The 45,002-nt window shown below is 57.8% G+C and carries 48 protein-coding genes and 1 other RNA gene; 29 read left to right on the top strand and 20 right to left on the bottom strand.

The window, feature by feature from the left end:
* On the bottom strand, nucleotides 1–255 hold a 255-nt coding region (locus AC2FND_RS08855), incomplete at its 3' end, for an MBL fold metallo-hydrolase (RefSeq protein WP_496769209.1).
* A 59-nt stretch (nucleotides 256–314) separates the two neighbouring features.
* Here AC2FND_RS08855 and AC2FND_RS08850 point away from each other — a divergent pair.
* A complete protein-coding gene (locus AC2FND_RS08850; protein ID WP_496769207.1) occupies nucleotides 315–986 on the top strand; it encodes a ceramidase domain-containing protein in 672 nt (223 codons plus the stop codon).
* Between the two features lie 75 nt (nucleotides 987–1,061).
* Here the strand turns inward: AC2FND_RS08850 and AC2FND_RS08845 are convergent, their stop codons facing one another.
* Both AC2FND_RS08845 and AC2FND_RS08840 read right to left on the bottom strand, forming a co-directional pair.
* Nucleotides 1,062–1,625, bottom strand: coding sequence for a DUF4202 domain-containing protein (locus tag AC2FND_RS08845; RefSeq protein WP_209504629.1), 564 nt, complete (start codon nucleotides 1,623–1,625; stop codon nucleotides 1,062–1,064).
* Nucleotides 1,626–1,782: 157 nt separating this feature from the next.
* Nucleotides 1,783–1,941 carry a hypothetical protein gene (locus tag AC2FND_RS08840; protein WP_496769205.1) on the bottom strand — a complete coding sequence of 53 codons (159 nt, stop codon included), beginning with the start codon at nucleotides 1,939–1,941 and terminating at the stop codon, nucleotides 1,783–1,785.
* 228 nt (nucleotides 1,942–2,169) lie between these two features.
* On the opposite strand from AC2FND_RS08840, the gene gatC reads away from it, so the two are divergent.
* The 5 genes from gatC (at nucleotide 2,170) to rnpB (ending at nucleotide 5,884) form a co-directional block, all read left to right on the top strand.
* Complete coding sequence (gatC, locus tag AC2FND_RS08835) at nucleotides 2,170–2,457, top strand: Asp-tRNA(Asn)/Glu-tRNA(Gln) amidotransferase subunit GatC (protein ID WP_209504627.1); 288 nt, start codon at nucleotides 2,170–2,172, stop codon at nucleotides 2,455–2,457.
* A 3-nt stretch (nucleotides 2,458–2,460) separates the two neighbouring features.
* Nucleotides 2,461–3,948 carry an Asp-tRNA(Asn)/Glu-tRNA(Gln) amidotransferase subunit GatA gene (gatA, locus tag AC2FND_RS08830; RefSeq protein ID WP_496769202.1) on the top strand — a complete coding sequence of 496 codons (1,488 nt, stop codon included), beginning with the start codon at nucleotides 2,461–2,463 and terminating at the stop codon, nucleotides 3,946–3,948.
* Between the two features lie 39 nt (nucleotides 3,949–3,987).
* A complete protein-coding gene (locus AC2FND_RS08825; RefSeq protein WP_496769199.1) occupies nucleotides 3,988–4,692 on the top strand; it encodes a hypothetical protein in 705 nt (234 codons plus the stop codon).
* Nucleotides 4,649–5,362, top strand: a complete 714-nt coding sequence (locus AC2FND_RS08820) for an N-acetylmuramoyl-L-alanine amidase (RefSeq protein ID WP_496769198.1) — start codon at nucleotides 4,649–4,651, stop codon at nucleotides 5,360–5,362. The genes AC2FND_RS08825 and AC2FND_RS08820 overlap by 44 nt, the downstream gene beginning before the upstream one ends.
* 124 nt (nucleotides 5,363–5,486) lie before the next feature.
* Nucleotides 5,487–5,884, top strand: an RNA gene (rnpB, locus tag AC2FND_RS08815) — RNase P RNA component class A.
* Nucleotides 5,885–5,890: 6 nt separating this feature from the next.
* Here the strand turns inward: rnpB and AC2FND_RS08810 are convergent.
* The 3 genes from AC2FND_RS08810 to AC2FND_RS08800 form a co-directional block, all read right to left on the bottom strand.
* Nucleotides 5,891–6,223 (bottom strand): GYD domain-containing protein, encoded by a 333-nt coding sequence (locus AC2FND_RS08810; RefSeq protein ID WP_209597899.1) that lies wholly within the window; start codon nucleotides 6,221–6,223, stop codon nucleotides 5,891–5,893.
* Between the two features lie 67 nt (nucleotides 6,224–6,290).
* On the bottom strand, nucleotides 6,291–7,133 hold the full coding sequence (locus tag AC2FND_RS08805) for a DUF2182 domain-containing protein (protein WP_496769196.1): 843 nt from the start codon (nucleotides 7,131–7,133) through the stop codon (nucleotides 6,291–6,293).
* Nucleotides 7,134–7,147: 14 nt separating this feature from the next.
* Complete coding sequence (locus AC2FND_RS08800; protein ID WP_496769194.1) at nucleotides 7,148–7,783, bottom strand: DUF1326 domain-containing protein; 636 nt, start codon at nucleotides 7,781–7,783, stop codon at nucleotides 7,148–7,150.
* Nucleotides 7,784–8,061: 278 nt separating this feature from the next.
* Here AC2FND_RS08800 and AC2FND_RS08795 point away from each other — a divergent pair, with 278 nt between their 5' ends.
* The 3 genes from AC2FND_RS08795 to AC2FND_RS08785 all read left to right on the top strand — a co-directional run bounded on the left by AC2FND_RS08795 (nucleotide 8,062) and on the right by AC2FND_RS08785 (nucleotide 9,788).
* Complete coding sequence (locus AC2FND_RS08795) at nucleotides 8,062–8,769, top strand: DUF533 domain-containing protein (protein ID WP_496769192.1); 708 nt, start codon at nucleotides 8,062–8,064, stop codon at nucleotides 8,767–8,769.
* 127 nt (nucleotides 8,770–8,896) lie between these two features.
* A complete protein-coding gene (gene rpmG, locus AC2FND_RS08790; protein ID WP_037309480.1) occupies nucleotides 8,897–9,064 on the top strand; it encodes a 50S ribosomal protein L33 in 168 nt (55 codons plus the stop codon).
* 217 nt (nucleotides 9,065–9,281) lie between these two features.
* Entirely contained in the window at nucleotides 9,282–9,788 is a 507-nt protein-coding gene (locus tag AC2FND_RS08785) for a hypothetical protein (protein WP_209504619.1), read from the top strand.
* Between the two features lie 187 nt (nucleotides 9,789–9,975).
* Here the strand turns inward: AC2FND_RS08785 and AC2FND_RS08780 are convergent, their stop codons facing one another.
* A complete protein-coding gene (locus AC2FND_RS08780; protein WP_209504618.1) occupies nucleotides 9,976–10,752 on the bottom strand; it encodes a Bax inhibitor-1/YccA family protein in 777 nt (258 codons plus the stop codon).
* A gap of 182 nt (nucleotides 10,753–10,934) precedes the next feature.
* Nucleotides 10,935–11,144, bottom strand: a complete 210-nt coding sequence (locus AC2FND_RS08775) for a DUF1127 domain-containing protein (RefSeq protein ID WP_209597893.1) — start codon at nucleotides 11,142–11,144, stop codon at nucleotides 10,935–10,937.
* A gap of 127 nt (nucleotides 11,145–11,271) precedes the next feature.
* Between AC2FND_RS08775 and AC2FND_RS08770 the strand changes: the two genes are divergently transcribed.
* Nucleotides 11,272–12,153 (top strand): LysR family transcriptional regulator, encoded by an 882-nt coding sequence (locus AC2FND_RS08770; protein WP_209597892.1) that lies wholly within the window; start codon nucleotides 11,272–11,274, stop codon nucleotides 12,151–12,153.
* A 6-nt stretch (nucleotides 12,154–12,159) separates the two neighbouring features.
* Here AC2FND_RS08770 and AC2FND_RS08765 read toward each other — a convergent pair whose 3' ends face one another.
* Nucleotides 12,160–13,116 (bottom strand): NADPH:quinone oxidoreductase family protein, encoded by a 957-nt coding sequence (locus AC2FND_RS08765; protein WP_496769188.1) that lies wholly within the window; start codon nucleotides 13,114–13,116, stop codon nucleotides 12,160–12,162.
* Nucleotides 13,117–13,454: 338 nt separating this feature from the next.
* Between AC2FND_RS08765 and AC2FND_RS08760 the strand changes: the two genes are divergently transcribed.
* The 3 genes from AC2FND_RS08760 (at nucleotide 13,455) to AC2FND_RS08750 (ending at nucleotide 16,112) form a co-directional block, all read left to right on the top strand.
* The gene (locus tag AC2FND_RS08760) at nucleotides 13,455–13,826 is read left to right on the top strand and encodes a helix-turn-helix domain-containing protein (RefSeq protein WP_496769186.1); all 372 of its coding nucleotides are present in this window, start codon (nucleotides 13,455–13,457) and stop codon (nucleotides 13,824–13,826) included.
* Between the two features lie 45 nt (nucleotides 13,827–13,871).
* Nucleotides 13,872–14,663, top strand: coding sequence for a histidinol-phosphatase (hisN, locus tag AC2FND_RS08755; RefSeq protein ID WP_267365356.1), 792 nt, complete (start codon nucleotides 13,872–13,874; stop codon nucleotides 14,661–14,663).
* Between the two features lie 114 nt (nucleotides 14,664–14,777).
* A complete protein-coding gene (locus AC2FND_RS08750; RefSeq protein WP_496769183.1) occupies nucleotides 14,778–16,112 on the top strand; it encodes an 8-oxoguanine deaminase in 1,335 nt (444 codons plus the stop codon).
* Here the strand turns inward: AC2FND_RS08750 and guaD are convergent.
* The gene (guaD, locus tag AC2FND_RS08745; protein ID WP_496769182.1) at nucleotides 16,109–17,395 is read right to left on the bottom strand and encodes a guanine deaminase; all 1,287 of its coding nucleotides are present in this window, start codon (nucleotides 17,393–17,395) and stop codon (nucleotides 16,109–16,111) included. The genes AC2FND_RS08750 and guaD overlap by 4 nt on opposite strands.
* 139 nt (nucleotides 17,396–17,534) lie before the next feature.
* On the opposite strand from guaD, the gene mgtE reads away from it, so the two are divergent.
* Together mgtE and AC2FND_RS08735 are read left to right on the top strand one after the other, a co-directional pair.
* Complete coding sequence (gene mgtE, locus AC2FND_RS08740; protein ID WP_496769180.1) at nucleotides 17,535–18,929, top strand: magnesium transporter; 1,395 nt, start codon at nucleotides 17,535–17,537, stop codon at nucleotides 18,927–18,929.
* Entirely contained in the window at nucleotides 18,926–19,483 is a 558-nt protein-coding gene (locus AC2FND_RS08735) for a 5-formyltetrahydrofolate cyclo-ligase (RefSeq protein WP_496769179.1), read from the top strand. The genes mgtE and AC2FND_RS08735 overlap by 4 nt, the downstream gene beginning before the upstream one ends.
* Before the next feature lie 3 nt (nucleotides 19,484–19,486).
* On the opposite strand, the gene AC2FND_RS08730 is transcribed toward AC2FND_RS08735, so the two are convergent.
* Nucleotides 19,487–19,714 carry a putative hemolysin gene (locus tag AC2FND_RS08730; RefSeq protein WP_496769178.1) on the bottom strand — a complete coding sequence of 76 codons (228 nt, stop codon included), beginning with the start codon at nucleotides 19,712–19,714 and terminating at the stop codon, nucleotides 19,487–19,489.
* Nucleotides 19,715–19,844: 130 nt separating this feature from the next.
* On the opposite strand from AC2FND_RS08730, the gene AC2FND_RS08725 reads away from it, so the two are divergent.
* From AC2FND_RS08725 to AC2FND_RS08715, 3 genes are all read left to right on the top strand, one after another.
* A complete protein-coding gene (locus AC2FND_RS08725; RefSeq protein WP_496769176.1) occupies nucleotides 19,845–20,660 on the top strand; it encodes a TIGR00282 family metallophosphoesterase in 816 nt (271 codons plus the stop codon).
* Between the two features lie 87 nt (nucleotides 20,661–20,747).
* A complete protein-coding gene (locus tag AC2FND_RS08720) occupies nucleotides 20,748–22,526 on the top strand; it encodes an SLC13 family permease (RefSeq protein WP_209597878.1) in 1,779 nt (592 codons plus the stop codon).
* Between the two features lie 96 nt (nucleotides 22,527–22,622).
* Nucleotides 22,623–23,360, top strand: coding sequence for a YbaY family lipoprotein (locus tag AC2FND_RS08715; protein WP_496769174.1), 738 nt, complete (start codon nucleotides 22,623–22,625; stop codon nucleotides 23,358–23,360).
* 13 nt (nucleotides 23,361–23,373) lie between these two features.
* On the opposite strand, the gene AC2FND_RS08710 is transcribed toward AC2FND_RS08715, so the two are convergent.
* The 4 genes from AC2FND_RS08710 to AC2FND_RS08695 all read right to left on the bottom strand — a co-directional run bounded on the left by AC2FND_RS08710 (nucleotide 23,374) and on the right by AC2FND_RS08695 (nucleotide 28,500).
* Nucleotides 23,374–25,035: an FAD-binding dehydrogenase gene (locus AC2FND_RS08710; RefSeq protein WP_496769172.1), complete on the bottom strand. Its 1,662-nt coding sequence runs from the start codon at nucleotides 25,033–25,035 to the stop codon at nucleotides 23,374–23,376.
* A gap of 10 nt (nucleotides 25,036–25,045) precedes the next feature.
* On the bottom strand, nucleotides 25,046–25,903 hold the full coding sequence (locus AC2FND_RS08705) for a bile acid:sodium symporter family protein (protein WP_480481982.1): 858 nt from the start codon (nucleotides 25,901–25,903) through the stop codon (nucleotides 25,046–25,048).
* 73 nt (nucleotides 25,904–25,976) lie between these two features.
* The gene (locus tag AC2FND_RS08700) at nucleotides 25,977–26,711 is read right to left on the bottom strand and encodes a glutamine amidotransferase (RefSeq protein ID WP_496769170.1); all 735 of its coding nucleotides are present in this window, start codon (nucleotides 26,709–26,711) and stop codon (nucleotides 25,977–25,979) included.
* Nucleotides 26,712–26,727: 16 nt separating this feature from the next.
* Entirely contained in the window at nucleotides 26,728–28,500 is a 1,773-nt protein-coding gene (locus AC2FND_RS08695) for an SLC13 family permease (protein ID WP_496769168.1), read from the bottom strand.
* 110 nt (nucleotides 28,501–28,610) lie between these two features.
* On the opposite strand from AC2FND_RS08695, the gene AC2FND_RS08690 reads away from it, so the two are divergent.
* Nucleotides 28,611–29,351, top strand: a complete 741-nt coding sequence (locus AC2FND_RS08690; protein ID WP_209504600.1) for a YebC/PmpR family DNA-binding transcriptional regulator — start codon at nucleotides 28,611–28,613, stop codon at nucleotides 29,349–29,351.
* Nucleotides 29,352–29,496: 145 nt separating this feature from the next.
* Nucleotides 29,497–30,756 carry a permease gene (locus AC2FND_RS08685; RefSeq protein WP_496769166.1) on the top strand — a complete coding sequence of 420 codons (1,260 nt, stop codon included), beginning with the start codon at nucleotides 29,497–29,499 and terminating at the stop codon, nucleotides 30,754–30,756.
* Nucleotides 30,757–30,802: 46 nt separating this feature from the next.
* Here the strand turns inward: AC2FND_RS08685 and AC2FND_RS08680 are convergent, their stop codons facing one another.
* A complete protein-coding gene (locus AC2FND_RS08680) occupies nucleotides 30,803–31,492 on the bottom strand; it encodes a nitroreductase family protein (RefSeq protein WP_496769164.1) in 690 nt (229 codons plus the stop codon).
* Between the two features lie 27 nt (nucleotides 31,493–31,519).
* Nucleotides 31,520–32,413 (bottom strand): LysR family transcriptional regulator ArgP, encoded by an 894-nt coding sequence (locus AC2FND_RS08675; RefSeq protein ID WP_496769163.1) that lies wholly within the window; start codon nucleotides 32,411–32,413, stop codon nucleotides 31,520–31,522.
* A gap of 87 nt (nucleotides 32,414–32,500) precedes the next feature.
* On the opposite strand from AC2FND_RS08675, the gene AC2FND_RS08670 reads away from it, so the two are divergent.
* From AC2FND_RS08670 to AC2FND_RS08645, 6 genes are all read left to right on the top strand, one after another.
* Nucleotides 32,501–33,100, top strand: coding sequence for a LysE/ArgO family amino acid transporter (locus AC2FND_RS08670; protein WP_209597865.1), 600 nt, complete (start codon nucleotides 32,501–32,503; stop codon nucleotides 33,098–33,100).
* Between the two features lie 40 nt (nucleotides 33,101–33,140).
* Nucleotides 33,141–34,049, top strand: coding sequence for a DMT family transporter (locus AC2FND_RS08665; protein WP_209504595.1), 909 nt, complete (start codon nucleotides 33,141–33,143; stop codon nucleotides 34,047–34,049).
* Between the two features lie 83 nt (nucleotides 34,050–34,132).
* Nucleotides 34,133–34,705 (top strand): choline-binding transcriptional repressor BetI, encoded by a 573-nt coding sequence (gene betI, locus AC2FND_RS08660; protein ID WP_209504594.1) that lies wholly within the window; start codon nucleotides 34,133–34,135, stop codon nucleotides 34,703–34,705.
* Nucleotides 34,702–36,210 carry a choline-sulfatase gene (gene betC, locus AC2FND_RS08655; protein ID WP_496769160.1) on the top strand — a complete coding sequence of 503 codons (1,509 nt, stop codon included), beginning with the start codon at nucleotides 34,702–34,704 and terminating at the stop codon, nucleotides 36,208–36,210. The genes betI and betC overlap by 4 nt, the downstream gene beginning before the upstream one ends.
* 66 nt (nucleotides 36,211–36,276) lie before the next feature.
* A complete protein-coding gene (gene betA / locus AC2FND_RS08650; RefSeq protein WP_209504592.1) occupies nucleotides 36,277–37,935 on the top strand; it encodes a choline dehydrogenase in 1,659 nt (552 codons plus the stop codon).
* 256 nt (nucleotides 37,936–38,191) lie between these two features.
* Complete coding sequence (locus AC2FND_RS08645) at nucleotides 38,192–38,431, top strand: HP1242/YdcH family protein (RefSeq protein ID WP_496769158.1); 240 nt, start codon at nucleotides 38,192–38,194, stop codon at nucleotides 38,429–38,431.
* A 72-nt stretch (nucleotides 38,432–38,503) separates the two neighbouring features.
* Here AC2FND_RS08645 and AC2FND_RS08640 read toward each other — a convergent pair whose 3' ends face one another.
* The gene (locus AC2FND_RS08640) at nucleotides 38,504–39,904 is read right to left on the bottom strand and encodes a helix-turn-helix domain-containing protein (RefSeq protein ID WP_209504590.1); all 1,401 of its coding nucleotides are present in this window, start codon (nucleotides 39,902–39,904) and stop codon (nucleotides 38,504–38,506) included.
* A gap of 63 nt (nucleotides 39,905–39,967) precedes the next feature.
* Complete coding sequence (locus tag AC2FND_RS08635; RefSeq protein WP_480506219.1) at nucleotides 39,968–41,173, bottom strand: multidrug effflux MFS transporter; 1,206 nt, start codon at nucleotides 41,171–41,173, stop codon at nucleotides 39,968–39,970.
* Nucleotides 41,174–41,356: 183 nt separating this feature from the next.
* On the opposite strand from AC2FND_RS08635, the gene AC2FND_RS08630 reads away from it, so the two are divergent.
* The 3 genes from AC2FND_RS08630 (at nucleotide 41,357) to AC2FND_RS08620 (ending at nucleotide 43,975) form a co-directional block, all read left to right on the top strand.
* A complete protein-coding gene (locus AC2FND_RS08630; protein ID WP_480582916.1) occupies nucleotides 41,357–42,889 on the top strand; it encodes an acyl-CoA carboxylase subunit beta in 1,533 nt (510 codons plus the stop codon).
* Between the two features lie 113 nt (nucleotides 42,890–43,002).
* Nucleotides 43,003–43,488: a DUF6497 family protein gene (locus tag AC2FND_RS08625; RefSeq protein ID WP_209504587.1), complete on the top strand. Its 486-nt coding sequence runs from the start codon at nucleotides 43,003–43,005 to the stop codon at nucleotides 43,486–43,488.
* 133 nt (nucleotides 43,489–43,621) lie between these two features.
* Complete coding sequence (locus AC2FND_RS08620) at nucleotides 43,622–43,975, top strand: hypothetical protein (protein ID WP_209504586.1); 354 nt, start codon at nucleotides 43,622–43,624, stop codon at nucleotides 43,973–43,975.
* 86 nt (nucleotides 43,976–44,061) lie between these two features.
* Here the strand turns inward: AC2FND_RS08620 and AC2FND_RS08615 are convergent.
* Nucleotides 44,062–45,002: DcaP family trimeric outer membrane transporter (locus AC2FND_RS08615; RefSeq protein WP_496769157.1), on the bottom strand; the 941-nt coding region annotated here is incomplete at its 5' end.

Genomic DNA, 45,002 nt, shown 5'->3' with positions numbered 1-45,002 from the left:
TTCGGCTTCGGCCCAGTACCCCATCAGGTCATATTGTCCCACAACCGGAATCTTCAGGTGTTTGGCCAACGGCAGAACGTCGACGACATGGTCAAAATGCGTATGGGTCAGAAGGATGTGGGTGGCGCCATCAACGGCGGCGTCATGCTGTTCCTCGGGCAAGGCCGGGTTGCCGGTCAACCAGGGGTCAATTAGCAGCACCTGTTCCTGGGTTTCGATACGGAAACTTCCATGGCCCAACCAGATAATGTTCATAATTATTTCCTCCCGATCATTCTGTTGGCGGCAGCCTAACATCGGTTAAGTAAATTTCCATGGATTGGTTTCGTGAAATAGACGGGTACTGCGAGCGGTTGTCTCCAGCCTACTGGGCAGAGCCCGTTAACGCGGTTACAAACGCTGCATTTCTGATTTGCGCATGGGTCATGTGGCGGCGCTTGCGCAATCAGAACATGCCTCTGGCCAAGGTACTTGTGGCGCTTTTGGCGATCATCGGGGTTGGCAGTTACCTGTTTCACACGCATGCGCAGGTATGGGCGGCTTTGGCAGATGTTGTGCCCATACTGTTGTTCATATTGGTCTATATTTTTGCGGTGAATAAAAACATCTGGAGGATGCCTTCGGGGCTGGCGTTCGGGGGTATGCTTCTTTTTCTTCCCTATGCGGCTGCTGCTGTCCCACTGTTCCAAATGGTTCCGGGGCTTGGAGGGTCGGCGGTTTATGCGCCGGTCCCTTTGCTGATCCTGATCTATTCTGTTCTTTTGCGGGGCCGTGATCCGATTCTGGCCAAAGGGCTGAAAATCGGGGCGTTGATCCTGATCCTGTCGATAACCTTCCGTGCCCTCGATATGCGTTTTTGTGGTCAATGGCCCATGGGGACACACTTCATGTGGCATATCCTGAATGCCATCATGTTGGGCTGGATGATCGAAGTATATTGTGCGGCTCTCATCAGGGGTCATGTCACCCAAACTCATGGGTCATGAGCATACGGCACGGAGGCCTGTCGAGACCATCCTTCAGACTTGGGCTGGCTGTCAGTGAAGCTGCGCAGAGCTTTCTCAGTCCTTGAAGGCTGCGGCCAGATGATCGGGCAGGTTGAATTCGCTCAAGACCCGTGCGCGGCCCTCAGGCGACATCTTGCGAGCGGTCTTTTCAACGATGCTCTGGATTTTCTCGACCGAGTGTTTCGCCGCAAAGGGCTGGAAATACCATTTCAGAAACACAAAGCAGATCACATCTTCAAGCGCCTGCACCTCTGCATCGCGTTTGATGCCTTGCTTACGCAGCATTCGGCCTGCAGCTTCGGCCTGCTCGGCGTCATAGCCTTCTTGAGTCATCAAACTCATCACCACGTCCGCGTGATGTACACCCTGCGCCTTTCGCCAGGCCAGATAACCCGCCCGGCCTTCCGGGAATTCACTGCGGGCAAGTTTCCACCGCTCCACATGTTGACCACGCGCCGCAATCTGCAAGGCGTCGGACGCACCCGGAAAAAGGCGGTCAAGCTCTGCGCTCATACGTTCGCCGTAAAGCTGCGCTTCGGGGCGGCCATCATCGCGATTGGGGTCATTTGCGTTGGCTGCATCTATGGCATCCAGGACCGCTTGTTTTTGCGTGTTCATCAGCTGCTCCACTTGCTTGTCAGAACCGCAAGCGACCTATGCAGTTCCCTTTTGGTATTTGCAGCAATGCTAACGACTCGCTTAGGGCTGTGCACCCTCGAATATGCGCTATGGCCGGGTCAGAGAGGGGAAATCCAACCCGGCCGGGACCTGCGCGTCACTTTGCAGGTTTATCCTTGTCCTGTGTGACCGGTTCCATCACAGGCGACGGGAAGGTCAACGTGCGTGTCAGGTTGCTTGTGTCGATACCCAAGGCCATGGCCGGTGCGGTCAAAAAGGTGGCGGACAAGACTGCGGCTATCATCAGGGGTTTCATGTTTTTCTCCGGTTTGCGTTGTGTCGCATAACTAGAAATGAACAATATAGTTCAGTTTTCAAGATCAATATTGAACTATTCAGTTTACTTTTTTGCATACCACTCATTCAGTTTTGAATGGCGGGTGTCACGCGGCGAAACTTAAACTCGGTACGGCCCATGGCGCAGCGGTCTTGCGACTGCCGCGACAGACAGGTAAACGCCCCATAACGTAGATGAGGGAAGCCGATGTCGATTGACCAAAGCACCGCCGCCAAAGTGGCCAAACTGGCCCGGATCAAGGTCGAGGATGACGCGCTGCCGGCGCTGGCATCCGAGTTCAACACCATCCTCGGGTTCATCGAACAGCTGAACGAAGTGGACGTCGACGGTGTCGAGCCGATGGTCTCGGTCACGCCGATGCGGCTGAAACGCCGTAAGGACGAGGTGACCGACGGCAACCAGCAGGACAAGGTTCTGGCCAACGCGCCTGACGCCCGCGAAGGGTTCTTCGCTGTTCCCAAAGTGGTGGAGTAAGACATGAGCGATTTGAACAAACTGGGTCTGGCCGAGGCGCGCGATGCCCTGCGTTCCGGTGACGTCACATCTGTCGAGTTGACCGACGCCTGCCTGAAAGCCATTGACGAGGCAGATGCGCTGAACGCCTTTGTCCACAAGACACCCGAACTTGCGATGGAGCGGGCCAAGGCCGCGGATGAGCGGATCCAGCGTGGCGACGCACCGTCGATGTGTGGCCTGCCGATCGGTATCAAGGATCTGTTTTGCACCAAGGGTGTGCCGTCGCAAGCGGCGTCGAAAATCCTGGAAGGGTTCAAGCCGGAATACGAATCCACCGTTTCTCAGCAACTGGCCGATGCAGGTGCGGTGATGCTGGGTAAACTGAACATGGACGAATTCGCCATGGGATCGTCCAACGAAACCTCGACCTATGGCAATGCGGTCAGCCCGTGGCGCCGTGGCAACGATGATGCGCAACTGACACCAGGCGGCTCGTCTGGCGGGTCTGCATCTGCCGTGGCTGCTGATTTGTGCCTGGCTGCGACAGGTACCGACACCGGAGGCTCGATCCGCCAGCCTGCGGCTTTCGTTGGCATCACGGGCATCAAACCCACCTATGGTCGTTGCTCTCGGTGGGGCATCGTCGCCTTTGCGTCCTCGCTGGATCAGGCAGGACCAATGACCAAGAACGTACGTGATGCAGCGATCATGCTGGAAACCATGTGCGGGCATGACCCCAAGGATTCGACCAGTGCCGAACTGTCCGTCCCGAATTTCGAGGCCATGCTGACCGGTGACATCAAGGGCAAGAAGATCGGTATCCCGAAAGAGTACCGTATGGACGGCATGCCCGCCGAGATCGAAAAACTCTGGGCCGATGGCGCAGCGATGCTGAAAGCCGCGGGTGCCGAGATTGTCGACATCTCGCTTCCGCACACCAAATACGCGCTGCCCGCCTATTACGTGATTGCCCCGGCCGAGGCGTCTTCGAACCTCGCCCGTTATGATGGTGTTCGCTATGGCCGCCGCGCACAGCTGGCGCAGGGCGATGGCATCACCGAGATGTACGAAAAGACCCGCGCCGAAGGCTTTGGCCCCGAGGTGCAGCGCCGCGTGATGGTCGGCACATATGTGCTGTCCGCAGGTTTCTATGACGCCTATTACAATCGCGCGCGCCGGGTCCGGACCCTGATCAAGAAAGACTTCGAAGACGTGTTTGCCGCAGGCATCGACGCCATTCTGACACCGGCAACCCCTTCGGCGGCTTTCAGTCTGGGTGAAATGACCGAGGCGGACCCTGTTCAAATGTATTTGAACGACGTCTTTACAGTTACCGTGAACCTCGCTGGCTTGCCCGGTATCTCTGTCCCCGCAGGGCTGGATGCACAAGGTCTTCCGTTGGGGTTGCAGCTGATCGGGCGCCCATGGGAAGAAGGTGACTTGCTCAACACCGCTTATGCGCTGGAAAACGCAGCCGGATTTGTGGCCAAGCCCGGCAAATGGTGGTAAGCCTTCGGGCAACTGGATTTCTGAAAACGGAGCCAAACAATGCGTGTTTTGCTTTTGGTCCCGGCCCTGACACTGGCTGCGGCTTGCACCAATGTCGCGCCGTTGACCAGCACAGGTTTCAACACGCCTGAATATCAGGCGCAGCGCGAGGCTCAATTGGCGGGCCAGGGTGGGGCGATCAATCCTCTGCTGGCTCCGGTCGATGTTTCCCAGCAACCGTTGGGCACGTCGGGAGCATCGACCTTTGCAACGGGTGAGAATGCGGACATCGCCAACCAGACTGCCGCTGCGTTGGCCAGCACGTCCGGGCAATCCGCGGTCTCCGTGTCGCCGACTTCCGGCTCCAGCAGCAGTGCGATCTCTGACGAGCAGGACTTCGCAGCCGTGTCCGAGAGGCGCAGCATCCAATCCGATGCCGCCCGGATTGAGCAAAACCGCCAGACCTACGAAGTCGTCGCGCCAACCGCCGTGCCCGAGCGCACGGCGAGTGGCCAGCCGAATATCGTACAATATGCGCTGAGCACCTCCAATCCGGTGGGCACGCAACTCTACAGCCGCTCTGGTTTCAACCTGCAAGCCAAGGCACAGCGGAACTGCGCGCAATTCCCGTCACCGGATCAGGCTCAGATCGAATTCCTGTCCAACGGCGGTCCGCAACGTGACCGCAAGGGGCTGGACCCGGACGGCGACGGCTATGCCTGTGGCTGGGACCCCAGCCCGTTCCGCAGTGCCGTTAACAACTGACGCCCTGGCGCCGATCTGGCACCCGTCTCCGAATTTCGGCAAGCGCCGGGGCGGGCTGGTGCCATCCTTAATCGTGATCCACTATACGGCCATGGACGGTGCGCAGGCGGCTCTGGATCGCCTGTGCGACCCGGCTTCCGAGGTTTCGGCTCATTACCTGATCGGGTGCGATGGCACCCTTTGGCAAATGGTGCGGGAAGAAGATCGCGCCTGGCATGCCGGGGCAGGGGAATGGGACGGCAAGGACGACATAAACTCGCGTTCGGTTGGGATCGAACTGGATAACACCGGGACACATCCGTTTTCGCAGCCGCAATTGGTGGTGCTGGAACAGTTGTTGCCCCTGATCATGACCCGCTGGTCCATTACTCCGTCCGGAGTTATCGGACATTCCGACATGGCGCCCGGGCGCAAATCCGACCCTGGGCCGCGCTTTGACTGGAGCAGGCTCGAAAAGCAGGCGCTGGCCAAACCGCGCGGCACAGGAGTTGATCCGATGTCACCCAACGCAGAAGCTTTTCGCACCTCTGCTCGGATGGCAGGTTTCACCGCCCCCGTGGACGATGCAAAACTGCTGGCCGCTGTCCGATTGCGATTTCGACCCTGGGCGAAAGGTCCGCTGGACATGGCGGATATGAATGCGCTCACCCCGTCGGACACAACAACCTGATCCGCTCTTCATCTGGCCAAAAATATCCCGGGGTTGAATTGGCCGCAGGCCAAGAAGGGGCTGGCCCCTTCTCGAACCCGTCAGCTCTTGACGCCGCAGACCACAAAGCCTACCCAGCCCAGGCGCGGAGGGCCGGATGGCCGCTGGGGCGTATGCCCGAGAGGAAAGTCCGGACTCCACAAGACAACGGTGCCGGGTAACGCCCGGGCGGGGCAACCCGACGGAAAGCGCCACAGAAATCAGACCGCCCGGAACCTTGGTTCAGGGTAAGGGTGAAACGGTGGGGTAAGAGCCCACCGCGCCGCTGGCAACAGGGGCGGCACGGCAAGCCCCACCGGGAGCAATGCCAAATAGGGTCCCCGCGCGGGCCGGTCGGCGCAAGCCGATACCGCCGCTAAGCGCGTCTTGGCCGAGAGGGACCGGGTTGGCAGCTTGAGCCGCGCAGCAATGCACGGCCTAGAGGAATGGTCATCGAAGGGGGCAACCCCGGAACAAGATCCGGCTTACAGGCCCTCCGCGCGTATCCTGTTATCCTCCGGGCGGCGTGTATGTCCCCGTCAATCTTGCGGCCTTCTCAGCAACCGAAACGAACTCGTCCGCGGTCCAGGCCCGAACCGTTTCTATGTTCGTGACCGCACCTGATGCCGCGACTGCCATGCCAACCGCCACAGCATCTGTTCCGTCTGGCGCTTCGCTGATCACGACCACGTCATTGCTGCCGGTTGTCATGTAAAAGGACAGCAGTCGGCCGCCGACTTTCTCCAGCAGTGCTTTCACCGGGCCGGTGCGGTTCTCGGGCTTTTGCAACATGCCTTTGACGCCAGCTTGCGAGTAAGTTGCGTAGGTAATGAAAACAGGCATTGGTACCTCCGTTTTAACGAGAAATCATAGGGCCTTTCAGTCAGCCGACCCCGAGAGCCGTCTTACGTCAGATGCCGGAGATCAACGGTGCCACGATGTGCCAAAGACCTGCGCCGATAAGCGCCACACCAGTCACCGGCACCAGCCACCGGGCTGTCGGCAGCAGTTTTTCCAGTGCCACGTAAGCGGCAATGCCAACAATCCAGTAGAGGTTCATGATTCCACCGACGAAAAGAAGCAGCATCAACGCCCAGCAACAGCCCAGGCAATACTTGCCGTGCAGAGCTCCGGTTCTGAGCGCGCCGAAGGGGCCGGGCCGGTTGTGACCGGCAAGAAACCTTGCAGGGCTTTGGCAATGACGAAGGCACGCAGTCTTCAAACTTGAAAACTGATAGAATCCGGCAGCCAGCAGAACACATCCCGCGAACAGGCCAGAGCGAATTGTCATCATCGGCCCGCTCGACAGCCCGATATGTTCCAACCCCCACTGCAATGCCGTTGCAGTCAGGCTGAACGTACCCCAGGTCACCAGATAGCCCAGCAGGAAGCACAGGCTGAACCTTGCGGCGCGCTCTTTCTCAGGACCCACGCGCTTTGTCGCCGCAAACAAAAGCACGGCTGGCGCGGCACTTGGGGTCATCATGGCAATCATCATGATCCACCACATCAGGAAAATGAGCAGAGCATAGCCGAAGCTCCAGGCGGTTGCAGAACCCATCTGCATGGGCTCTCCAACCGGGCCTGCCATGCGGGTCATTTCGACCGCAGACATTTTCATCCCGACGCCGGCAACTGTGTACCAGGCGGCTGCAAGAATGATCAGAAGGACGCTGCCCAACACGATTGCATTGTCCTGCCTCAACAGCCGCTCAATCGCCCCGGCAGGGGCTGCCGCACTCTGTCTGGTCATGAGAAAGTCTCCGGCTACGCGCCCAGAACACCGTGACCAGAGAGGTTCAGATGTGCGAGATGGGCGTGCGTGGCATCAAAGGTAAGGCTGATCTCGCCGCCCTTTGTTTTGGCCGACCCCGAGGCGGCCTCGGCGTGGCGGTACTCAAAGCCGTTCGGCAGCTGGATCGATGCCCTGTGCGCAGCGCCCGATACGATATGTGGAATCGGACTGACCTCGACGTCGAAGACCCCCGGAACCTTGGCATAGCCGCTGCGATCATCGCGGTTCCAGTTCAATTCGATCGGGACAAAAAGCGTATCATGTTTCGTCGGGGCCATCGCGCTGTAGACGTACCACATGGTTGCCATTTCATCGGTGTCTTCACCGGTCATGATGGCCTGCAATGCTGCGCGCTGTTCGGCTGTAGCACTTTCGTCAATAATCAGTTGCATCTGACCATTGCCTTCGTGGATCGGCCCCGGCCAGTGATAAACACCTGCTGCCCGCAAACCGGCCAGACCAGTATCGCCATAATGTCCGCTTTCGATGTCGAAAACGACCACAGCCTCGCAATTGCCATGAGAAGGAAGAACGCTGAACTGGCAGGGGCAACCGAAATTGCAATTACAATTGGCCAGTTCTTCGCCCTGAATAACCCATTCTGTCATGATAGCCCCCCAAGAAAAGCTGCGTAAAACAACACTGCTCCGCGCGGGCATTACCTGTTCACACTGCCTTGGTCGTCGAGCCTGAAGTCGGCCTCTTGGACGTATCAGTTGCGGCAAACCTATCACGATATCGTGATATGTACAAACTTACTCACTGTCTTTTGCTCCTCATCGGCTTGGAAACTCAGTCCGGAATCCCGTGGGGGTTGAACGTGGTATTCGCCTTTGCATTCCTTTGATAGAACTGGGGCGTATTTTGAAAAACCGGGAGGATTGTCATGAGCTTTATGAAGACACTTGCGTCCGTTGCAGTTGGTTTCGCGGCTGCGAAGGGGCTGGAAAAATACCAGAAAATGGGCGGAATGACTGGCTTGCAGGACATGATGCAAGGCGCAGGCGGCGGCCTTGGTATGGATCAGCTCGGCAAGATGGCCGAGCAGTTCGGCCTTCCCGGAGGTGCGACAGGCCTTCAGGACATGATGGGTAAGATGGGGTTGGGGGGCAGTTCCGCCGGTGCCGCCGGTCTTGGCGGGCTTTTGAATGCGATGCAGGGGGCGGCCAGAACGGGCAGTCAGCAGACCACCGACATGATGGAGACCGTGTTTGGCGAAACACCAGCCGGGGCTGCGATGGAAGCTCAGGCCAAGCTCATGTTGCGGGCAATGATCCAGGCGGCCAAGGCAGACGGCGAGCTGGACGAGCACGAGAAAGAAACGATCCTCGGAGAGTTGGGCGATGACATCAGTGACGAGGAACGCGCATTCGTGCAGGAACAACTGAACGCACCTGTCGACGTCATGGGTCTGGCAGCTGATTCTGGAGCACCTCTCAGAACGCAGATTTATGCGACGTCTCTGGCGGCAATACGGTTGGACAACGATCGCGAGGCCGTATATTTGCGGCAATTGTCCACTGCGCTGGGTCTTTCGGACAGTGAGAGAGACCAGATTCACAGCTATATGGGTGCGCCAACGCTACCGGGTTAAATCTGTGCCCGATTCCTGGGCTGGGATCGTCCGATTGGCCTTGACATGCACAGCGTAGCGCGTAAAAGCGCACGCTCATAGGAATTCAACCGAAAGGCCCCTGCCTTTCCGGACGCAGGAGATAACCATGGCGAAGCCGACGACAATCAAGATCCGTCTGAACTCGACCGCGGGCACGGGCCACTTCTACGTGACCAAAAAGAACGCGCGCACCATGACCGAGAAAATGACCATTCGTAAATACGATCCGGTCGTTCGGAAGCATGTCGAGTACAAGGAAGGCAAGATCAAGTAATCTTTCCGTTCCATTTGGACTTTCCAAAAAGGCTCTGCTTGGCAGAGCCTTTTTTTTGTGCTGAATTCCGGTGGTTGGTTGCCAAGAACGTCAAAATAACCATCTCGGGCCGTTGCAGGAGCGCATCAGCCACCGATGCAATCGCATTGGCTGTGGCTTGCTTTTTGTGCCGACCTGCAAGTACGCTTGAGCAAACCGCCACAAAATGTTGACCGCCATGAAAAAAATCTTGTTATCCACAATAGCCGTTCTGACTTTGGCGGCTTGTGAAGACCCGTTCAACCGTGAAGGTGTCGGGTTTACCGGAATCGATGGCGAACCCCGCACGATTTCCGACGTCCCCGGAGCCGTTGCTTTTTTGCCGCCTGAAACGAATGTCCCGGCTGAGCTGGCAGAACTTCAGACCGTTACTCTATTGGCTGATGAAGTGGACCCCTCCAAGGTGGCAGCCGTTGCTATCGATAATGGCGGGCGGACGCCGGACAATGCGGTCCAGCTACAGGGCAGCGATACGAACCTGTTCCTGAGCACCGTCAGCGTCAACGGAACCTTGTTTGGTGTCCTTCGCACGCCGACGAACAGTGTAAAGGTCGACAACTCGATCGGTGTTGGTTTTGCGCAAGAGGCCGAGCGTTTTACCGGGTGCCTGCCTGCTGGTGATGTGTTCCGCAAAGGCACGTCCGAGCGTAGTTCGGGCTTTGCGGTGCCGTTGAACTGCAGCTAAATCTCATACCTTCTGATGTATCAAGCCCCCGCCGATCTGGTGGGGGCTTTTTCTTGTCTGGGTACGCGCGGACGCCAAAGCTTTGTCTGGAAGGACTTGTGCATCGGGCAAGCGCGATCATCAGTTGGTTCTAAACGAAAAAAGGCCGGTCTGACGACCGGCCTTTATCCCTTACATTGGTTTGCAATTACTCGCGGTTACCCAAGAATTGCAGCAGGAACATGAACAGGTTGATGAAATCCAGGTACAGGTTCAACGCGCCCATGATAGCGGCCTTGCCCAGCCATTCCTGATCGCCACTATGGGCCATTTGCAAGTATGTGTTCTTGATATTCTGGGTGTCATAGGCGGTCAGGCCCGCGAAGATCAGAACGCCGATGGCCGAGATTGCAAAGGCAACCGCCGAAGACGCCAGAAAGATGTTCACAACCATCGCGACGATCAGGCCGATCAGGCCCATCATCAGGAAAGTGCCCATGGCGGACAAGTCTTTCTTGGTTGTGTAACCATACAGGGAAAGGCCCGCGAACGCGATTGCGGTGATCAGGAAGACCTGAATGACCGACTCACCGGTGAAAACAAGGAAAATCCAGCTGATCGAAACGCCCATCACCGCTGCAAAAACGTAGAACACCAGCTGTGCGGCGGCCGCCGACATACGGTTGATCCCGGCGCTGAAGCCGAAGACAAACAGCAGGGGTGCAAACATGATGACCCAGCGCAGGGGCGATGCGTAAATGCTATAGCCCAGCGATGTCAGATAGGTATCGGCATTCAACTGTGCCGCCGCGGCTGACGGATCGCTAGTGGTTGCCAGGCCCGCGATGGCCCAGGCTGCTGCGAATGTGATCAGCATGCCTACGGACATAGTGCCATAGACTTTGTTCATATGGGCGCGCAGGCCCTCATCAATCTCGGCAGCGCGCGCGCCGGCCGCCGTCCGGATCGTGTCGAATTGTGCCATCAAAGGGTCTCCCTTTACATAATTATGCAGCCCCCGGCTGTGCGGGAAGCGTTCTAGGCAAATATCGGCAACTCAGGGCTGTGTTTCAAGTATTTACCGCGGAAAACCAACTAATTTACGCAACAAAAGTGGCGATCCGTAACAAGTGACCGCCACTCATGAACTAAAGATTTGTATTTGCATCATTTCTGCCAGAAATCCGGCGCGTCCCAGACGAAGCGTCTGGCTTCGGCATCGGCCTCTGATCTGGAGATTCCGATGTCCTGAAGGGCGCGATTATCAAGTTGCGCCAGCTGGCGGCGTTGACGCTTCAGGGAAACAGCGCGCCTGATAATAGTGCTGAGTGATTGCTTTTTCTGCTTGCAAGGGTGATGAATGGCAATTTGGGTCATATTTATTGTCCTTTCGTTTTTTGTCGATGGTTTCGCTTGTCGTCATCAATTTCCTTGATTGATATGGGGGAGTATGACATATTTTGAAAACGAATATTTTTGATGAAACCCATAAGGAATTGTGAATATGCGAAATCTGGACATCACAACCCTGCGCTCATTTGTTGCTGTGGCAGATCAGGGGGGAGTGACACGCGCTGCCGGGTTCCTGCATCTGACGCAATCTGCGGTCTCGATGCAGTTGAAACGGCTGGAGGAGTTGCTTGGCCTGCAGTTGCTGGACCGCAGTGGCAGAACGATTGCCCTGACCGCGTCCGGTGAACAATTGCTGGCTTATGCGCGCCGCATGATCGCATTGAATGATGAGGTCATCTCGAAACTGACCGATCAGGCCTTTGAAGGTGAGGTGGTGTTGGGGGTTCCTCACGACATAGTTTACCCGGCCATCCCCAGGGTCCTGCAACGATTCAACGCGGATTTCCCGCGGGTCAGAGTTCAGCTGGTGTCGTCTTATTCCTTGCAGTTGAAAGAGATGTACCAACGCGGTGAATGTGACGTGATCCTGACCACGGAGCCGTCGTCGGTGGATGGTGCGGAAACCATTGCAGAGCTGCCCTTGCGCTGGATAGGTGCACCGGGCGGGTCAGCCTGGCGCAAGCGTCCGCTACCTTTGGCACTTGGACGTCGCTGCTTGTTTCGACCACAGGTGATATCCGCGCTGGATGCAGCCGGTATTCCCTGGGAGTTGTCGGTGGAAACTGAAAACGACCGCACAATCGAGGCCACGGTCAGTGCTGATCTGGCAGTGTATGCGGCATTGGAAGGTACTGAAGCCGCACATCTTGAGCAGATCGAAGGCGGCGGTGCGCTACCGGACCTGCCTGCGCATATGATCAACCTGTATGGTGGCGAGCCGGGTCGAGACGCGGTTGTCGAAGCACTGGCGCAGTTGGTGCGTCAGAACTTCCGCCTGCTTGCGGGAACGCAACTGCGTGCCGTGGTGGGTTGATTGCGGTCAGGGGGTGATCACGATTTTGCCCGTCGATTTCCGCTCTTTCAGCAACCGCATGCCCTGCGCGACCTCATCAAGAGGCAAGACGTGGCTAATGTGCGGATTGATACGGCCCTCGGCGTGCCAGCGGAAAAGGGTGCCAAAGCTTTCGCGCACGGCTTCCGGTCGGAACTTCAAATACCCGCCAATGTAAAAGCCGATCACGGTCAGGTTCTTGACCAGCAGATGATTGGCGGGGATTTGCGGAACATCTCCCCCGGCAAATCCGATGGGCAGCAGGCGGCCTTCAGGATTGGTGGCGCGAAAGGCCGCCTTGAACACATCGCCGCCGATTGCGTCATAAACGACATCCGCGCCGCCAAGCGATCTGACCCGATCCCTCAGATCCTCTGAGGCATCAATCAGGTGGTCGGCCCCTGCGGCGCGTGCAACGGCCAGCTTTTCGAGGCCGCGGGCCTGTGCGATGACGGTGGCGCCCATGAGCTTGCCGATTTCAACTGCGGTCAGCCCGACACCGCCCGCTGCGCCGGTAACCAGAAGCGTCTCGCCGGGTTGCAGTCGGGCGCGGTGGTCAAGCGCCATGTGGCTGGTGCCATAGGCAATCTGGATCGCAGCGGCGTCTTCGAAACGGGTCGTGCCCGGCAACGGGATCGCGCGATCGGCATCGAATACGCCAAATTCTGCGAGCCCTCCCTGACCGGAATAGACGGCAATCCGGTCGCCTAGTTTCAGGGTGGACACACCTGGACCTATGGCATCCACGACACCGGCGATTTCCATACCCAAAGTAAACGGTGCAGGCGGTGTATCCTGATACGTGCCTTTCTGCATCAACAGATCAGCGAAATTCAAACCGCAGGCTTTGATCGCAACCCGCACCTGACCTTCACCCGGTTCGGGTTTCGGTACATCGCACAGCTGGGCAACTGCCCCGTCAGATCGAATACAATAGGCCTTCATTTGGCTCCTCACGTGTTTGGGGCATAGGCACGTGGGCTGTGCAAGATGTCAATTCCTTATGCGCGGCGCCCCGAAACGACTGAAAATCTGTCGCATGTCCGACCGGGCCACGCGAAAAGCAGGCAGGGCATTTGACGCATACAACCACAGCCCTTGTGAGGGGGGATCGATTCAACCAGCTTGAAAAAAAATTCAAAACGGGCAATATAGACTATCAGTGCTGGTAACGGGGGACGGCACAGTCCGGATCAGGGGGCGTTTAAGGGGAGCCCTCTTGGTATTGCGATATCGGACGTCGCACGATCCCGTACAAATGTGTGTAGTAGAGGAGAATACCAATGACTCATCACGTCGACGTTCATGTGGGCAAGCGCGTTCGGCATCGCCGCTGGCTGATTGGGATGACCCAGCAACAGTTGGCGCAGCAAGTTGGTATCAAGTTCCAGCAGATCCAGAAATATGAGACCGGAGCCAACCGAGTCAGCGCGTCGCGCCTGTGGGACATTGCCGAGGCATTGGACGTTCCGGTCAGCTTCTTCTTCGAAGGTCTGGAAGAAGCCCAGAAAAGCAGCTCGGAAAAGAAATCTGTTCCAGCTGATCTGATGGGCGATAAAGAAGCCTTGGATCTTGTTCGCTCTTACTACGCAATTCCGGAAAACCAGCGCCGCCGCCTGTTTGAACTTGCACGTGTCCTCAGCGACGTCGCCTGATCAGACCGGCTTGACTTTGCCAGGTAATGCTCGCACCAGAGTGCCATGCATCCGGCGAGTTTAAGCGACATTGAAATTGCAGAAGAAATGGCCGAAGCGGCACGCGCGGCCATTCTTCCTTTTTTTCGTCAGACCAATCTTGAAACTGCGAACAAGCTGACCGAAGGGTTTGACCCCGTCACCGTGGCGGACCGGGCCGCCGAAAAAGCCATGCGAGAGGTTCTGTCCCGGTTGCGCCCCGAAGATGGCGTGTTGGGTGAAGAATACGGTGCGCACAAAGGCAGCAGCGGCCGAACCTGGGTCTTGGACCCCATCGACGGCACGCGCGGGTTTATCAGTGGTACACCAACCTGGGGCGTTCTGATCGCGCTCAGCACAGCAGATGGGCCGATCATGGGGGTGATTGATCAGCCCTACATTGGCGAACGCTTTGTCGGATCGACAGCTGGTGCGCAGCTTACAGGGCCGCTGGGGACCAGTAAGCTGCAAACACGGGGGACGAAATCTCTAGCGCAGGCGACGCTGTTCACCACTTTTCCTGAAGTCGGCACCCCGGATGACCGGGCCGGGTTTCAGGCCGTATCGGAACAGGTGCAACTGACCCGGTATGGAATGGACTGCTACGCTTATGCCTTGTTAGCCGCTGGGCAGGCGGATCTGGTGATCGAAGCAGGGCTGAACTCGTATGACATTCAGGCCCCTATTGCGGTTATTCAGGCGGCAGGTGGAATTGTGACCGACTGGCAAGGCGGCCCGGCGCATGAGGGCGGTCGTGCATTGGCCGCAGCCAACGCAGAGATACATGCAGAGGCGCTTCAGATCCTGCGTCGGTTCTGAAACCTGTTGTCGCAGATCCCGATGGTGGGTACATAATACACAGTCGGTTCTTGAGCCCGTTTTCCGCCGACCTTCGTACTCCTTGCAAGAGACGGGCAGATGCAGGAGCGCGACATGACAGAAATCCTACTCAAAAACGCTGATCTGATCCTGACGATGGACGAGTCCCGGCAGGAACTCCCCGGGGCTGACATTTTGATCCGCGACGGCCAGATTGCGGGAATCGGGCACGGATTGCAGGCACAAGGCGAGGTTCACGATGTTTCGGGCTGTCTGGTGACACCCGGGCTGGTGAACACTCATCACCATCTTTACCAAACGTTGACCCGCGCGGTGCCGGGCGGGCAGGACGCATTGCTGTTCGGGTGGCTTCAGACACTCTATCCGATTTGGGCGAAGTTCGGACCAGACGAGATGTTCACCTCGGCCCAGATCGGTTTGGCAGAGCTGGCACTGTCAGGCTGTACGCTCAGTTCTGATCACCTGTACCTCTACCCCAATGGTTCGCGGCTGGAGGATACGATTGCTGCCGCATCCGAGTTGGGGATTCGATTTCACCCAACACGCGGCGCGATGAGCATTGGTGAAAGCGGTGGCGGCCTGCCACCGGACAGTCTGGTTGAAGAAGAAACAGCCATACTGGACGACATGATCCGTGTCGTGGATGCGTTTCACGATCCGTCAGAAGGATCGATGTGCCGTGTGGGTCTGGCCCCGTGTTCACCGTTCTCGGTCAGCCGGGACCTGATGCGCGATGCAGCCCTTCTGGCACGGGACAAAGGTGTGATGTTGCATACGCATCTGGCTGAAAACGATGAAGATATCGCCTATTCACAGGCTCAGTTCGGTTGTCGGCCCGGTCAATACGCCGAAGATCTGGGTTGGACTGGCCCGGATGTGTGGCACGCCCATTGTGTCAAGTTGGACGGGGCCGAGATTGATCTGTTTTCACGTACGAAAACTGGTGTCGCTCATTGCCCATGTTCGAACTGCCGTCTGGGATCAGGCATCGCGCCGGTGCGGACGATGCGCGATGCGGGGGTAAAGGTGGGTCTCGGCGCTGATGGTTCGGCCAGTAATGACAACGGCAATCTGATGCTTGAGGCTAGGCAGGCGCTGCTGTTGCAGCGGGTGGTCAATGGGGCAGATGCGATGTCGGCCCGTGAAGCGTTGGAGATTGCGACACGTGGCGGGGCCGATGTGCTGGGGCGTCCCGATTGCGGGCGGCTTATGCCGGGAAAACGTGCGGATGTCGCTGTTTGGGATATGCGCAGTATCGAAAGCGCAGGCAGTTGGGACCCGGCAGCTCTGCTTCTTGCAGGTCCGATGCAGGTAAAGCACCTGTTTGTCGAAGGCCGCCAGATCGTGCGGGATGGGCATATCACGACGATTGACCTGCCCCGCGTGATTGAGCGTCAAAACAGTCTTGCCAAGGAGTTGCAGGCCTAGGCGGCCTGCCGCCCACCGATCCAGACCTCGGCCACAGCCCGATCATCACCCATCATGATGGTAGGGAAGATGGCCTCCCAAACATCGTTTGCACAAGCCTCGCGCTGGGCGATGGCCGGGGTCGAGGCGAGATCAATCACGACCAGATCCGCCTCCATTCCCGGCGCAATGTTGCCGATGCAATCATCCATCCGCAGGCTGCGCGCCGACCCGACCGTACCCAGCCACAGCAATTGCGCCGGATGCAGGGGTCGCCCACGCAACTGACCTATTTCATAGGCGGCAGCCATGGTGCGCAGCATTGAAAAACTTGATCCGCCACCGGTATCTGTTGCCAAACCGATCCGGTGGCCATCATGGATCAAGCCGTTCATGTCGAACAGACCCGACCCTATGAAGGTGTTCGAGGTGGGGCAGTGGATCAGTGACGCATCAACCTCGCGCAGACGATCGCGTTCCCGATCTTCCAGATGGATGACATGCCCATAAAGTCCGTTCTGCCCCAGCAGCCCGAACTTTTCGTAAGTGTCCAGATAGTCCCGGGCATCGGGGAACAGGGAGCGGACCCACTCGATTTCGTCTGTCTGCTCGCTCAGGTGTGTTTGCATCAGGCAATGGGGATGTTCCGCCCAAAGCGCGCCCATGGCCTCAAGCTGTTCAGGAGTGGACGTAGGCGAAAACCGGGGCGTGATGGCATAAGACAGGCGGTCGACACGGTGCCATTTCTCAAGCAGCGCGGCAGATTGGTCATAGGCTGTCTGGGCCGTGTCACGCAGACCTTCAGGCGCATTGCGGTCCATGCAGGTCTTGCCCGCGACCACACGTTGTCCCCGTTGCTGCGCGGCAGTGAAAAAGGCATCCACGCTTTCGGGGTGGATTGTGCAAAAACTGCACATCGTCGTTGTGCCATGGGCGGCAGTCAGATCCAGATAACGGTTGGCGATTTCAGAGGCGTATTCAGGATCACCAAACTTCATCTCTTCGGGGAAGGTGTAGGTGTTCAGCCAGTCGATCAACCGCTTCCCCCAACTGGCGATCATGGCCGTCTGCGGGTAGTGCACATGCGGGTCAACGAAACCCGCGATGATCAGGTGATTGCTATGGTCCCTGATGACGGCATCAGGGTGACGCCGCATCAGCGCATCAGACGATCCGACATCAGCAACGCGCCCTTTGTCAATCACGACGGCTTCGTCCAGCCGGGTCGCTTCGGTTGGCTCTCCGTCAAAGGGTGAGCCTGTGAAACTCAGAACGTGCCCTTTCAAAAGCGTCTTTTGCGCCATTTGCCCTGTTCTCCACCTGTTTGGGACCGCGCTGTAGCATAGGCAGACGAAAGAAGTGGGTAAATCGGCGCATTGTCATTGTTTTCTGGTAGCTGCTTCTTCTATTTAGGGGCCAATCGCCGAACGAAGGGGGCAGCGCATGACGACAGGCAGTGATCAAGCCGAACACGATCTGCCCCAGGACGATGACGCGTATGCGCTGGATCGCCGGACCGTGGCGGCGATCCTATACGCCGTCGATGTGGATGATCGCGACAAGCTGATTGAGCTGATGGAGCCGCTGCACGCGGCCGATATCGCTGACCTTTTGGAGCAGATCAATCCTTATGATCGGGCGCGGCTGATCCGGCTTTATGACAAGGAATTTGACGGCGACATCCTGTCTGAACTGGATGAATCGGTTCGCGAGGAAATCATCGCCGTTCTGACTCCCGAGGTTCTGGCGGAAGCCGTGCGCGAGATGGAAAGCGACGACGTCGTTGACCTTCTGGAAGACCTTGAGGAACCGCAGCAGGAGACCATTCTGGGCGCGCTCGAAGATTCCGAGCGGCTAGCAGCGCAACAAGCGCTTGCCTATCCCGAGAATTCGGCTGGTCGTTTGATGCAGCGCGAGGTCGTCATGGCGCCCGAGCATTGGACCGTCGGTCAGGCCATCGACTTTATGCGTGCCAATGACGATCTGCCCGAGCAGTTCTATCATGTTGTTCTGGTCGATCCGCGTCTGAAACCAACGGCGCAGGTGACATTGGGCAAGCTGATGGCGTCCCGACGCGAAGTGCCGTTGTGCGATCTGGCGGAAGAGGAGTTTCACATCATCCCCGTTGATCAGGACGAGGAGGACGTGGCTTATGCCTTCAACCAGTATCACCTGATCTCGGCCCCCGTGGTGGATGCCGATGGGCGTCTGGTTGGTGTGATCACCATCGATGACGCGATGGTCGTTCTGGATGAAGAGCACGAAGAAGACATCCTGCGCCTTGCCGGTGTGAGCGACGAAAGCTCTCTTTCCGATAGTGTCGCGGCGACCAGTCGGCGACGGTTGCCCTGGCTGGCGGTAAACCTGTGTACGGCAATCTGTGCCTCGTTGGTTATCTCGCAATTTGCGGCGGCGATTGACCAGCTTGTCGCGCTGGCCATCTTGATGCCGATTGTTGCATCCATGGGGGGCAATGCGGGTACTCAGTCGCTGACCGTTGCAGTGCGCGCATTGGCGACACGCGACCTGACCAATTCAAACGTGATGCGCGTTATCAGGCGGGAACTGCTGGTGGGCATGTTGAACGGGCTCTGTTTTGCCATTGTACTGGGGACTGTGGGGATGCTGTGGTTCAGTTCACCTTGGCTGGGTGTCGTGATTGGGTCAGCCTTGGTCGTGAACATGATCATCGCGGGCTTTGCAGGTACGGTAGTACCGGTGGTGCTGGATCGTCTGGGAATTGACCCGGCTCTGGCGTCAGGAACCTTTGTGACAACCACAACCGATGTCATGGGGTTCTTCATTTTTCTTGGGCTTGCCAGTGTGGTGCTATTGTGACCGATCTGACTGAAATCAAAGCAGCTGCACGCAAAGCGGCATTTGCGCGGCGCAAGGTCGCGTTCGACACGCGTTTTCCCGGTGCAGCCGGACGTTTGTCCGAGGTTCTGGCGGGTTATCGCGGTGTGCCCTTGTCAGGCTACATGCCGATCCGGACCGAGATCGACCCGGTATCCGCCATGGCTGAAGCTGCGGCTTATGGGCCTGTTGGTGTTCCAGTGATCCAAGCCGCTGGAAAACCGCTGAAATTTTCGCGCTGGACGCCAGAAGGATCGCTGAAAGACGGCCCATTCGGTGCCAGAGTGCCCGAGGTCGATGACTATTTCGACCCCGAGATCCTGATCGTGCCGCTGGTGGCTTTTGATGCCAACGGCGGGCGTCTGGGATATGGCGGTGGATTTTATGATCGCACGCTGGAAGGATTGCGAGGCAAGCGCGCGACACTGGCGATCGGTTTCGCTTTTGACGCGCAAGAGGCGCAGGATCTGCCGCTGGAGCCAACCGATCAGCCGCTGGACATGGTTGTCACGGAAAGCCGGGTGTTGACGTTCTAGCTGCTACTGTTCGAAATGGCTGCGCAAGTAATCCCAGGCATCCACTTCCGTGCCGTCCTTCAGGATGCAGACACCAAAGACGCTTCCGTCTTCGTTCTTCCGAAGTTGGTAAACTCCATCATTCTCGACGCAAAAGGTTGCCGCGGGATTGGGCATGGATGTCTTTGTGCCTTGCGCCATAACGCCCGAAGCGACCACAAGGCCGAATGTCAATATTGCCAATAACTTCACAACATGTCCTTTTGATATAAGCGCATGGCTAAGACTTTGCCACGCCTGCAAGCAATTTCAAGTTCGGGCTCAACTTAAATTTCACGGTTCCGCCTTGTTATTGCCCAGCACAGCCCCTACGACCCGGATCATGAGGATTTTGTTTCTTGGTGATGTCATGGGGCGCGCGGGGCGCGCGGCCGTTCAGCAGCATTTGCCGCGCCTGCGCGATGAATGGCGGCTGGATTTCGTTGTAGTCAATGGCGAAAACGCGTCGAACGGCATGGGGTTAAGCGGCGATCACGCCAAGCTGCTGCTGGATGCCGGGGCAGATTGCCTGACATTGGGCGACCATGCGTTCGACCAGAAAGACATGCTACAATATATCGAGAAAGAACAGCGCATCGTGCGCCCGGTGAACTATGCCAAGGGCGCGCCGGGGCGGGGGCACCGGCTGTTCAACGCACCCGGAGGGCGCAAGGTTCTGGTGGTGCAGGTGTTGGGGCAGGTCTTTATGAAACGGCCATTCGACGACCCGTTCTCGGCCGTAGAGCCCATCCTGAAATCGCACCCCAGGGGCGGGCAGGCACAAGCCATCATTGTCGATATGCATTGTGAGGCGACGTCCGAGAAGATGGCCATGGGTCACTATTGCGACAAGCGCGCCAGCCTTGTGGTGGGCACACATACCCATGTACCGACAGCGGATTCGCAGATTCTGCCGGGCGGCACAGGCTATCTGACGGATGCGGGCATGTGCGGCGACTACGACTCGGTCATTGGTATGGACAAGCAGGAACCGATGCGCCGGTTCATAACCGGGATGCCCAAGACCCGGTTTACCCCTGCCAATGGCGAGGCCACGCTGAGCGGAGTGTTCGTCGAAACGGATGATCGCGACGGTCAGGCCAAATCTGTTCGCATGGTGCGCGTTGGTGGGCGTTTGGAACAAGCCGGGCCTGATTAACGAACGTCGGGCTTGCTCTGCCACGCGCAATGCGTGAAACTGCATGTCATCAGGCGCTTGGGCCAGGGTTCGGACAGAATACCACGAATGAATTTCCTTCCACTGACAGAGACGGGCAGCGCAATTCTGGCGCTGCTGATTGTTGCGAGCATGTTCGTCATGTTCCTGCGCGAGGTTTACCCGACCGAGGTTGTGGCCATCGGAGGTGTCTCACTGATGCTGGTCACAGGGATATTGCCCTATCAAAGCGCGCTGGCGGTCTTGTCCAATCCCGCGCCCTGGACGATTGCGGCGATGTTCATCATCATGGGGGCCTTGGTGCGGACCGGGGCCTTAGACGCCTTCACGTCGACCGCGCAAAGGCAGGCGCAGGTCAACCCGCGCATTGCCATCGGTTTGCTGATGGGGTTCGTCGTTCTGGCCTCGGCTTTTGTGTCGAACACGCCCGTTGTTGTGGTCATGATCCCGGTTTTTGTTCAGATCGCCCGCACGCTGAATGTACCCGCGTCAAAGCTGCTAATTCCACTCAGTTATGCCGCCATTCTTGGCGGGACACTGACACTGATCGGAACATCCACCAACCTGCTGGTGGATGGTGTGGCCCGTGCGCAAGGGATGAAAGCATTCACGATATTCGAGGTCACGCCGCTGGGGATTGCACTGGTGATCTACGGCATGATTTATCTGCGTTTCATCGCCCCCAGATTGCTGCCCGAGCGGGACAGCATGGCCTCGCTGCTTAGCGATCGCTCCAGGATGAAGTTTTTCACAGAAGCGGTCATTCCACCCGACAGCAACCTGATCGGGCGTGAAGTGACCGGCGTTCAGTTGTTCAAACGTCCCGGCGTGCGTCTGATCGACGTGGTACGGGGCGATGAATCGCTGCGGCGCAATCTGAAGGGCGTTGAATTGCAGGTCGGTGACCGCGTGGTCCTGCGGACCGAGATGACCGAACTTCTGAGCCTTCAGACCAACAAAGAGCTTAAGCGCGTGGATCAGGTTTCCGCTGTCGAGACCAAGACGGTCGAGGTGCTGATCACACCCGGATGCCGGATGGTGGGGCGGACATTGGGAATGCTGCGGTTGCGGCGTCGGTACGGTGTCTATGTGCTGGCCGTTCACCGCCGTAATCAGAATATCGGTCGCCAGTTGGATGACCTGGTGGTGCGGGTCGGGGATACATTACTGCTGGAGGGCGCCCCGGCAGATATCCAGCGCCTAGCTGCGGACATGGACATGGTGGATGTCAGCCAACCCTCTGCACGCGCCTTCCGTCGCAGCCATGCGCCGATCGCAATTGGCGCGCTGGTCGGGATCGTCGTCCTTGCAGCGCTGGGTGTCGCGCCGATCCTGCTATTGTCGATTGTGGCCGTAGCCGTGGTTCTTCTGACCCGCTGCATCGATGCGGACGAGGCGTTTTCCTTTGTAGAAGGTCGCCTGTTGGCGCTGATCTTCGCGATGCTCGCCATCGGGGCGTCACTGGACAGCTCTGGCGCGGTTTCACTGATTGTCGAGGCCGTGGCACCGGGATTAAGCGCTTTGCCGCCCTTCCTGATCATCTGGGCGATCTATCTGCTGACCTCGGTGCTGACCGAACTGGTTTCCAACAATGCGGTTGCGGTTGTGGTCACGCCTATAGCCATCGGGCTGGCCCAGGCCGTCGGAATGGACCCACGCCCGTTGGTGGTTGCCGTTATGGTGGCGGCTTCGGCGTCCTTTGCAACACCGATCGGATACCAGACCAACATGATGGTGTACGGCCCTGGCGGTTATAGGTTCACCGATTTCATGAAGGTTGGTGTTCCGCTAAATCTGACTGTCGGATTGCTGGCATCGTTGCTTATTCCGTTGATCTGGCCTTTGTGATTTCGGCGCAGAATTGCCACTTTGTCGAAGCGCATCTTGCAAAGATCCAAGGGCACACGATCTTTTGCGAAGAGGTTTTGCAAAAGGATTTGACCTATGCAGCATTTGGGTCGCGCAATATGGGCGGGTGCAGCAACTTGGGTTGCGTTAAGCAGTGTCGCCATTGCCGGTGCAGTTGAAGGGACCGCCACGTACCGAGAGCGCATTGCACTGCCACCGGACGCAACCCTTTATGTCGAGCTTCAGGATATCTCGCTGGCCGACGCCCCCGCTGTCACACTTGCCGCGCAACGGTATGCGCTGAGCGGGGTGCCCGCGCAGTTCAAATTGACTTATGACGATGCGCTGATCATGGATGCCCATCGCTATGCTGTGCGGGCGTCAGTGATGCAGGGGCAAAACCTGCTGTTCACCACAGATACCGTTTACCCCGTTCTGACGAATGGGGCAGAAAATGCCGCTGATCTTCTGTTGGTTCAGGTCCAGGGACAAGGGTCGGCAGCACTGGACAACACCCAATGGGCCGCCTCGGGCCTGAATGGTGCGCCTGTCGAATCCGAAAAACGCCCCGAGCTTGTCTTTGGTCAGGATGGGGTCTTTTCAGGAAGCAGCGGCTGTAACCGGTTCAGTGGTCAGGCCGAAATTTCCGGTAATCGCATTGCGTTTCCAGACAACATGGCGGCAACACTCATGGCGTGCCCGCCCCCGCTGGACGCGGTTGAGCGGCAATTCCTGCAAGCCTTGCAAAACGTTACGACATTCGCGATGCAGGGCAACGCTCTGGCTCTGCTAGATGCGCAGGGCCAGCCGGTGATCAAACTGGTGCGCAAGTAACAGGGAAAGTGCGTCAGGCAACGGCCCTTGATCGCCCGGCATTGCGACCGGAAAAGATGCAGCCGCCCAGGAATGTACCCTCCAGCGCGTTGTAGCCGTGATAGCCACCGCCGCCGAATCCGGCGACTTCGCCAGCAGCGAACAGTCCCGGTACGACATTGCCGTCTGATCCAATCATCTGACTGTCCAGATTGGTCTGCAAACCGCCCAGAGATTTGCGTGTCAGAATATGCAGCTTGACGGCAATCAGCGGGCCGTTGGCCGGATCCAGAAACTTGTGCGGTTTGGCTGTGCGGATCAGTTTATCTCCGCGGTAATTGCGCGCGGCAAGGATCGCCATCATCTGCGCGTCTTTCGAAAATGGGTTGTCGACCTGCGAATCCCGGGCTTCGATCTGGGCACGCAGATGAGCCTCGTCTATAGGAGTGTCGCCCAGATGGTTCATGCCATTGACCAGTTCGGTCAGCGTGTTGGCAACAACAAAATCCTCACCTTTTTCCTTGAACGCCTCGACCGGGGCAGTTGCGCTGGAACCTGACAGAATGCGCTGACGGATAACCTCTTTCCAGCTGCCCGAAGTGAAGTCGGGGTTTTGTTCCGACCCGGACAGCGCAAATTCCTTTTTGATCACCTTCTGGGTCAGAACGAACCAGCTGTATTCATATCCGGTTTTCAGGATCTCACGCAGTGTCCCCAATGTGTCGAACCCCGGCAGACAGGGCGGTGCCAGGCGGTTGCCCCTGGCGTCAAACCACATTGAACTTGGGCCGGGCAGGATGCGAATGCCGTGGGCGGGCCAGATCGGGTCCCAGTTGCGGACGCCTTCGGTGTAATGCCACATCCGATCACCATTGATGACATGGCCCCCCGCTTTTTCGCTGATTGCGATCATGCGGCCATCAACGTGAAAGGGTACCCCTGCAACCATGTCTTTGGGAGGCTCACCCAAACGGTCCCGGGGCCAATTTTGACGCACCATGTCAAAATTGCCGCCAATACCGCCGGAGGTGACGATGATCGACGGGGCATAAACTTCGAACTCGCCAACCTCATCGCGGTTGGTTTTGCCACCGCGCTGGGAGGTGTCATCGGCCAGAATTTCTCCGGAAACACCTTTGGCGGTTCCGTTCTGCATGATGATATGGCTGACCTGGTGGCGGAACTTCATCTGGATCAATCCGGCGCTGACATGGTCGCGGACACGTCGGATAAAGTGTTCAAGAACGCCGGGGCCGGTGCCCCATGTGATGTGAAAGCGCGGGACCGAGTTGCCGTGCCCCGTCGCATAAGCCCCGCCGCGTTCGGCCCAGCCAACGACCGGAAACCAGCGCAGGCCCATTTCGTGCAGCCACTGACACATCTCGCCAGCCGCAAACTCGATATAGGCTTCGGCCCATTTGCGGGGCCATGCGTCTTCGTCACGGTCAAACTGTGCGCTGCCCATCCAGTCGCGCAACGCCAGATCGTGGCTGTCGCGTATACCCATGCGGCGCTGTTCGGGGGTGTCGACCATGAACAGGCCACCAAGGCTCCAGAACGCCTGACCGCCCAGAAAGGTTTCAGGTTCCTGATCGAGTATGATTACCTTTTTGCCTCGGTCGCCCAGTTCGGCTGCGGCGGCCAATCCGGCCAGACCAGCACCGATTACGATCGCATCAGCAGTGTCGTTTGTCATAACGGTCCTTTCAGCGCCTGCGGAACCAGACAAGAAACGGTAGAACCACGGCGTACATCGTAATGCCATAAACCGCCGAGGGCAGGGCCAGCGGGCTGAACCCGCTTTCGGTATTCGTGATCAGCGCCGCCAGTGTAATGCCCAGCGTGGAGTTTTGAATACCGGTTTCGATCGAGATCGTCTTGCACTCATTCCAGGACAGGTTTGATATCCGCGCAAGCCCCAGCCCGATGAACAGCAGGGTGATATTCAAAGAAATCAAGCCTGCGCCCATGATGCCAAGATTGTCGACGAACAATTGCCAGTTCCCGGCCAGTGCCGCGGCAACGATCAGCACGAACAAAACGGTCGCGAGCGTAGACAATCCCGGCTCTACGCGGTTTGCAAACTCCGTTGCAAAGTAGCGAATTCCGACCCCGATTGCCACAGGCAGCGTTGTTATCAGAAACAATGCAACAGCCAGCCCGGTGATCGAAACCTCGGGTGCTTCGTCGCCCATGAAGTGCCTGATCGACCACGCGGCCAGTATTGGTACGGTCACCATCGACAAAAGGCTGATCACGGCGGTCAGGCTGACCGAAAGCGCGACATCGGCTTTGGCGAGCTTGGAGAGGATGTTGCTGGTTACGCCGCCCGGGCAAAAACTGAGCAGCATGAAACCAACCGCGATCTCGGGGGGCAATGCAAAGATTGTGACCGTCACAAAGGCTGCGACTGGCAAGAGAACAATCTGGCTTACCGCCCCGATGGCAAAGGCGCGTCGCCGGCTCAGGATACGACGGAAGTCTGCCACCTCCAGCCCGATGCCCAGAGACAACATGATAATGGCAAGCGACACCGGCAAGCCGACATTCAAAAGCAAATCCAAGGACAACCCCTCCCAAAGTTGCGTCAGATCAGCCTATGCGAGGGGGCAAGGCGCAGGCAACCGCGCCGTTGGGTCACTCGTATCGCTGGACGAAACGGCGCAGGATTTCGCCGGGTTGCGTAACCTCTGCCGAATGGCAATGGTCGATCAGTTTCTGCGCGTCTTCGGGCGGGAAGTAGCCATGGTTCTTGTAGATGTTGATGCGTTGTTCAAAGTCTTTGGCATCGGCTTCCGGGTGGAACTGAGTGGCATAGACGTTCTGGCCCCAGCGGATCATCTGGAACGGGCAGGGGTCGGACGCAACAAGGTGAACGCAGCCCTCGGGCAGGGTTTGAACCGCTTCTTTGTGACCAACAAAAGCATCAAAGGTGGCGTCCAATTCTGCAGTAAGCGGGTCTTGTTGTCCTTCGGGGGTCAGGCGGCAGCTGGACGGTCCCACAGGTTCGCCATACCGGGCTTTGCTGACGTTGCCATCCAAATGTACCGCCAGAATACCAAGGCCATAGCAGCAGCCCATGAACGGGTGATCCTGTTCGATGATCTGCGGCATCAACCCCATAATCGCAGCCTCGATCCGCGCATCCGTCGCGGATTTGGTTGCGGGGTCATCACTGACGCATCCCGGCCCACCGCCTACAATAACCCCCGCATAGTCGGCGACTTTCAGCACTTCTGGCAGGTCGTCGCAATCCAGACGGATGCGGTGTGTGCGTTCGGGCGATAACCCGCTGCGGTTCAGGATCGAAGCATATTCTGCGTCTGAGGCATCCGTTTCCGGGCGCAGTTGCAGGATCAAAAAGCGTTTCATGAACAGCCTTTACCCGTCACAGCGGCCAAAAGACAAGGATGGCGGGGACGGAAACCGCGATGATCAGAGCCTCCAGCGGCAGGCCCATGCGCCAGTAGTCGCCAAAATGATAGCCGCCGGGGCCCAGAACCAGCGTGTTGTTCTTGTGACCGATAGGCGTCAGGAACGCAGCCGAGGCCGCAACGGCCACGGTCATCAGGAACGGGTCGGGCGACACCCCGAGCGTTTGGGCCATCTGGATGCCCACCGGGGCCGCGACGATGGCGGTGGCGGTGTTGTTCAGGACATCCGACAAGGTCATCGTCACGACCATCAGTACGGTCAGGATCGCCCATGCAGGCAGGCCGTTGGTCAGCTGGATCAGCGCATTGGCAATTAGCTCGGTGCCGCCGGATGTTTCCAAAGCGCTGCCCAGAGGGATCATCGAACCCAGCAGCACAACAACGGGCCATTCGATATGGTTATAGATCTCCGTGATTGGCATGACCTTGGTTAGCACATAGGCAATGACGACAAGACCCAATGCGACTGGAAGGTAAATCAATCCGACACTGGCCGCGAAAACGGCAGCGGCAAACAGACCGATGGCCAGCCAGGCCTTGTCGTTTGCCGTCACGTTCAAACCGCGCTCGGCCAGAGGCAGACAACCCAGCCATTCTGTCACGTCGGCGCTGCGATCACGGGGGCAAAGCAGCAGCAGGATATCTCCCGGTTGAACCTCGGTCTTGCGAACCTGTTCGGTGATCTGACGACCCTGACGCGAGATGCCCATCAGGACGGTACTTTGGCGCCAGGCCAGTCCAATACCCTGCGCAGTACGGCCGGTTATGCGCGCGCTTTCGGGAACGACCACTTCGATTACTTCCAGACCTTCGCCTTCAGCCGTCAGCAGCTCCTGCCGTCGCGTGTCCGAGAAATCCAGTTTCAGCGCAGAACGGAATTCGTCCAGTGCTTCGGGGCGTGCTTCCAGCACCAACGCGTCGCCATCGTTCAATGTGGCATGGGTTGACCGGCCATATCGCCGTTTCCCATCCCGGATCAGGCCGATGATAGCCACGTCGGATTTTTCGGCCGTTTCATAAAGTTCGCTGACCCGTTTGCCGATATGGGCAGACCCCGGCGGAATCGTCAGTTCGGCAATGTATTCGGCCAGCACCTCGGATGTTTCTTGTTGCACGCCGCGATTGGGGATCAACCGCCATCCGATCAGCGCGACAAATGCCAGACCGGCAATCGCTGCTATTCCACCAACAGGGGCGAAATCGAACATGTGAAACGGCTCATCGAGCGTTTCCTGCCGGATCGAGGCGATGATGATATTCGGAGGGGTACCGATCAGGGTGACCATGCCCCCCAGAATGGTAGCAAAGCTCAGCGGCATCAGGGACAGGCTCGGAGGGCGACCTGCTTTGCGCGCGGTCTGAATATCCACGGGCATCAGCAGGGCAAGCGCAGCGACATTGTTCATGAAAGCCGACAGAATGGCACTGATCCCGCCCATCAGGGCGATATGCGCGCCCAGTCCCCGTGACGCATCAACCAGAGTGCGGGTGATCAGAAAGACCGCTCCCGACCTGACCAAACCGGCCGAGACCACAAGCACCAGCGCGACGATAATGGTCGCCGGGTGGCCAAAGCCCGCGAAGGCGTCACCGACAGGCACAACACCCAGCACGACGCCAATCATAAGCGCGGCAAAGGCCACAAGGTCGTATCGAAACCGACCCCATAGCAGCATTCCGAAGACGGTGATGAAAAGGGCAAAAAGTATGATCTGATCTGTCGTCATGCCGTCACCATACAAGGCGGTGAGGTCGTCGCAAGCCGCTCTCTTGATCCTGCCCCCCGCAAACGTCTATATGAGCGCCGAACACGCAAACATGATGACGAGGACGCACTATGGCAGGCCACTCCAAATGGGCCAACATCCAGCACCGCAAGGGGCGTCAGGACGCCGCGCGGTCCAAACTATTTTCCAAACTGTCCAAAGAGATCACCGTGGCCGCCAAGATGGGCGATCCCGATCCAGACAAGAACCCGCGCCTGCGTCTGGCGGTGAAAGAAGCCAAGTCGAACTCGGTCCCCAAGGACGTGATCGACCGCGCGATCAAGAAATCGCAAGCGGGTGAAGGCGAGGACTACGAAGAAATCCGCTATGAGGGCTATGGGCCCAATGGTGTTGCGGTAATTGTCGAAACCATGACCGACAACCGCAATCGGACCGCATCGACCGTTCGTTCCACGTTCTCGAAGAACGGTGGCAATCTGGGCGAGACCGGCTCGGTTGGGTTCATGTTTGACCGCAAGGGTGAGGTCATTTACCCGGCAGATGCTGGCGATGCCGACACGATTTTTGAGGCCGCCATTGAGGCCGGAGCCGAAGACGTCGAAAGCTCGGAAGACGGTCACATCATCTGGTGCGCGGATACTGATCTGAACGATGTCTCAAACGCTCTGGAAGGGGCGCTGGGCGAGTCTGAATCCACCAAGCTGGTCTGGAAACCGACCACAACGACGGAACTGGGCCTTGAGGACATGCAAAAGCTGATGAAACTGGTCGATGCACTGGAAGACGATGACGACGTTCAGCGTGTCACGACCAACTTCGAAGCCACCGACGAGGTCATGGCTCAGCTTTGAGCTGACCCATACCAACTCATTGAAACCCGGTCGCAACGGCCGGGTTTTTTGTTTTTTGACGGTTTTATTGAATTATTGGCTGAAACATTCGATGCGCTTAGGCTGAAAGTGCGGGAAATCCAGAAAACATGAAGACACAGTACGAATGACATTCAAACCTTCCGATCAGGCCAAGCGCAACGTGCCCGTTCTGGCTGGGCAGAGTATCCTGTCTCAGGTCGCGTGGACGCTCGGCAGCCCGTCGGTTGTTTTGCCGTTTCTAGCCGTTTCCTTCGAGTTGCCGATGTTTGTGGCGGGTGCACTGGTGTCGGTGCGGATGGTCGGTTGCTTGATTGCGGATTTCTTTCTGGCACAACCCGTTGCAGCAAGAAGCAAGAAGAAACGTGCGATTGCGTTGACCGAAGCGGTCATTGGCGCCTGTCTGCTTCTGGCAATAGCTGCGGCCGCAACCGGGGCTGTCCCATTGATCGCTGTGGTTTTCCTGTCTGTATTTCTTGTGATCGGGCTTGTCAGCGAAGTGCAGACCCTGATGCTTACGGATCTGCTCGGGGACCACGTTCAGGCGCGTTCGCGCATGGTCATGCAATACCTGCAGCTTGGTGCCGGGGGGCTATGTGCCATTGGCCTTGCGTTGCTGGTGCATCAGATCACCAAGGATAATCCACCCTTTTCACGCCATTCAGTCATGATTGGCGTTTCGGTTTTATTCTTCCTTCTGTCGGGTCTGTTCATGCTGGCGATGACGGAAACCGTGCGTGAGGGTGCACCGACGACGCCGCAGAAGTCCGAAAGGGGCATTTCGATTAAGGCGAATATCAAGGGTATTCTGGGTATGTTCGAATACCAGTGGTTCCGGAGCTATATGATCATGCGTCTGCCCTTGGTTGCTGTGTCGCTGTCCGTTCCGTTCTTCGCGCTCATCGCAGCCGAAGCGCATCACAGCTCGACACAGGGATTGACCGCGATGATCGTCTCTTCCGCTTCGGGATATCTTGTATCGGGCCCTCTGTGGCAAATCATCAACATGAAATCCCATCGTGCGGTCATGGTGGTCGGGACATTGATGGTCGCCGCAACAGGCAGTGTTCTTTTGGTGTTCCACTATTTGGGCATCGACCATCAGGTTCACTTGCATGCAATTGCGCTGTTCATTGTCACCGTTGCGGTGACCGGGACCAGCAGTGCGCGTAAACTCTATTTTCTGGATGTGGCACCCAAAGAACAGCGGGTGCGGGGATCGGCAGCGGTCAAGGCGTTTGCGCGTTTAACCGCAGTGTTGTTGTCCGCGGGCCTTGCCGCTGTCGCCCATATGCACGAGGTCGCAATGGCCGTGGCTTTCATCGTCGTCGCCAGTCTGGCGTCCTGTGTAAACTGCTACCGCATGATGCAACCGGAACAGAAATAGACAGTACAGCCCACGAATTGAGTTTTCGGCCACCGTTGCGATGGCCTCAGAAGAAGGATGAAATCTCGTCCAGGGGTTTCTTGAGTTTTGCAACAGCAGGCACAGTCGCGTCTTCTGACGGATGCCCCACCGCGATGATCATGGTTGGTTTTTCTGACGCGGGCCGGTCCAGCGCGTCGTTCAGAAACCGCATCGGATTCGGGGTGTGGGTCAGAGTGCTGAGGCCCGCGTGATGCAGCGCGGCAATCAGAAAGCCGGTGGCAATGTTTACACTCTCCGGGACGTAGTAGTTCTTGTACCGCGTTCCATCCTCGAATTGCCCCCAGCGCTGGGCAAATACCACGATCAGCCAAGGGGCGATTGTCAGATGTTCTTTTACAGCGTTGGTTCCGATAGGCTCCAGTGCCTTGATCCATTCATCCCCGGCGCCACCTGCGTAGAACTGGCGTTCTTCTTCTTCGGCTTCTTCCCGGATGCGGTATTTCAGGGCAGGATCCGAGATGGCAGCAAAATGCCAGGGTTGGTGATTGGCGCCCGACGGGGCGGTGCCCGCGGTGCGCAAGCTGGATTCGATTACCTCACGGGCAACGGGGCGGGGGCTGAAATCCCGGACAGTGTGACGCTGACGCATCTTTTCGTAAAATGCCTGCGCCGCGCCCAGCATGTCTGCATCGCTGATGTCGCATCGGTCCGGCAGGGGAATGGGGTCATAGCCAAGAGCGTCACGTGAGAACATCGGTTCCTCCAAAAATGTCGTGTTTGTTTAGCTGCTTTGAGGCGGAAGCAGAATTCGTTCTGAGGCACGTTTGACAGCCTGGGTCAGAGGTTTGAGCGCGGGCGCAAGAACACGCCCAACCTGCCAGCTCAGCGCGACATCCAACGGCGCATCGGGCACGATGGGGCGCAACAGCCCATGTTTCAAAGCCTCCTGCACCAGCGCTGCGGGGTTCATGCCCCACCCAAGCCCGGCAATCGCCGCGTCCACGAACCCGTGTGAAGAAGGCAGGAAATGAGACGGGGGTGTCAGGCGTTTGCCTGTGTGTTGAACAATCCAGGCCCTTTGTAGCCCGTCCTTTTGGTTGAAAATCAGGCAGGGTGCCTTGTCCAGCTCTGCCTCGGTCACTTTGTCCCGAAACCAGGTGTTGATGAATTCCGGGCTGGCCGTTGGCAGATAGCGCAACACGCCCAATGGGATCGCGTCGCACCCGGTCACTGTCTGGCCACCAACGGTGACGGCGGCGCTTACCTCGCCTCGTCGCAGCCAATCTGCGGAGTGATCCTGATCGTCGATCACCAGATCGAACAGCATGTCAGGCACCTGCGCCATCGCATCAACAAACCAGGTGGCCAGACTGTCTGCCGGTACAGCGATGCGGACGCGGGCGGACCTTGGTTCCTGCTCCAGCGTCAGTTCTCGAACCAACTGTGCCTCAAGCAGCCCGACATCTTCCGCGTAACGGGCAATGCGCAGCCCGGCGGGCGTTCCGGTGCAAGGGCTGCCCCGATGTATCAGGGTGGCTCCAATCCGATCTTCAAGCGCCCTGATCCGCTGGGATATCGCCGAGGGCGTCACCGCCAGCTCTGCCGCAGCCGCATCAAAGCTGCCATGGCGCAGAATGGCAGACAAAGCGGACAGGTGAAGAGGATCCAGCAGCATTAGCCAAACTTAACATGGAATAACATCTTTAATTTGATAGATCGCACCGACGGCCTTAGTCAATGTCTTGCAATAGCAGGAGGTCCCATGCCCACGTCCATGATCGCCGGTTTCGCGCTGGGTTTCAGTCTGATCCTCGCCATCGGGGCACAGAACGCCTTTATTCTGCGACAGGGATTGCGGCGTGAACATGTGTTTCTTCTGTGCCTGACCTGCTCAATGTCCGACGCGGTTTTGATCGTTGCAGGCGTCACAGGGTTCGGGACTCTGGCCCATTCAGCCCCCTGGTTTGAACCTGTAATGCGATATGGCGGGGTTGCTTTTCTGACATGGTATGGGCTGCGCAGCTTCGGGTCTGCCCTGCGGGGTGGCGCGGTGATGGAAACGGGCAGCGGCCCGCGAACCAGCCTCAGAACCGCGATGCTTGCCGTTCTCGCCTTCACCTGGCTGAACCCGCATGTCTATCTGGATACAGTGGTTCTGATCGGCTCAATCTCGGCACAGTATGATGACCGGGTCGGATTTGCCATCGGGGCGGTCACGTCCAGCTTTGTCTTCTTCTTTTCACTTGGATACGGCGCGGGTGTTCTGTCTCCGGTGTTTGCGCGCCCGCGCGCCTGGCAGGTGCTGGACGCAGTGATCGGGGTCGTAATGCTGGGTATCGCACTGAAACTTGTTATCATGTGAAGGGTTGTTCCCGGCAGGGTTTCGGTGTTCAACCTAAGCCATGACATCGCTTGCCGTTTCGTCGCGCCCGCTTGCCGGTATGTTCTGGATGTTTGCCGCCGGGCTGTCCTTTGTTGTGATGACCGCTTTGGTCAAATCTCTGGGCACGACGATGAATCCGATCCAGGCTGCATTCCTGCGTTATGCGCTGGGATTGGTGTTTCTGTTACCGGCCTTGCGGTCGATCATGGCGACCCGGCTGACACCCCGCCTGCTGACGTTGTTCGGTTTGCGCGGTGTCGTACACGCGATAGCTGTCATGCTTTGGTTTTTTGCCATGACACAAATCCCCTTGGCCGAAGTCACTGCCATGAACTACATGACGCCGGTTTATGTCACCTTGGGCGCGGCCCTGTTTCTGGGCGAGAAGCTGGCTTTTCGCAGGGTTGCCGCCATTCTGGTCGCCTTGGTGGGCGTACTGGTTATCCTGCGCCCCGGGTTTCGCGAGGTCTCGCAAGGTCACCTTGCCATGCTCGGAACGGCCCTGATGCTAAGCGGGTCCTATTTGCTGGCCAAGCTTCTTGTCCGCGACGTTCCGCCTTCGGTTGTCGTGGCGCATCTGTCCATCTGGGTAACTATCGCCTTGATCCCATTTGCGGTTGCCGTCTGGACCCGGCCCAGTATGCAAGAACTCGGGGTTCTGTTTCTGGTGGCCAGCTTTGCGACCGCAGGTCATTACTTCATGACATTGGCGTTGCAGGCCGCGCCTGTGGCCGTCACACAACCCGTTACATTCCTGCAGTTGATCTGGGCCACGCTTGTGGGTGCAGCGATCTTCCACGAAAGTGTCGACCTATGGGTTGTGGCTGGCGGAACCCTGATACTGGGCGCTGTAAGCTTCATCTCATGGCGCGAGTTCATGTTGAACCGTCGGGACTTGACGCCTCCCAGTATTGCGCCGAAGCTGTGAAGTGACATCTCTGCGCTTACATTGATTGACGAGTCAATAAAAACATCCTAGCTTGGTCGCATGACACCTGTATGGGGAAAGCGATGCCAAAAGTTGGAATGGAGCCGATCCGCAAGGACGCGATTGTTCGAGCGACGATTGCTGAACTGGGTGTCAAGAAATCCCTGGATGTAACTGTCAGCCAGATTGCCAAACGCGCGGGCATGTCCAGCGCATTGGCCCACCATTATTTTGGCGGAAAGGATCAGATATTTCTGGCCGCAATGCGTCAGATCCTCGCCGACTTCAGCGACGAAGCCAGGGCCCAGTTGAAAGCGGCCAAACCGGGCAACCGGGCAGAGGCGATTATCCACGCCTGTTTTGCCCCTTCGTGTTTCACACCTGACGTGACTGCCGCTTGGATGACGTTTTATGTGTTGGCGCAGACCAACAGTGACGCGCTGCGATTGTGGCAGATCTATCAGGCGCGCATCAGATCGAATCTGGTTCATGCCCTGCGTCCAAGGATGCAGGATCCGGTTGAGGCTGCCGAGAACATGATTGCCCTGATTGACGGGCTCTATATTCGCGCAGCGCTCAGCGCCCCGGAAGAACCGCAATTGGCCGTGAACCACGCTATGCGTGTGCTCGATACTCTGCTCGAGGCTGAAAAATGACAAAACCGAACATTCTGATCCTGATGGTGGATCAGCTGAACGGAACCCTCTTTCCCGACGGTCCCGCTGACTGGCTTCATGCTCCGAACCTGAAGAAACTGGCCGAAAGGTCGACCCGTTTTGCCAACGCTTATACAGCGTCGCCGCTTTGTGCGCCGGGGCGGGCCAGCTTTATGTCCGGTCAATTGCCCTCGCGCACTGGTGTCTACGATAACGCGGCAGAGTTCCGCAGCGATATCCCAACTTACGCACACCATTTGCGCAGGGCCGGATATTACACCTGTCTGTCAGGTAAAATGCACTTTGTCGGCCCGGACCAGATGCACGGGTTTGAGGATCGCCTGACAACTGATATCTACCCGGCCGATTTTGGCTGGACACCAGACTACCGAAAGCCGGGTGAGCGGATCGACTGGTGGTATCACAACATGGGGTCGGTGACCGGCGCGGGTATTGCCGAAATCTCGAACCAGATGGAGTACGATGACGAGGTGGCTTACAACGCCAAGGCCAAACTCTATGACCTTGCGCGCGGCAAGGATGACCGCCCATGGTGCGTGACGGTCAGCTTCACCCATCCGCATGATCCCTATGTCGCCCGTCGCAAATACTGGGACCTTTACGAGGATTGCGCGCATTTGCTGCCCGAAATCGCTGATATCGGCTATGACAACCAGGATCCTCACGCCAAGCGGATCTTTGATGCCAACGACTGGCGTAGCTTCGACATCACCGAGGAAGACATTCGCAAGTCCCGCCGTGCTTATTTCGCCAACATCACATATCTCGATGACAAGATCGGTGAAATCCTCGAAGTGCTCGAAACGACACGGCAAGAGGCGATCATCCTGTTCGTCTCGGATCACGGTGACATGCTGGGCGAACGTGGCCTTTGGTTCAAAATGAACTTCTACGAAGGCTCGGCGCGCGTTCCTTTGATGATTTTGTCCCCGGACTTGCCTGCGGGGCGGATCGATACGCCAGTTTCCACCATCGATGTCACACCCACGCTCGGGGCGCTGGCAGGCGTTGACATGGCCGAGATCGCCCCATGGACGGACGGCGAAAACCTGGTGCCATTGGCGCAAGGTGGCGCGCGAACCGCGCCTGTGGCCATGGAATATGCGGCCGAGGCATCTTACGCGCCGCTGGTGTCGCTGCGCTATGGCAAGTGGAAATACAATCGATGCGCGCTGGACCCGGATCAACTGTTTGATCTCGAGGCAGACCCGCATGAGCTGACCAATCTGGCAGGCAGCCCCGAACATGCGGGCACACTGCAAACCCTGCGCGCAAAATCCGAGGCCCGATGGGATTTGGAGCGCTTCGACGCGGATGTCCGCGCCAGTCAGGCGCGGCGTTGGGTTGTGTACGAAGCGCTGCGGCAGGGCGGATACTACCCGTGGGATTATCAGCCGCTGCAAAAAGCGTCGGAACGCTACATGCGCAATCACATGGATCTGAACATCGTCGAGGAAAACGCCCGGTTCCCACGCGGCAAGTAACCTCTTCATCTTTTTGAAAATACTCCCGCCGGAGGCGTCATACCCGGCGGGTGAGGAGTTGTGAATATGGAAGCAGATTTTGTCATCGTTGGCGCAGGGTCCGCAGGCTGCGCAATGGCATATCGTCTGAGCGAGGCCGGGGCCTCGGTTCTTGTGATCGAGCACGGTGGCACCGACATGGGGCCGTTTATCCAGATGCCTGCCGCGCTCAGCTATCCGATGAACATGTCGCGCTATGACTGGGGATATCAATCCGAGCCTGAACCGCATCTGAACAACCGCCGTCTGGCCTGCCCGCGCGGCAAGGTGATCGGCGGGTCATCGTCGATCAACGGCATGGTCTATGTGCGCGGTCACGCACGCGATTTCGACACATGGGCCGAGATGGGGGCTGACGGCTGGTCTTATGCGGATGTTCTGCCCTATTACAAACGTATGGAGACCTGGCATGACGGTGGTCATGGCGGCGATCCGGCCTGGCGCGGCACTGACGGCCCGTTGCATGTGTCACGCGGCCCACGCGCAAATCCACTGTTTCAGGCCTTTGTCGATGCAGGCCAGCAGGCGGGATACGAGGTCACCGGCGACTATAACGGCGAAAAGCAGGAAGGCTTTGGCCCGATGGAACAGACCGTCTGGAAAGGGCGGCGCTGGTCAGCGGCGAATGCCTATCTGAAGCCAGCGCTCAAACGCGACAATTGCGATATCGTGCGGGGTCTTGCGTCTCGGGTTGTTATGGAAAACGGTCGCGCCACTGGTGTGGAACTGATCCGTGGCGATAAGAAAGAAATCATCAAGGCCCGGCGCGAGGTCGTTCTGGCCGCGTCCTCGATCAACTCGCCCAAGCTGCTTATGCTGTCCGGAATCGGACCGGGCGCGCATCTGGCCGAGCATGGGATCGACGTCGTTGCGGATCGTCCGGGGGTGGGTGCGAACCTTCAGGACCATCTGGAGCTGTATATTCAACAAGCTTCGCTGCAGCCGATCACGCTCTACAAGCACTGGAACCTGTTCAGCAAAGGCCTGATCGGGGCGCAATGGTTGTTTACCAAGACAGGTTTGGGCGCATCGAACCAGTTTGAAAGCGCGGCGTTCATCAGGTCGAAACCGGGCGTGGAATATCCCGACATTCAGTACCACTTTCTGCCGATCGCAGTTCGCTACGACGGGCAGGCGGCGGCAGAGGGGCACGGGTTCCAGGCGCATGTCGGCCCGATGCGGTCCCCGTCGCGCGGGGCGGTCACATTGCGCTCTGCCCAAGCCGCAGACGCGCCGGTGATCAAGTTCAACTACATGAGTCACGAAGAAGATTGGGAAGATTTCCGCACTTGTATCCGGCTGACCCGTGAAATCTTTGGGCAAAACGCTTTCAAACCCTATGCGGGCAAGGAAATTCAGCCGGGTGCCGCTGTGCAAACGGATGAAGAGCTGAACGCCTTTATCGCGGAACATGCCGAAAGCGCCTATCACCCCTGCGGCACCTGCCGGATGGGGCGTGCGGATGACAAAGGTGCGGTGGTCGATCCCGAGGGTCGCGTCATCGGCGTGGATGGGCTGCGCGTCGCAGACAGTTCGATTTTCCCGCAGATCACCAACGGCAATCTCAACGCCCCCTCGATCATGGTTGGCGAGAAAGTATCGGATTCTTTGCTGGGCAAAGACCCGTTGCCCAAGGCCAATGATCGCCCGTGGATTCACCCCGGCTGGGCAACCGCTCAGCGTTAATCCTTCTGAACTGCCCCCGGTTGAATGCGTAAATTTTCGGCGCTTGCCGGGGGGTATGCTGGCAAAAAGTTCAGTGTTCCTGTCCAGATAAGCCTGAGCCACGTTTCAGAACAACTTGCCCCCTGCACGGCAGGATGGCGCGTGGCGTTGTTTTGAAATTCGCGGGATTATTACGGCTAGTTGATCCGGGTCAAAGCGAAAGCCCGATCACGCTTCTATCACTGATTTGCAACGACATATGAAGGAGCGAACAGAGATGTCTCACACCCCGCATGAACTGGCCGAAGAGTTTCCGGACAAAGTTGAACTGATGAGCCAGCTCAAGCAGTCGGATGCGCATTTTGCCCGGCTGGCCGATGAGTATCATGAGGTCAACCGCGAAGTACACCGCGCCGAAACCAATGTCGAACCCATGGATGAGCTGGCCGAGGTTGATCTGCGCAAAAAACGCGCCGCGCTAAAGGATGAGATCTGGGCGATCCTGTCCAAGGCTTAAACCACTGGCGGGGGCTCTGCCCCCGTCGTGACCAGAGACGCGACTGCGGTGGGATAATAAATCAGACTAAGATCAGGTCACTTCATAGGGCAGAGTGCCGCGAATATGGGTGTCGATGCTCAGACGACGTTCCAGCGGCGGAACCGAACGCTGGTGACATGTTTGCCGCTCGCAGATGCGGCAGGAAATTCCAATGGGCTCGTAAGCGCTGGCATTGTTGATGTCGAGGTTATCAGCATAAACAAGCGCCGGGGCATGGCGGACCTCGCACCCCAACGCAATGGCGTACCGTCTGACGGGCGCACCGAACGAGCCCCCCGATTTTGAGACATCCCGTGCCAGCGAGATATAGCGAACGCCATCTGGTGTTTCCGCCAGCTGCCGCAGGAAATGCCCGGGCGTTTCAAAGGCCCGATGCACGTTCCAAAGCGGGCAAGCGCCACCAAAACGTGCAAATTGCAGGCGTGTGGCCGAGTGCCGCTTGGTGATCGTCCCCGCCTGATCAACCCGGACGAAGAAGAACGGGATACCCTTGGCGCCGGGACGCTGTAGTGTCGACAGCCGATGTGCAACCTGCTCGACCGACGCGCCGAACCGGTTGCTGAGCAGCTCCAGATCGTGACGCTCTTCCTGAGCGGCGGTCAAAAACGCGGTATAAGGCATCAGAGAGGCACCAGCGAAATAGTTGGCAAGACCGATCTTGGCGATGGCGCGGGCTTCGTCGCTTTGGAATTTGGCGAAATCCAGCGTCGCCTCCAGCAACTGGTCCTGACTGATCAGCGCGACCTGCAACAGAAGCTGGAACACCTGCGTCTGCGGCGCTGCACGGGAGGACAGGCGCAAAATTTTGCTGTCGACATCATAAGCGCGCAAAGGGCCCATATCTGAAAAAACCACCTGAATTCCGCGCTCTGAAAGGCTACTCAGGGCGGCTTGCCGGATACCGCCAGGCCCGTCGGCGCGGTTGGCAAACAGTTCTGCGGCCCTGTCCACGGCGTCGATGTAGTTGTCGCAATAGTGGAAGAAATCGCGCACTTCTTCCCACGGGCTGGCCTGAATACGCGCATCTTCACGCCCCAAAGCCTCGTCCAGCGAGGCTAGTCGTTCATGCGTCTGCCGGTAGGTTTTGTGTAATTCGATAAACGCGCGCGCCAGGGCGGGGGCGTTGGATGCCGTCAGGCGCAGATCGGCCAGAGGGGGCTGTATGTCGGCAAAAACTGGATCGGCCAGCGCCTCGCGCATGTCTGAAACAAGACGTTCGCTGTCGCCGGTGCTGAGTTCGGTAACATCCATTCCGAATTCCTGCGCCAGAGCCAGCACAACCGTGGTCGAGATCGGCCGGTTGTTATTTTCCATCTGGTTCAGATAGGGCAGTGAAACGCCCAGTTTGGCGGCAAATTCACGCTGCGTCAGGGTCAGGCGCGTTCGCATTTCGCGCAGTTTCGCGCCCGCATAGAGCTTTTGGGTGGCCATTGGGTGCCTTTGCAAGTTTTCCAATTTCCGAGGTTAACTTTGCAAAGTCATTGGGGCAAGCGATTACAGCCCCAATTGCCGTTCTCTTCGTACGACAGTTGAAATTGCGACGATTGCCAGAACTGCTGTTGCCAGCATCAGCCAAAGCAGCGGCATCGCGCCGGTTTCACGTGTCAGCAGGGCACCTGCCAACGCGCTCAGCCCGGCACCGCCACCTAACATGATGGCGCCACTCAGGCCCGAGGCGGTTGCAGCCAGTTGAGGGCGCACTGATAGCGCGCCCGAGGTTGCGTTGGGGATGACCATGCCATTGCCGACGCCCACAAATGTCATGAACCCAAAGAAACTGAGTGCGGTTCCACGGTCGGCCAGAAACAGCAATGCCGACACAGCGACGCCAAACGCATTGAGCAGGCTTCCCCATAGCACCATGCGGTTCACACCGAACCGCACTGAAAAACGTCCGCTCATGAAATTACCAACAAAATACCCAACCGCAGGTGCGCCAAAATAAATGCCAACCTGTGCCGCGCTCAACCCGAACAATTCGGTGCCGATGAAAGGTGCGCCGCCGAGATAGGCGAAAAACGAACCCGATGAGAAGGCACAAGCCAGTGAATATCCCCAGAACCGTGGCGAGGTCAGAAGTTCGGGATATTCCTTGAATTGCTGGACGAGCGTTTTGCCGCTTTTTGCCGATGTTTCCCCAAAGTCCGAATAGGTCAGTGCCATAGTCAGCAGACCCACGGCAAAGGGCAGCCAGAAATTCGCTTTCCAACCAAAACTCACTTCCAGCAAGCCGCCGATGGCAGGGCCGATCATCGGAACCACGGCCATGCCCATCGTCACATAACCGATCATCGAGGCAGCTTGATCCTGATCGTACATATCCCGCACCGCTGCGCGGCTGAGAACCATACCGACCACCACAACCGCCTGACACATCCTGAACGCCAGAAAAACCGTGGCATTGGGGGCGAAGATGCACCCAAGGGTCGCCATCAGGAATAGGCCAAGGCCCCACAGTAAAACTGGTCTGCGACCTGCCTGATCCGCAATTGGACCTATAAGAATTTGAAGAATGGCATTGATCAGCAGATAAAGCGCAATCGACAGCTGCATGACCTTGTAATCGGTTTCGAAATACTCGGCCATGTTTGGCAGGCTGGGCAGAAACAGGTTCATGCTCAGGGCGGACAGGCCCGAGAGTAAAACAAGCGTCGCCAATGTGGGTGGTGTGCGGTGGACCGCGTCAGAGCTGAACTGCATGGTTCACATGTATAGCCGTGGGTTTTCGGATTGCCAGCCATTCGCAGAATTGCCTGTAAAAATTCGCAGTTTTGCAGTTATCCAAATTACTGTTGCTGAAATTTTGCAAATTTGCCGAAAATAGCTTTGGATGAGCGGCCCAAGCAGGTAGGGTCCCGGCAAATTTATAAGGGGATAGTCGTCATGAAAGACATTCTTTCCGAATTGGAAGACCGCCGCGACAACGCACGTCTGGGCGGTGGGCAGAAACGGATCGATGCCCAGCACGCTCGCGGCAAACTGACCGCGCGTGAACGGATCGAACTGCTGTTGGACGAGGGCAGCTTTGAAGAGTTTGACATGTTTGTCAGCCACCGCTGCACCGATTTCGGGATGGAAAAACAAAAGCCTGCGGGTGACGGTGTTGTCACCGGTTGGGGCACGATCAACGGGCGCATGGTTTATGTGTTCAGCCAGGATTTTACCGTCTTTGGCGGATCGCTGTCGGAAACCCATGCTCAGAAGATCTGCAAGATTATGGACATGGCGGTCCAGAACGGTGCGCCGGTGATTGGTATCAACGATTCGGGCGGCGCGCGCATTCAAGAAGGTGTGGCTTCGCTGGCGGGTTATGCCGAAGTGTTCCAGCGCAATATCATGGCTTCGGGCGTGGTGCCGCAGATCAGCGTAATCATGGGGCCCTGCGCGGGTGGCGCGGTGTACAGCCCGGCGATGACCGACTTTATCTTCATGGTCAAAGACACCTCTTACATGTTCGTGACCGGCCCGGATGTGGTGAAGACCGTAACCAACGAAGTAGTGACTGCCGAGGAACTGGGCGGGGCCTCGACCCATACCAAGAAATCCTCGGTCGCTGATGGCGCGTTCGAAAACGACGTCGAAGCTTTGGCCGAGGTGCGGCGCCTGGTGGACTTCCTGCCCCTCAACAACCGCGAAAAGCCGCCCGTGCGCCCGTTCTTTGACGAACCCGGCCGGATCGAGGCTTCGCTGGACACTCTTGTGCCAGAAAATCCGAACACGCCCTACGATATGAAGGAACTCATCGCCAAAGTGGCGGATGAAGGCGATTTCTATGAAATTCAGGAAGATTTTGCCAAGAATATCATTACCGGGTTCATCCGGCTGGAAGGTCAGACCGTAGGCGTCGTCGCAAACCAGCCGATGGTGTTGGCCGGGTGTCTGGATATCGACTCCTCGCGCAAGGCTGCGCGCTTTGTACGCTTCTGTGACTGCTTCGAAATCCCGATCCTGACACTGGTCGATGTTCCTGGCTTCCTGCCGGGAACAAGCCAGGAATATGGCGGGGTCATCAAACATGGGGCCAAGTTGCTGTTTGCCTATGGCGAGGCAACCGTGCCGAAGGTGACGGTGATTACCCGAAAGGCTTATGGTGGTGCTTACGACGTTATGGCCTCCAAGCATTTGCGCGGTGATTTCAACTATGCCTGGCCCACCGCCGAAATTGCGGTCATGGGGGCCAAAGGGGCGACCGAGATCATTCACCGCGCCGATCTGGGGGATGCGGACAAGATCGCATCTCACACCAAGGATTACGAAGACCGATTTGCAAATCCCTTTGTGGCAGCCGAGCGCGGTTTCATCGATGAGGTGATCATGCCGCATTCGACCCGCCGTCGTGTATCCCGGGCATTTGCCAGCTTGCGCGGCAAACAGCTGAAGAACCCATGGAAAAAGCACGACAATATCCCGCTGTGATCCTTCTGGGGGCGGGGTGGCCCGCCCCGCTCAATCTTAGACTGTCACAGCGGCTCTGAGGCTAAAACGCCCTCAAATTGAGGCGGAATTGACAAAAACCGGCAAATAGTTGAATGATCCGACCCGTCAGACATAGAACCGCGCAGACCAATCGTACTGCGCGCGCGACCCCGGAAGGAGGAGCTCGCCGCTGGTGGGTCCGGGGTCGCGCCATTTGTCTGGTTGCTCTCGCCTTCAGCCATCCTGCTTTTGCAGACTCCGATACTTTGCTGCCGGTTCCGTCGGGCCAGCCAGTGCAACTGAGCGATGTCCTGCTGGACAACAATCCCGGCGAGCTTTGGCTGCGCTTTCGCTTTATCGCGCCCAGAATAGGCGCGTCAGTGGGACGGATCGGATATGATGTGGCGTCGAAGGATATGGAGCACCTGTGCCAGATTCTGGCCGTTCCATATGTCGCGCAGCATGAATTGCATCCGGCGCGGGTCGTGATCTCTTTGTCCGATCGCCCGGTAGAGTTTGGTGATGCCGCCCCTGATGCGACCCAGTTTTTTGAGGCCTACCGGCTGGAGCAGTCCCAGTGTATCTGGGAGGGGCTTTGACCATGACCGCAGGAATCCATGAGTACAAAGCGTCTCAGACCAACTGTGCGGCTTTGGAGGTGCGCATCATGATCCCATCCCTTTTCGGGCTCGAATTGCTTTTGTCTGCAAGTATGACACAAGAGGGCCTTTCATGCTGAAGCATCGTGGTTTCCCCGGTCGCCTTTCAGGCACTGACTTTCAGTTCACCATTCGTCGCGCCAACCCAAAGGGCGCTACACCGTTAACGCGGCGCGAGCGGTTTCGGGACCGTAAACCTGCGGACAGGCGCGCTGATAGTGCGTTCATGGAAGCCCTTTGGGCCCATTTCGGCGACCAGCCGTTCGAACGGGGCAATCTGGATGCTGGGCGTTTGAGCTGGCTGTTCGGGCGCGAAGTCATCCCGGCAGAAGACCCCTTTGATCCGGCCAGTTATGATGCCTTGCTCGTTATCGACGTAAACGCTGCGCGCGCATCCTTCCCGGACATCATCGACGGGATGGACTGATTGTGACATTCGCTGCCGCACATAATCCGATCACTGCCAGTTTCGGGAAAATCCTGCCCGAAACCGGGCAGGATTTATGTGTGGTCTCAGAAGTTCAACTGGGCTGCAAGCTGAACGCGGCTGCCGTCAAAGGTTCTGCCGGTGGGCGCGTCATTCCGCTCGCCATAGATGTATTCGGCGCTGAGTGTCAGACTGTCCGTCGCCTTGTAGAACGCGTTGACATGGATCGTTTCCAGCTCGGTGAAGGACAGCGTCCCGGTCGAGGTTGGCAGATCATAGTCTTCACGACCGTAAGCAATACCGACATTCCACTTTGCGCCGAGGTCCTGCCTGAATTCCACGGTGTAGCCATCCACATCGTTGGCCTGCCCACCGACAATGGCATCGCCGAGACCGATCAGGTACGGGCCAAGCGCCTCACCTGTGACGTAGTTGACCTGGAACAACCCGCCTTGCCAGGGGCGAATGCCGCCGGAAAGCGTAAAGCCGGTTTGATCCACTTCGACATTGCCGGAATTGGCTTTACCGTACAAAACGGCACCACGGGCAATGTATGTGCCGTCGTTATATTCCGCCGAAGCTGTCAGGACGGGATCATCGGAATTCGACCCGCTGACGTTCTCTTCGATCGAGACCGCAAACTGTGCATTGCTGCCAAGCTGTCCGGTGTATCTCAGCTGTGGGACACGAGCGAATGCGATACCCACCGGGCCGTTGAATTCGACAGTGGTCGGGTAGGTGTCCAATGGTTGGAAGTTGGTCCAGTACTGACCAATCAGGAACTGATCGCCGATGGTGATGTTGGCATGGCGAATGCGCAATTCAGCCGTGCCGCCGGAACCGAACAGGTCAAGCTCAAGCTGTCCGCCAATGTCACCGATCCCGCTTGGGGTGGTGGTGCGCAATCCGATCCGCGATTGGCGAACGGTTGCCCCGAAGGTGCCGTCTGTCGCGGCCGAGGGTTCACCGATAACATTCACGAACGCCGTATCCCCCTGATCGTAGTCGAAGTCATAGAAGAAATCGG

This window comes from Ruegeria sp. BHSB056 (assembly GCF_059613305.1).
The sequence above is the reverse complement of the archived record's forward strand: the minus strand, read 5'-3'. Positions and strand labels throughout refer to the sequence as shown.

Excerpts from the sequence above, each read along its gene's own strand:
- AC2FND_RS08720 (WP_209597878.1), top strand. The coding sequence starts at position 20,748 with ATGAATTTCCTTCCACTGACAGAGACGGGCAGCGCAATTCTGGCGCTG.
- AC2FND_RS08665 (WP_209504595.1), top strand. The coding sequence starts at position 33,141 with ATGACATCGCTTGCCGTTTCGTCGCGCCCGCTTGCCGGTATGTTCTGG.
- AC2FND_RS08630 (WP_480582916.1), top strand. The coding sequence starts at position 41,357 with ATGAAAGACATTCTTTCCGAATTGGAAGACCGCCGCGACAACGCACGT.
- AC2FND_RS08750 (WP_496769183.1), top strand. The coding sequence starts at position 14,778 with ATGACAGAAATCCTACTCAAAAACGCTGATCTGATCCTGACGATGGAC.
- AC2FND_RS08710 (WP_496769172.1), bottom strand. The coding sequence starts at position 25,035 with ATGACAAACGACACTGCTGATGCGATCGTAATCGGTGCTGGTCTGGCC.
- AC2FND_RS08620 (WP_209504586.1), top strand. The coding sequence starts at position 43,622 with ATGCTGAAGCATCGTGGTTTCCCCGGTCGCCTTTCAGGCACTGACTTT.
- AC2FND_RS08625 (WP_209504587.1), top strand. The coding sequence starts at position 43,003 with ATGATCCGACCCGTCAGACATAGAACCGCGCAGACCAATCGTACTGCG.
- gatA (WP_496769202.1), top strand. The coding sequence starts at position 2,461 with ATGAGCGATTTGAACAAACTGGGTCTGGCCGAGGCGCGCGATGCCCTG.
- AC2FND_RS08685 (WP_496769166.1), top strand. The coding sequence starts at position 29,497 with ATGACATTCAAACCTTCCGATCAGGCCAAGCGCAACGTGCCCGTTCTG.
- AC2FND_RS08680 (WP_496769164.1), bottom strand. The coding sequence starts at position 31,492 with ATGTTCTCACGTGACGCTCTTGGCTATGACCCCATTCCCCTGCCGGAC.
- AC2FND_RS08810 (WP_209597899.1), bottom strand. The coding sequence starts at position 6,223 with ATGCCTGTTTTCATTACCTACGCAACTTACTCGCAAGCTGGCGTCAAA.
- AC2FND_RS08635 (WP_480506219.1), bottom strand. The coding sequence starts at position 41,173 with ATGCAGTTCAGCTCTGACGCGGTCCACCGCACACCACCCACATTGGCG.
- mgtE (WP_496769180.1), top strand. The coding sequence starts at position 17,535 with ATGACGACAGGCAGTGATCAAGCCGAACACGATCTGCCCCAGGACGAT.
- rpmG (WP_037309480.1), top strand. The coding sequence starts at position 8,897 with ATGGCGAAGCCGACGACAATCAAGATCCGTCTGAACTCGACCGCGGGC.
- hisN (WP_267365356.1), top strand. The coding sequence starts at position 13,872 with ATGCATCCGGCGAGTTTAAGCGACATTGAAATTGCAGAAGAAATGGCC.
- guaD (WP_496769182.1), bottom strand. The coding sequence starts at position 17,395 with ATGGCGCAAAAGACGCTTTTGAAAGGGCACGTTCTGAGTTTCACAGGC.
- AC2FND_RS08690 (WP_209504600.1), top strand. The coding sequence starts at position 28,611 with ATGGCAGGCCACTCCAAATGGGCCAACATCCAGCACCGCAAGGGGCGT.
- gatC (WP_209504627.1), top strand. The coding sequence starts at position 2,170 with ATGTCGATTGACCAAAGCACCGCCGCCAAAGTGGCCAAACTGGCCCGG.
- AC2FND_RS08765 (WP_496769188.1), bottom strand. The coding sequence starts at position 13,116 with ATGAAGGCCTATTGTATTCGATCTGACGGGGCAGTTGCCCAGCTGTGC.
- AC2FND_RS08695 (WP_496769168.1), bottom strand. The coding sequence starts at position 28,500 with ATGACGACAGATCAGATCATACTTTTTGCCCTTTTCATCACCGTCTTC.
- AC2FND_RS08780 (WP_209504618.1), bottom strand. The coding sequence starts at position 10,752 with ATGGCACAATTCGACACGATCCGGACGGCGGCCGGCGCGCGCGCTGCC.
- AC2FND_RS08760 (WP_496769186.1), top strand. The coding sequence starts at position 13,455 with ATGACTCATCACGTCGACGTTCATGTGGGCAAGCGCGTTCGGCATCGC.
- AC2FND_RS08825 (WP_496769199.1), top strand. The coding sequence starts at position 3,988 with ATGCGTGTTTTGCTTTTGGTCCCGGCCCTGACACTGGCTGCGGCTTGC.
- AC2FND_RS08770 (WP_209597892.1), top strand. The coding sequence starts at position 11,272 with ATGCGAAATCTGGACATCACAACCCTGCGCTCATTTGTTGCTGTGGCA.
- AC2FND_RS08845 (WP_209504629.1), bottom strand. The coding sequence starts at position 1,625 with ATGAACACGCAAAAACAAGCGGTCCTGGATGCCATAGATGCAGCCAAC.
- AC2FND_RS08850 (WP_496769207.1), top strand. The coding sequence starts at position 315 with ATGGATTGGTTTCGTGAAATAGACGGGTACTGCGAGCGGTTGTCTCCA.
- AC2FND_RS08645 (WP_496769158.1), top strand. The coding sequence starts at position 38,192 with ATGTCTCACACCCCGCATGAACTGGCCGAAGAGTTTCCGGACAAAGTT.
- AC2FND_RS08785 (WP_209504619.1), top strand. The coding sequence starts at position 9,282 with ATGAAAAAAATCTTGTTATCCACAATAGCCGTTCTGACTTTGGCGGCT.
- AC2FND_RS08805 (WP_496769196.1), bottom strand. The coding sequence starts at position 7,133 with ATGACCAGACAGAGTGCGGCAGCCCCTGCCGGGGCGATTGAGCGGCTG.
- AC2FND_RS08840 (WP_496769205.1), bottom strand. The coding sequence starts at position 1,941 with ATGAAACCCCTGATGATAGCCGCAGTCTTGTCCGCCACCTTTTTGACC.
- AC2FND_RS08715 (WP_496769174.1), top strand. The coding sequence starts at position 22,623 with ATGCAGCATTTGGGTCGCGCAATATGGGCGGGTGCAGCAACTTGGGTT.
- betI (WP_209504594.1), top strand. The coding sequence starts at position 34,133 with ATGCCAAAAGTTGGAATGGAGCCGATCCGCAAGGACGCGATTGTTCGA.
- AC2FND_RS08670 (WP_209597865.1), top strand. The coding sequence starts at position 32,501 with ATGCCCACGTCCATGATCGCCGGTTTCGCGCTGGGTTTCAGTCTGATC.
- AC2FND_RS08775 (WP_209597893.1), bottom strand. The coding sequence starts at position 11,144 with ATGACCCAAATTGCCATTCATCACCCTTGCAAGCAGAAAAAGCAATCA.
- betA (WP_209504592.1), top strand. The coding sequence starts at position 36,277 with ATGGAAGCAGATTTTGTCATCGTTGGCGCAGGGTCCGCAGGCTGCGCA.
- AC2FND_RS08700 (WP_496769170.1), bottom strand. The coding sequence starts at position 26,711 with ATGAAACGCTTTTTGATCCTGCAACTGCGCCCGGAAACGGATGCCTCA.
- AC2FND_RS08800 (WP_496769194.1), bottom strand. The coding sequence starts at position 7,783 with ATGACAGAATGGGTTATTCAGGGCGAAGAACTGGCCAATTGTAATTGC.
- betC (WP_496769160.1), top strand. The coding sequence starts at position 34,702 with ATGACAAAACCGAACATTCTGATCCTGATGGTGGATCAGCTGAACGGA.
- AC2FND_RS08640 (WP_209504590.1), bottom strand. The coding sequence starts at position 39,904 with ATGGCCACCCAAAAGCTCTATGCGGGCGCGAAACTGCGCGAAATGCGA.
- AC2FND_RS08725 (WP_496769176.1), top strand. The coding sequence starts at position 19,845 with ATGAGGATTTTGTTTCTTGGTGATGTCATGGGGCGCGCGGGGCGCGCG.
- AC2FND_RS08795 (WP_496769192.1), top strand. The coding sequence starts at position 8,062 with ATGAGCTTTATGAAGACACTTGCGTCCGTTGCAGTTGGTTTCGCGGCT.
- AC2FND_RS08675 (WP_496769163.1), bottom strand. The coding sequence starts at position 32,413 with ATGCTGCTGGATCCTCTTCACCTGTCCGCTTTGTCTGCCATTCTGCGC.